The sequence below is a fragment of the Pseudomonas fluorescens NCIMB 11764 genome (assembly GCF_000293885.2).
Classification (GTDB): domain Bacteria; phylum Pseudomonadota; class Gammaproteobacteria; order Pseudomonadales; family Pseudomonadaceae; genus Aquipseudomonas; species Aquipseudomonas fluorescens_B.
Window position 1 is genome coordinate 461,374 of sequence record NZ_CP010945.1, and the last position, 57,671, is coordinate 519,044.

Genomic DNA, 57,671 nt, shown 5'->3' on the forward strand with positions numbered 1-57,671 from the left:
TGCGGACGGGCAGATCTACAACGCCGTGCAATTGATCGACGCCAACGGCGAGCGCCTGTGCAACTACCGCAAGACTCACCTGTACGGCGACCTCGATCACTCGATGTTCAGCGCCGGGCAGGGTGATTTTCCGCTGGTGAAGCTCAACGGCTGGAAGCTGGGCTTCCTGATCTGCTACGACGTTGAGTTTCCGGAAAATGCGCGGCGGCTGGCCCTGGCCGGCGCCGAGCTGATTCTGGTACCGACAGCGAACATGATTCCTTACGACTTCGTCGCCGACGTCACCGTGCGCGCCCGCGCCTTCGAAAACCAGTGTTACGTGGCGTATGCCAATTACTGCGGAAACGAAGGCGACATCCACTACTGCGGCCAAAGCAGCATCGCCGCACCGGATGGCAGCCGCATCGCTCAGGCGGGCCTTGATGAAGCGCTGATTGTCGGTGAGCTGGATCGTCAGTTGATGGTCGATTCCCGCGCCGCCAATCGCTACTTCCTCGATCGCCGCCCGGAGCTTTACGGCGAGCTTAACAAGCGCTGATCGACCGTTATCCGCTAGCATTAGCGCTTCCCTGTTCTGGAAGTGCTCATGCCTGCGCTGAATCCCCCTCGCCCTCACACTGAAACCCTGGCCAACGGTCTGCGGGTGACGCTGCGTCATGCCCCGAATCTGAAGCGTTGTGCGGCCGCGTTACGGGTCGCTGCAGGCAGTCACGACGTGCCGCTGGCATGGCCCGGCCTGGCGCATTTTCTTGAGCATCTGTTGTTTCTCGGTACCGCACGTTTTCCTGCCGAACAAGGCCTGATGGCCTACGTGCAAGGTCACGGCGGGCAGGTGAATGCACGGACCAGCGAGCGCACCACGGACTTCTTTTTCGAACTGCCGCTACAGGCGTTTAGCGGTGGGCTGGAACGTCTGTCGGACATGCTCGCTCATCCGCGCATGAATCCGGAAGATCAGCAGCGGGAACGGGAAGTGTTGCAGGCAGAGTTTGTCGCCTGGTCGCAGGACGCGACGGCGCAGCAACGCCAGGCGCTGTTAGATGGACTTTCACCGACTCATCCGTTGCGCGGCTTTCATGCCGGCAACCGCGACAGCCTGCCGGTGCCGAAGCCAGAATTTCAGAATGCGTTGAAAGATTTCCATCAACGGTTTTATCAGACCGGGCAGATGACGCTGAGCCTGGCCGGCCCGCAAAGTATCGAAGAGCTCAAGCAAATGGCGCTGAGTTTCGGCGCGGCGATTCCCGTGGGAGCAGTCGTCCCGCAACAGGCTCCTGTGCCGCTGATGGAATCTTCGGAGGCAAGTTATCAACAGGTGAACGAGCGCAGGCTTGATCTGCTGTTTACCTTCGAATCGCTGCCCATTTCATCGACCGAAGCCTTGGCGTTTCTGTGCCATTGTTTGAACGCTTCGAAGCCCGGCGGGCTGCTGGCCGAATTGCGCGCACGTGGTTTGGCTGAGCACTTGAACGCCGAGCCGCTGTACCAATTTGCCGGACAAGCCGTGCTGCACGTTGAACTCACAACAACCGCGCCGGCGAGCGTCCTGCACGAGAAGCTGCTGGATTGGCTGGGCTTTTTTGCCTCGCAGCAAGACTGGGCCGCTCTGCGTGAAGAGTACGCGGTCGTGATTCAGCGTCAGCAACTCGTCAGCGGCGCGCTGCAACTCGCCCGACTCGACAGCGAACAGTTGGAAACCAGCCTGTCCGAGCACGGCGTTGCAGCGCTCAAGGGCATCCTGAAGAAAATCGGCGCTGTGGATAACTTCAGCGGCGAATGGCAACTACCAGCACCGAATCCATTCTTGCGCACCGAAGCGCCGCCGCAAAACGCCGGGTTGATTCGCGGACAAACCAGCAAGCACCGTGGCTTGCGCACATTTGCCCAGGACCGTTCGCGCAGCCGTCGTGAAAGTTCTCCAATGCAATTCAGCCAGGCTTTGCCGGATAACACCGCGGAAGGCGCGATTTATTTGCGTTGGCGGCTCGAGGCCGAACCTCATCCCCGCCTTCAGCAGCGCCTGGAAAACAACCTGCAGCCACTGCGCGAGGATGCACGTCAGGCAGGTGTCGATTTTTCCTTCAGCGCGTCGGGCAATGAATGGCTGCTGAAAGTGACGGGGCTGCAGGACCCGATGCCGAGCGTTCTCGAACATGCACTGAAAAAGCTGACACAACCTGCCAGCGATTTCTCACAGGAAGAATCGAAAAGCCCTGCGCTGATCCCGATCAAACAACTGCTCAAGGCGTTGCCCAATCTTCTTCTTGAACACAGCGAGGTCTCTGCAGACCTGCAGCGGCTATGGTCAAGTGCGCGCTGGGAAGGTCTGGCGACAGGCCTTTCAGCACCCACTCAAGCAGCAATGGGCCTGGCCCTGAGCCGGGTGCCAGGCGTTGCGGACACCCAACCGTCCACGCCGATCTCGATCAACTCACAGCGCCTCTGGACAACGCTCGACAGCGACTCCAGCGAACACGCGTTGTTGCTGTTCTGTCCGACAGCTACCCAGGACATCGGCGATGAAGCCGCCTGGCGTTTGTTGGCGCTTGTCTGTCAGACGCCGATCTATCAGCGCCTGCGCGTGGAGCTGCAATTGGGTTACGCGGTGTTCAGCGCACTGCGTCAGATCCATGGGCAGACCGGAATCCTGCTTGGCGTGCAGTCTCCCGGCACCTCGCCATTGAAGTTGCTGGAACACATGGAGTGCTTCCTGAGCGACCTGCCCGGGTTGGTCGAGGGGATCGACGAGGCGGCTTTCATCGCCCAGCGCCAGGCGTTGGCCGATCAATTCGACATCGCGGCCTTACCCTTGGCCCAGGCTGCCGAACTGCTCTGGCAAGGCAAGCTGGCAGGCCGCTCGTCGGATTACCTGACGCAGCTGACCTTGTCGATTCTGGCCACCGACCGCCCCGCGCTGATCGCCGCCGCCCATCGACTGAACAACGCCGAGGGTGGCTGGCGCTGCCTGGCCAGCAGTTCGGAACCGGAAGCGCCTTGGCAAGTGACAAAATGATCATTACCGCTGGTGCAATTAGCTTTTTCCGAGAATGCAGGCCTTTCGCTCTGTAATTTTGAGTAACATAGCCACCTAACTATCTGAACATCTCCGGCTGGAGGTGGACTATATGTATAGATCTCAACTGTCCCATCACCTGAAGGAGCGCTCCCATGTCCTGGTCCAAACCTGCTTACACCGACCTGCGTATCGGCTTTGAAGTCACCATGTACTTCGCAAGCCGCTAAGTTTGTCTTGCAGTTCAGCGCCTCGGTTTGCCGAGGCGTTTTTATTTTCAGCGTTGAAATTGATGGAGCGGCCATGTTTGTCCAGATTCTAGGTTCCGCCGCCGGCGGCGGTTTCCCGCAGTGGAACTGCAACTGCGTGAACTGCGCGGGTTTTCGCGACGGGAGCCTGAACGCCAAGGCGCGGACCCAGTCGTCCATCGCGATTTCTGATGATGGCGTGAACTGGGTACTGTGCAATGCCTCGCCGGACATCCGTGCCCAGCTCCAGAGTTTCACCCCGATGCAACCGGGGCGCGCCCTGCGCGATACCGGCATCAGCGCGATCATCCTGATGGACAGCCAGATTGATCACACCACCGGCCTGCTCAGCCTGCGCGAGGGTTGCCCGCACAACGTCTGGTGCACGGACATGGTCCATGAAGACCTGAGCACCGGTTTCCCGCTGTTCACCATGCTGACCCACTGGAACGGCGGGCTGAACTGGAACCGCATCGAACTCGACTGCAGCTTCACCATCCCGGCCTGCCCGAGTCTGCGCTTCACCCCGTTGCCACTGCGCAGCGCTGCGCCGCCTTACTCGCCGCACCGCTTCGACCCGCATCCGGGCGACAACATCGGACTGATCGTCGAAGACCTGAACACCGGCGGCAAGCTGTTCTACGCGCCGGGCCTGGGCAAGGTCGACGCACCGCTGCTGGAGATCATGGCCGGCAGCGACTGCCTGCTGGTGGACGGCACGATGTGGGACGATGACGAAATGCAGCGCCGTGGCGTCGGCACCCGAACTGGTCGGGAAATGGGTCACCTGGCGCAAAACGGCCCCGGCGGCATGCTGGAAGTGCTGGAAAAACTGCCCAGGCAGCGCAAGGTGCTTATCCATATCAACAATACCAACCCGATCCTCGATGAGGATTCGCCGGAGCGTGCCGAGCTGGTTCGGCGCGATGTTGAAGTGGCGTATGACGGCATGAGTATTGTGTTGTAGGGCATCGAGACCGCTGCGCGGTCTATCGCCAGCAGGCTGGCTCCCACAGGGGAATGCGATCAACTGTGGGAGCCGGCCTGCTGGCGATGAGGCCGGTCCAGACACTAAAGAATCCACCGGTCTTCCCCGGAGAACCGAAATGACTGACACCCCACTGTCCCCCACCGAATTCGAAGCGGCCCTGCGCGCCAAGGGCGCCTACTACCACATCCATCACCCGTACCACGTGGCGATGTATGAAGGTCGGGCGACCCGCGAGCAGATCCAGGGTTGGGTTGCCAACCGGTTTTACTATCAGGTGAACATCCCCCTGAAGGACGCCGCCATCCTGGCCAATTGCCCGGACCGCGAGATCCGTCGCGAGTGGATTCAACGTCTGCTGGACCATGACGGCGCCCCCGGTGAAGACGGCGGCATCGAAGCCTGGCTGCGTCTGGGTCAAGCCGTCGGCCTCGACCCGGACCAACTGCGCTCCCAGGAACTGGTGCTGCCCGGCGTACGTTTCGCCGTGGACGCCTACGTCAACTTCGCCCGCCGGGCCAGTTGGCAGGAAGCCGCCAGCAGTTCGCTGACCGAGCTGTTCGCGCCGCAGATCCACCAATCGCGTCTCGACAGCTGGCCGCAGCATTACCCGTGGATCGACCCGGCCGGCTATGAGTATTTCCGCACCCGACTGGGCCAGGCGCGGCGCGATGTGGAACATGGTCTGGCGATCACGTTGCAGCACTACACGACGCGAGAAGGCCAGGAGCGCATGCTGGAAATTCTCCAGTTCAAACTGGACATACTTTGGAGCATGCTCGATGCCATGAGCATGGCCTACGAACTGAAACGCCCGCCGTATCACAGCGTGACCGAGCAACGGGTCTGGCACAAAGGAATCACCTTATGAGTTTCGATCGCAGCAAGACCCCGACCTGGCGTCCCGGCTACCGCTTTCAGTACGAACCGGCGCAGAAAGGCCATGTGCTGCTCTACCCGGAAGGCATGATCAAACTCAATGAAAGCGCCGCGCTGATCGGTGGTTTGATCGACGGCGAACGCGATGTCGCGGCGATCATCGCCGAACTGGACGCGCAGTTCCCCGGCGTGCCGGAGCTCGGTGATGACATCGAGCAGTTCATGGAGGTCGCCCGTGCTCAGCACTGGATCGAACTTGCCTGACTCCGTGTCGGACAAGTTACCGCCCAAACCGGAAATCGGTCTGCCGCTGTGGCTGCTGGCCGAGCTGACCTATCGCTGCCCGCTGCAATGTCCGTACTGCTCCAATCCGCTGGACTTCGCCGAGCAGGGCAAAGAGCTGAGCACCGAGCAGTGGATCAAGGTGTTCCGCGAAGCGCGGGAAATGGGCGCCGCGCAGCTGGGCTTTTCTGGCGGCGAACCGCTGGTGCGCCAGGACCTCGCCGAGCTGATTGCCGAGGCGCGCAAGTTGGGTTTCTACACCAACCTGATCACCTCCGGCATCGGCCTCACCGAGCAGAAAATCAGCGACTTCAAGAAAGCCGGTCTGGACCACATCCAGATCAGCTTCCAGGCCAGTGACGAGCAAGTGAACAACTTACTGGCCGGCTCGAAAAAGGCCTTCGCGCAGAAGCTGGAAATGGCTCGCGCAGTAAAGGCTCACGGCTATCCGATGGTGCTGAATTTCGTCACTCACCGGCACAACATCGACAAGATCGACCGGATCATCGAGCTGTGCATTGCCCTTGAGGCGGACTTCGTCGAACTCGCCACTTGCCAGTTTTACGGTTGGGCGCAGCTCAATCGGGTCGGACTGTTGCCGACCAAGGAACAACTGGTCCGTGCCGAACGCATCACCAACGAATACCGCGCCAGACTCGAAGCCGAAGGGCATCCGTGCAAGCTGATTTTCGTCACGCCGGACTACTACGAAGAACGCCCGAAAGCCTGTATGAATGGCTGGGGCAGTATTTTTCTGACAGTGACCCCGGACGGAACCGCCCTGCCCTGTCATGGCGCCCGACAGATGCCGGTGCAGTTTCCCAACGTGCGTGATCACAGCATGCAGCACATCTGGTACGACTCATTTGGCTTCAACCGCTTTCGCGGCTACGACTGGATGCCCGAGCCGTGCCGCTCGTGCGACGAAAAAGAAAAGGACTTCGGCGGCTGCCGCTGCCAGGCGTTCATGCTCACGGGTGACGCGAGCAATGCCGACCCGGTATGCAGCAAATCGGAACATCACGGCGTGATTCTCAAGGCCCGCGAAGAAGCCGAGCACGCGACCCAGACCATCGAACAACTGGCCTTTCGCAATGAACGAAACTCACGACTCATCGCCAAAAGCTGAACCTTTCAGCGCTGCCAAAGCGGTCGCTGCCGGGGTCGACTTTGCCGAATTGCAGGTTGGCCGGCATGGCCTGTTCTGGAATGAATACCGCCCCGAGGACGCCGCTTGCCGCATCTGGCATTGGCGGGATGGTCAGGCACATTGCCTGACGCCAGCGGGTTTTAGTGTGCGCAGTCGAGTGTACGAATATGGTGGTGGGGCGTTTTGCCTGACAGATGACGGGGTGGTTTTCGTCAACGAGGCGGATCAGCAGCTGTACCGCCAATCGCTGGCAGGCGAAACGCCCGAAGTGCTGACATCTGGCGAATGCCGCTATGGCGACCTGCAGTTTGCGCACGGGCAGGTGCTGGCGGTTGAAGAGCATCGAGACCGGCATCGTCTGGTGGCCATCGATCTGGCGGACGGCGCGCGTCACCTGCTGGTCGAAGGTGCGGACTTTTATGCCGCGCCGACGTTGAGCCCTGACGCTCAACGGTTGGCCTGGGTCGAGTGGAGTCGCCCGGACCAGCCATGGACCGCAACTCGCCTGATGGTTGCCGACCGCCAGGACGACAGCCGTTTCGCTCAGGCACGTTGCCTGGCGGGCGATGGTATTCAGGAGTCGTTGCAACAGCCGCGCTTCGACGACAGTGGTCGCCTGTTTTGTCTGACGGATCGTGGCGGCTACTGGCAGCCGTGGGTCGAGTCTTCCAATGCTTTGCGTCCGCTGCCCAGCGCTGCGGCTGATCATGGGCCCGCGCCTTGGCAGTTGGGTGGTTGCACCTGGCTGCCCTTGAGTGAAAACAGCTATCTGGCCAGTTGGACCGAAGACGGATTCGGTCGACTGGGCATTGGTGGTGACACTACAGAAGATTTCACCGGGGACTACAGCCGTTTCCGACACCTCGCACTGGATGACCAATTCATCTACTGCATCGCTGCCTCGCCAGTCAGTTCGTCCGCCGTGATCGCCATCGACCGGAAAACCCGACAGGTCAAGGTGTTGGCCGGGGGAATGGCACCCTTGCCCGCCGGGCAAATCAGCGTCCCGCAAACCCTGCGCTACCCGAGCGGTTCAGGCGAGGCTCACGGTTTTTTCTACCCGGCGATGACTGGCGACACAAAGCCGCCGCTGGTGGTGTTCATCCACGGGGGCCCGACATCGGCGTGCTACCCGATGCTCGATCCGCGCATCCAGTACTGGACGCAACGCGGCTTCGCCGTGGCCGACCTCAACTACCGTGGCAGCAGCGGCTACGGCCGCGCTTACCGCCAGGCGCTGCATTTGAGTTGGGGTGAGGTGGATGTGGAGGACGCCTGCGCGGTGGTCGGCCATCTCGCCGTGCGCGGACTGATCGACGGCGACCAGGCGTTTGTTCGCGGTGGCAGTGCCGGCGGCTATACCACCCTGTGCGCGTTGGCGTTTCAGCAGGTCTTCCGCGCGGGCGCCAGCCTCTACGGCGTCAGCGATCCCGTTGCACTGGGCCGCGCGACCCACAAGTTTGAAGGCGATTATCTGGATTGGCTGATTGGTGATCCTGAACAGGATGCCGAGCGCTACGCCGCGCGCACGCCATTGCAGCATGCGAGCAACATCAGCGTGCCAGTGATTTTCTTTCAGGGCGAACTGGACGCCGTGGTCGTGCCGCAACAGACCCGCGACATGGTCGAGGCGCTGCAGCAAAACGGCATTCTGGTTGAAGCACATTATTACGCAGACGAACGTCACGGCTTCCGCAAGGCCGGCAATCAGGCCCACGCGCTGGAGCAGGAATGGTTGTTTTATCGGCGGGTGATGGCGCTGGAAAGCTGAAACCGTGTCGCTTCAATCGCCGGCAAGCCGCCTACAGGATCGGTGAAATCCCTGCAGGAGCTGGCTTGCCAGCGAAAGCGATCTATCTGACACCGTGAAACTCAACGTTTGGCGATGATGTAGACCGCATGCACGATCCCAGGAATGTAACCGCACAACGTCAGCAGAATATTCAGCCAGAACGCGCCGGCGAAACCGACCTGCAGAAACACACCCAGTGGCGGTAATAGAATGGCGATGATGATGCGAATGAAATCCATGGGGCAGCTCCTGATTTGAAGTGGGCTCATGTGAGCCTTACTGCTAATCGACCAACACCGTTCGTCAGGGTTCAGTGCGAATACTGGCTGAATACCGATATCCAAATGAATCTGCGAATAAAAAAACGCCCCACGTCAAAAGAATCAGACGTGGGGCGATGCGTTATACCGCGAGACGGTTCGGGAATTCGTGTAGGGCGGTTGTGATCAGACGGCAATCCCTTTGCGGCATTGCAGTTGTGCGGTACGCACCCGGGAAAAGGCGCGGGCCAGGCGCAGGAGCATTTCGTCGACATTGGCCTTGCTGACCGTGAGCGCCGGGGTGAAGCGCAGGCAGTCGGCTTGTGGGGCGTCGAGCAACAAGCCCTCGTACAGCGCTGCTTTGACGACGGCGGCAGCCGAATCGTCGGACAGCGTAAGACCCCAGAGCAATCCCTGACCGCGCAGTTCGCCATGACCATAGCGATGAGCCAGACGCGCCAGGCCTTCGCGCAAGTGCTGGCCGGTTTCCCGGACATGCTCGAGAAAACCCTTGTCCTGCACGTTATCGAGTACAGCCAGACCCGCAGCGGTCATCAGCGCGTTGCCATGATGGGTGCCCGTCAGCTCGCCGACATCGAAACAGCAGGCCCTGCCTCGAGCCAGCAGCGCCGCCAGAGGCACACCCCCGCCCAGCCCTTTGCCAAGGACAACGATATCTGCCCGCACACCGTAGCGTTGTTCCGCGAGCAATGTCCCGAGGCGACCGACACCGGTCTGCACTTCGTCGAAGATCAACAGAATGCCGAGCTCACGACACAGGCGTTCGACACCCTCGAGGTAAAGCTCGGTGGCGGGGATCACCCCGGCTTCGCTCTGAATCGGTTCGAGCATGATTGCCACAGTCCGGGCATCAACCGCTGCATTCAAGGCTGCAAGATCGTTGAACGGCACGTGGCTGAAGCCGGGGAGTTGCGGTTCGAAGCGGTTGGTCAGCGTGGAACTGTCCGACGCTGGAATCGTCCCGAGACTACGGCCATGGCATCCCTGCCTGGCCACGATGATCCGCGAAGCACCACCGCGATGACGCTGACCCCATTTGCGCGCCAGCTTGATCGCCGCTTCACAGGCTTCGCTGCCACTGTTGAGCAGGTACGCCTGATCACTGCCGGTGCTCATGCAGAGCCGCTCGGCGAGGTTGAGCATGCCGCGGTTATGCAGGCCGAAACCGGGATTGATCAGTGACTGAGCCTGCGCCGTAATCGCATTGACCAGTACAGAAGGGCTATGTCCGAGGCTATTGGCCCCGCCACCCTGTGAAAAATCCAGATAGGCACGGTCATCGCCGTCCCACAACCAGGAGCCCTGGCCGCGCACAAAAATCTGTTTCGGCCGCTCGACACTGGGCATCAGGTACTCGCTGGAAAGATTGTCACTGCTGGCCGGCAGGAAACTGTCCGCGGCCAGATCATCAAGGCTGGGAGCGCTTCGCCGTAAATTGAACAAGTTCATCGGAAAAAACCTCGGTTGAGATTTTTTGCCTTACCTATGCAAACAACCTCGGCATAAACGGTATTCATCGCGCTCTATGGCCCTGTAAGCCTTGTGAATGCGGTTAGACTAGGCTCAGACAAGGCCGTGAGCCATTTCGATTTCCCAGTATTTTCGATAAGCAAATCTTATGGATTTCAAACAACTGCGTTATTTCGTCGCGGTCTACGAAGAGGGCCATGTCGGCCGGGCCGCCGAGCGACTTTCGATTTCTCAGCCTGCCCTGTCCCAACAGATCCGCCACCTCGAACAAAACCTTGATGTCAGTCTGTTCGAGCGCAGCAGTAAACGCCTGCTGCCTACCCTGGCCGCCCACACGCTGTACAACCACGCCTTGCCCTTGCTGGATGGTTTGCAACGGGCACGTGAAGCGCTGGGCAATTTCAAGGGACAAGCGCTGCGCACGCTGGCCATTGGCGTGTTGCAAACCGTCCACACCAGTCTCGTGCCGCAAATGCTCGAACGCCTGCGCAAGGCGCAGCCGCACCTGGTGGTGCAAATCTATGAACTGACCGGGTTGGAGATCGAGCGGCGGCTGCTCAACGGCGCTCTGGACATCGGCATCAGTTACCTGCCGCCCCGACAGCCAGGGTTGCACGGCGTGATGCTGTACGAAGATGAACTGACGCTCGTCATCCCGGCGGATCACCCGTTGCGCGAATTCAAGAAAGTCTCCATGAGTCAGGCTGCCGAGTTGCCGATGTTGCTGCTGGGTGAAGAGTTTCAGGTGCGGCAGATCTGGCAGACGCAACTGGCCAACCTGGGGCGGCGCCCGCAGGTGCAGGCGGAACTGAACAATATGGCGGGGATTCTCGACAGTCTGCCCCATACCCGGCTCGCGACCGTGCTTCCGGGGCGCTCGCAGAAAGCGCTCGACAACCATGAACTGCTCTGGAAACCGCTGACTGAACCGCGGGTGCCACTGAAAGTCGGGTTGGTGTGTCGGGATGTGCAGCGGCAACAAGCCTCGCTGGCCTTATTGCGAACCTTGCTGGAAGAGGTGATGAATGGACCGGATGAGCGCTCGGCAACCCTGGATGGGTTGAGCTGACTACTTTTCTGCGGACAAAAGAAAACCCCGCCGAAGCGGGGCTTTGCAGACTGTTTCCCTGACATCCATTTCACTCCGCCGTCCTGGCAGAATCCTACGTGTCCGTGTTGTTGCTTTGCGCTTCCTGCGCGACGTCCATGAGAAGTAGATTAGCTGTGGATCCAATCTGCATCTATGGGAGAAAAGCAGCACGTCATGTAAGCAAATACTTACATGACGTCACATTGTCAGAACTGCGCTGCGTCCAGCAGGAACAACGATTCGCTCCCGGCCTTCACCGACGCGCTCAACGAGTGAATACGCGGCAGCAGGCGTGCGAAATAGAACCGCGCGGTACCCAGCTTGCTCGCGTAGAAATCGTCCTGCGCTTCTTTGCCCGAGGCCGCCTTGGCCATCAGTGCCCACATGTAGGCGTAGGCCACATAACCGAAGGTTTGCAGGTACTCGACCGAGGCCGCGCCGATTTCGTTCGGGTTGTTTTTTGCCCGGTCCAGCAACCATGCGGTCAATTCGTCGAGGGTGGTCACGGCATCGTTCAGCGGCTTGGTGAACTCGGCCAGGTCAGCGCTGGCCGTCGCGGTGAAATGACGGATCTCGTCGGCAAACAGGTTGTAGAACGCCCCGCCGCTGCCGACGATTTTGCGTCCGACCAAGTCCAGCGCCTGAATGCCGTTGGTGCCTTCGTAGATCTGGGTGATGCGCACGTCGCGGACCAGTTGCTCCTGGCCCCATTCACGAATGTAACCGTGGCCGCCGAACACCTGCTGGCCGTGAATGGTGGTCTCCAGACCGAGGTCCGTCAGGAACGCCTTGGCCACCGGGGTCAGCAGCGCCACCAGGTCTTCCGCGCGTTTGCGGGTGGTGGCGTCTTCGCTGAACTTGGCGGTGTCCAGTTGCATGGCCACGTACGTCGAGAATGCACGGCCGCCTTCGTTCGAGGCTTTCATGGTCAGCAGCATGCGACGCACGTCCGGGTGGACGATGATCGGGTCCGCCACTTTGTCCTTGTTCTGCGCGCCCGTCGGCGAGCGGCTTTGCAGACGGTCGCGGGCGTATTCGATGGCGTTCTGGTAAGAGCGCTCGCCAGAGGCCAGGCCCTGAATGCCGACGCCCAGACGTTCGTAGTTCATCATGGTGAACATCGCCGCCAGGCCTTTGTTCGGCTCGCCGACAAGATAGCCCACGGCTTCGTCGAAGTTCATCACGCAGGTTGCGGACGCCTGAATGCCCATCTTGTGTTCGATCGAACCGCAGGTCGCCGGGTTGCGCGCGCCCAGGCTGCCATCGGCATTGACCATGAACTTCGGCACCAGGAACAGCGAAATGCCTTTCGGCCCCGCTGGCGCATCCGGCAACTTGGCCAGCACCAGATGGATGATGTTCTCGGTCAGGTCGTGTTCGCCGCCGGTGATGAAAATCTTGGTGCCGCTGACTTTGTAGGAACCGTCGGCCTGAGGTTCGGCCTTGGTGCGGATGATCCCCAGGTCAGTGCCGGCGTGCGGCTCGGTCAGGCACATCGAACCGGCCCAGACGCCGGCGTACATGTTCGGCAGGTACGCGGCTTTCAGTTCTTCGCTGGCGTGCGCGTTGATCGACAGGCAGGCGCCGGCAGTCAGCATCGGGTACAGACCGAAGGACAGGCTCGCGGAGTTGACCATTTCTTCGACCTGAGCCGAAACCGCCTTGGGCATTCCCATGCCGCCGTAGGTCGGATCGCCACCGACACCCACCCAACCGCCTTCGGCATAAGTCTGATAAGCCTGTGGGAAACCTGCCGGCGTGGTGACAGCACCGTCCGCCCAATGGCAACCTTCTTCATCAGCCGAACGGCTCAGGGGCGCGATGCTTTTGCTGGTGACCTTGCCGGCTTCTTCAAGAATGGCTTCAACGGTTTCCGCATCGACGGTCTCGGCCAGCGCAGGCAACTCGGCCCAGAGTTTGGCGACCTCGAAAACTTCATTGAGGACGAAGCGCATATCGCGCAGGGGCGCTTTGTAGTCAGCCATGGCAAACCTCGCAGGATCTTTACAGGTGATTCGTAGGAAGAATGTTTTCGTGGGGTCCGAGTGTAACCCAACAACTTTTGCGACACATAGGGTCAGCTAGTGACCCTTTTGTAATTTTTAGTCATCAACAAAAAAGCCCGCACGAGGCGGGCTTCCGTCAAGCGTGACTGAATAACTACAGCGCAAACAACTCCGCCGGCAGCTTCATCAGGCAATCGCTACCTGCTTCAATGGCCGCGCGATGAGCGGCGGTGCGCGGTAGCAAGCGCTTGAAGTAAAACTCGCTGGTTGCCAGTTTGGCCCGGCAGTAATCGGCATCGCCGCTGCCCGCATCCAGTTGTGACTGAGCCACCAGAGCCATGCGCAGCCACAAATAGCCAAGGATGATGTAACCGCTGTACATCAGGTAATCCACTGACGCGGCGCCCACTTCGTCCGGATTCTTCATCGCAGCCATGCCGACCTGGGTGGTCAGCTCGCCCCACTGCTGATTCAACCCATTGAGTTGCGCCACATAACTGGCCAGTTGCGGATGCCCGGCGTTCGCCGCGCAAAACCTGTGGACGATTTTGGTAAAGCCGCGCAGCAGCTTGCCTTGACTGCCGAGCACTTTGCGCCCCAGTAAATCCAGCGCCTGAATGCCGTTGGTGCCTTCGTAGATCGGTGCGATCCGGCAATCGCGAACCAGTTGCTCCATGCCCCACTCACGAATGAACCCGTGACCGCCAAACACTTGCATGCCGAGGTTGGTCACTTCCAGCCCGGTGTCGGTCATGAAGGCTTTGCAGATCGGCGTCAGGAAGGCCAACAGGTCTTCGGCGTCCTGCCGCGCGGTTTCATCCGGGCTCAGGTGCGCAGCGTCCAGTAATTGCGCGGTGAAGTACGTCAACGCACGATTGCCTTCGTTGAAGGCTTTCATGGTCAGCAACATCCGGCGCACATCAGGGTGAACGATGATCGGGTCGGCGGCTTTTTCCGGCGCTTTCGGACCGGTCAGCGAGCGCATCTGCAGACGATCGTTGGCGTACTTGATCGCGCCCTGGAAGCTCGCTTCGCCCAGACACAAACCCTGCATCCCGGTGCCAAGGCGCGCATGGTTCATCATGGTGAACATGCAGTTCAGGCCCTTGTTCGGTTCACCGATCAGGAAGCCCTTGGCCTCGTCGAAGTTCAGCACGCAGGTGGCCGAAGCCTTGATGCCCATCTTGTGCTCGATCGAGCCGCAGGAAACGCCGTTGCGCTCTCCTGCTTCGCCTTCTGCATTGGGTAGGAATTTGGGAACGATGAACAACGAAATGCCCTTGGTTCCTGCAGGAGCATCCGGCAGTTTCGCCAGCACCAGGTGAATGATGTTGTCACTCATGTCGTGTTCGCCGGCGGAAATGAAGATCTTGCTGCCGGAGATCGCGTAGCTGCCGTCCGCTGCAGGCACGGCGCGGGTCTTGATGATGCCCAGGTCGGTGCCGCAATGGGCTTCGGTCAGGCACATGGTGCCGGTCCATTGGCCAGCGGTGAGTTTGCTCAGGTAGGTCTGCTTTTGTTCCTCGGTGCCGTGAGCGTGGATCGCCGACATCGCGCCGTGCGTCAGGCCCGGGTACATGCCCCAAGAGGTGTTGCTGGACCCGACCATCTCGCTGATGACCAGCCCCAGAGAACTCGGCAAGCCTTGGCCGCCGTAAGCGGGATCAGCCGCCAGACCATGCCAGCCACCGTCCACGTATTGCGCGAAGGCTTGCTTGAAGCCTGCAGGCGTTGTCACCACGCCATTGTCAAAATGGCAGCCTTCTTCGTCGCCGCTGCGATTGAGCGGTGCCAGCACGTTCTCGCAGAATTTCGCACCTTCTTCGAGGATCGCATTGACCATGTCCGGGCTGGCCTCGGTGGCACCCAGCGCCTCGTAGTTGCTGTGAAAATCGAAGACGTGGTCGATCAGAAAGCGCATGTCGCGCAGAGGAGCTTTGTACTCGGGCATGGTCATTTCTCCGGCAGCAGATTCCTTAAACCTACTGCCGCCGGACACGCCTCACAATCACAGTCCAGACGCTGAATGCGCCATCATCACTCAACCCGCAGCAGCGTCCATGCGCACCGCGCCACGACGGTTTTGCCCGTAAGCCACCACGCAGTTTCGTCCGGCACCTTTAGCAGCGTAGAGCGCCTCATCGGCAGACTTGAGCACTTTTTCGGGGTTACGTTGATCCACCCGCTCGGCGACGCCGATGCTGACGGTGACCGACACACTCGTGGCCGCGGAACCGGAACGACGCTGACGCCCCTGCTGATCGTCTTGAGGACGACTGTCCTGGTTACGCAGTTGAATGTTGTAGGTCTCGATCGATTCGCGGATGACTTCCAGGTGCGGCATGCACTCCTCGAGTGTCTTGCCCGCAAACACCAGTGCAAATTCCTCACCGCCATAGCGATAAGCCCTACCTCCACCGCCGATTTTCGACAACTTGCTGGCCACCAGGCGCAGCACCTGATCACCGACATCGTGGCCGTGGGTGTCGTTGAATTTCTTGAAGTGGTCGACGTCGCTCATGGCCAGTACGTAATTGCGCCCCAGGCGCTGCATGCGCTCGTTCAAGGCGCGACGCCCGGGCAGACCGGTGAGCTCATCGCGAAAAGCCATTTGATAGGCTTCATGGGCAACCGCCGCGGCAATCATCAACATCACCTGGCTGCACATGATGTTCAGGGTGAACGGCAGGATGAAGGTTTTCGGTAACGCCCAGAACAACCCGAGCAAACCCACCAGTTGTGCCGCGTGCAAGGGTCTCGGATTACGCCAGTATTGCCAGCTCAGCAGCAGGAACGAGGCGATGAATACCGGGTAGGACAGCTGGATCAGGCTCATCCAGGCACCATGCAGCGCGGGCCAGCGGATTTCCGACAGCCACATCAGCAACGCCTGCGGGTAACTTTGCTCCAGTCCCAGCGCCACACTGCCAACGGCCAGCAACACCGCGAAACGGGCGACCATGTCCTGGAACAGATGGGTGCGTTCCTGCCACGCCGCGAACACACCAAACAGTAGCGGAAGCAGTAAACAACACAGGTGAAAAACCACAGCCGCGTCTTCGCGCACCTTACCGTTGTCGCGGTAATAGTCGGTCTGGGTATCAAGCAGGTAGTAGGCGATGTACACCGTGACCATCAGGAACAGCTCGCGCTGACGTCGATAAACCGCGCAGTAAGCGCCGCCGAGCAACAAAACGAGGGTCGGCAAGACGTTGAACAGCGACGTGAAGAAGACGTTCAGATCCTTGACATAGGCAGCCGCCAACCCCGCAATCAACAGCAGAAGTGACGGTAGGAAATGGCTGAAACGTACAGCGGAAGAACGCGGCAAGGGTAAAGCTCCGACCCGTCATGTCTATAGATGGCATTGTGCCCACTACTTTAACGGCAGTACCCCTGATTTTCTGAGTGATTTGATAAGGTTTTTTTGACGCCGCGTTAATGACTTCTATCCGGGCACCCAGTCATGCGCGGTTCCCCCATCAAGGGTCGTGTAAAAGACAGGGAAACGGCCTCGACCACGGTTCTTTTTCCACCCGAGCCGATTTCAAAAAAAAACCGCCACTCCCGAAGGAGCAGCGGTTTTTTTAGAAGGCCGCGTTAAGGCTTAGTAGCCCAGTGCGAAGTCTTCTTCTTTCATGTCCATCAGGTTGTTGGCGCCCGACAGCATGGTTGCAACGTGCGTGCGGGTACGCGGCAGGATGCGCTGGAAGTAGAAGCGCGCGGTCTGCAGCTTGGCGGTGTAGAACGCCGTTTCGCTGGTGCCGGCCGCCAGTTTCTCGGCTGCCAGACGCGCCATGTCTGCCCAGAAGTAAGCCAGGCAGGCGTAACCGGAGTACATCAGGTAGTCCACGGAGGCCGCGCCGACTTCTTCGCGGTCTTTCATGGCCGCCATACCGACCTTCATGGTCAGCTCGCCCCATTCCTTGTTGATTGCAGCCAGCGGTGTGACGAATTCCTGAACGGCTTCGTTGCCTTCGTTGGTCTGGCAGAACTTGTGGACGATCTTGGTGAAGCCTTTCAGGGCCTCGCCTTGAGTCATCAGCACTTTACGGCCCAGCAGGTCGAGTGCCTGGATGCCGGTGGTGCCTTCGTACAGCATCGAAATGCGGCTGTCGCGAACGTTCTGCTCCATGCCCCACTCGGCGATGAAGCCGTGGCCGCCGTAGATTTGCACGCCGTGGTTGGCGGATTCGAAACCGACTTCGGTCATGAAGGCTTTGGCGATAGGCGTCATGAACGCCAGCAGCGCGTCGGCTTTCTTCTTCTCTTCTTCGTCCACACCGTACTTGACGATGTCGACTTGCTTGGCGGTGAAGTAAACCATTGCGCGGTTGCCTTCGGCGAACGCTTTCATGGTCAACAGCATGCGGCGTACGTCAGGGTGCACGATGATCGGGTCAGCGGCTTTTTCCGGCGCTTTCGGGCCAGTCAGGGAGCGCATTTGCAGACGATCGCGAGCGTATTTCAGGCCGCCCTGGAAGCCGATCTCGGCGTGGGCCAGACCTTGCAGCGCGGTGCCCAGACGTGCGGTGTTCATGAAGGTGAACATGCAGTTCAGGCCTTTGTTCGCCGGGCCGATCAGGAAACCGGTGGCCGCGTCGAAGTTCATCACGCAAGTGGCGTTGCCGTGGATGCCCATTTTGTGTTCCAGGGAACCACAGGATACGGCGTTACGCGCACCGATCGAGCCGTCTTCGTTGGGCAGGAACTTCGGCACGATGAACAGCGAAATGCCTTTGGTGCCAGCCGGTGCATCCGGCAGACGGGCCAGTACGATGTGGACAATGTTATCGGCCATGTCGTGTTCGCCGGCCGAGATGAAGATCTTGGTGCCGGAGACTTTGTAGGAACCGTCGGCCTGAGGTTCGGCCTTGGTGCGCAGCATGCCCAGGTCGGTGCCGCAATGCGGTTCGGTCAGGCACATGGTGCCGGTCCATTCGCCAGATACCAGTTTGGTCAGGTAGGCGTGTTGTTGCTCAGGCGTGCCGTGCTCGGAGATGGTGTTCATCGCGCCGTGCGACAGGCCTGGGTACATGCCCCACGACCAGTTGGCTTCGCCGACCATTTCGCTGACAGCCAGACCCAGAGACTCTGGCAGGCCCTGGCCGCCGTGCTCTACGTCGTGGGCCAGGCTCGGCCAGCCGCCTTCGACGAATTGTTTGTAGGCCTCTTTGAAACCGGTCGGGGTTTTAACGCCGGACTCGCTCCAGGTGCAGCCTTCGGTGTCACCCACGCGGTTCAGCGGAGCCAGCACCTGCTCACAAAACTTGGCGCCTTCTTCGAGAATGGCGTCAACCATGTCCGGAGTTGCGTCTGCACAAGCCGGAAGGCTCTGATAGTGCGCTTCGTAGCCGAGCAGTTCGTCACGAACGAAGCGAATATCACGCAAGGGGGCCTTGTAGTCAGGCATAGCGATAAACCTCTGCTGATGTAACCGGGAATGAACGACCGTGGTTATTTGTTGTGACGGTCAAACAGTTGTTTGAAACATACGTTTACGCCCAAATCTTGTCAAGCATCGATCTTTTGCCGTTCGTCATCGCTCTGCGCAAATCCCGGGCGCACAGCAACCACGCGCCGTTGCCCAGGCAACACGCCGTATTTGAAAGTTTAGTTAGGGGAGAAGGACTTACGCACAAAAACGCCGCGAAAGGTCGCGGCGTTGGACAGGCTTATTCAGCGGGTGATCAGGCGAAGGTATCGATCAACGTACCGAGCATTTCATCGGAAGCCTTGGCGACTGCCACGCCCGCCTCGACCTGAAACTTGCCCTGCGCCATCTCGACCATGTTGCTGGCGAGGTCAGACTCTTGACTGCGATCGACCGAACGCAGGCGATTGACCTGAGCCTCGGAGGACTGACTGGTCACCGAGCGTTCGATTGTATTGTTGGCGATTTGCCCGGAAGCCTGATCGACACGGTTCTGCCCTGTCTGAATAGTGCTCAGACCGGCATAAAAAGCGGTATTTCCTGAGATTTCCATGGGAGAACTCGTCCTACGAAGAATCAACAGCGGCCATTGAAACAGACGCACGTGCAAAACACCCGACAAAAACACTAATGGCACAGTGCCTTGTCATAGGCAAAACCATTGCATGAAACCTCAGTCCAGCAAATCCAGCTGAAGGTGTTCCGCCACCGCCTCCGCTGTCACCAGCTTGAGTTTCGGCACTCGCCCCAGACACGGTGCAGGGATACGCTCGGCAAGTGTGGCAAGGTTTTCTTCAAGGCGCGCTGTCTTGGCATCGATGATGTTGGCCACCCAACCCGCCAGCTGTAAACCGTCCTGCGCGATCGCCTCGGCTGTCAGCAACGCGTGGTTGATGCACCCCAATCGCACGCCGACCACCAGTATCACCGGCAGATCCAGCGCCCTGGCCAGGTCCGACAGGTTGTCCTGATCCGCCAACGGCACGCGCCACCCACCAGCGCCTTCGATCAGGGTGAAATCCGCCCGCATTTCCAGAATCTTCTGCATCGGTGCCAACAAGGATTGCACCGTCAACGCCACACCCGCCTCGCGCGCCGCCAGATGCGGTGCGATGGCCGGTTCGAACGCCACCGGGTTGACCTGTGCATACGTCAGCGGCACCGAGCATTCCGCCAGCAACGCCAACGCATCGGCGTTGCGCAACCCCTTGGGCGTCACGTCGCATCCCGAAGCAACCGGTTTCCCCGCCGCCGTACTCAGGCCCGCCGACCGCGCGGCGTGCAGCAAACCCGCCGCCACAGTGGTCTTGCCGACATCGGTGTCAGTACCGGTGATGAAATAAGCTGCGCTCATAAGGGTTTCTCCAAAACGGCATACACCACTTGATAAGTCGCCGGCAGTCCTTCGGCCTGACGAAACTGCTCATAAGCCTCGACCAGGCCGAGAATCCGCGCCCTGCCGGTCAAACCGCCCGGCCGCCCGGGATTCAGGTTATGCGCACCCAGCGCCTTGAGTTCGTGGGTCAGGCTGCGCACATCCGGATAATGCAGCACATGAGGACGGGTTTGCAGACTCGCGACCTTCAAGCCGCTGGCCGCGCACAGCTGTTGATAAGCCCCGAACTCGCGGAAGCGGTTGACGTGCACCATGCCATCCACGCGCCTCCAACTGTCACGCAGCTCTGACAGTGTTCCCACGCAAAGACTAGCAAATGCAATCTTTCCACCCGGTTTCAGCACCCGATGGGCTTCACTGAGCACCGAAGCGAAGTCCGCGCACCACTGTACCGCCAGGCTGGAGAAGATCAGATCGCAGGTCGAATTCTGCAAGGGCAGTCGTTCCGCATCGCCGGCGATGAAATGCGTGGCCCCACCCAACGGGCGCGCGTGATTGAGCATACCTTCGGCGATGTCCAGTGCCACGCCGTGACTGGCAGGGAAACGCTCACTCAGTACACGACTGAAATACCCGGTGCCACACCCAAGATCGAGCCACCGACCGGGCACAAAATCGGCCGGCAAACGGCTCAACAGCTGGCTGCCGACATCACGCTGCAATTCGGCAACGCTGTCATAGCTGGCCGCCGCCCGGGAAAAGGACGCCGCCACCTGGCGCTTGTCCGGCAAGTCGCCGGGCTGCTTTGGAAGGGGAAGCGGGAGGGATAAATCAGTCATCACCGGACTCATGCAAAAAGGCCTGGATCGCACCCGCCACTCCGTGCGGGTCCTCCAGAAGAAATGCGTGGCTGGCCTGTTCAATCAGGCCGATTTCGACATCCGGCAACAGCGCCAGCAAATCCCCCGCGGCTTCGGCCGGCACCAGCCCGTCGAGACCGGCGAACAAATGCAGTTGCGGGCCGCGGAATGCTTGCAACGCCTGACGGGTATCCAGTTGCGCAAGCAGCTCCAGGCCGTTCATCAATACAGAAGCAGAGGTGTGGGGCGCGCCACCGAGCAAAAGCCGCGACAATCCGCGCGGGTCTTCGGCGCCTTGAGCGCAGAGCAGCGAAAAGCGCTTCAGCGTCATGCGCGGATCGGCGCTGCATCCGGCCAGAAACGCGTCGAAGGTCTCGCCGGGCATGGCGCTCGGCCATTGCTCATGGGCGACAAACGAAGGATTGCTCGCCAGGGTCAGCAAGCCGCAGCAACGATCGCCGCGTCGGGCCGCCAACTCGGCAGCGAGCATGCCGCCGAGGGACCAGCCGCCAAGCCAGGCGTCTTGCGGGATTGTCGAATCCAGTTCATCAAGCCATTCTTCAAGGTCGCTGGATTCCAGCTCCGGCAGTGGCTCGATCTCGACGCGCAGATGTTCGTCCAGCCCTTGCAACGCAGCGGCCAACGGCTCCATCGGTGAAATCCCGAGCCCCCAGCCAGGTAGCAGAATCAGACGATCACGCATGGCTTGGCTCCGGTCCCAGTTGTGCAAAACAATCGGCCAGTCCCTTTAACAATAGCTGTACCTGCGCTTCGCTGTGCGCGGCGGTCAGGGTCACACGCAGTCGGGCGCTGCCGGCGGGCACGGTCGGTGGGCGGATCGCGGTCACCATCAATCCGCGTTCGCGCAGCATTTGCGACAGACGCACCGCACGCCCGGCGTCGCCGATCATGATCGGCTGGATCGGCGTGAAGCTGTCCATCAGCTCCAGGCCGATCTGCTCGGCGCCTTGCCGGAACTGACGAATCAGGACGTTCAGATGTTCACGACGCCAGTGCTCGGAGCGCAGCAGTTCCAGGCTTTTCAGCGTTGCGCAGGCCAGGGCAGGTGGTTGGCTGGTGGTGTAAATGTACGGACGAGCGAACTGGATCAAACTCTCGATCAGTTCTTCGCTGCCGGCAACAAAAGCGCCTGCGGTGCCGAACGCTTTGCCGAGGGTGCCCACCAGCACCGGCACGTCGTCCTGGCTCAGGCCGAAATGCTCGACGATCCCGCCACCGTTGGCGCCCAGCGGGCCAAAACCGTGGGCGTCATCGACCATCAGCCACGCGCCTTTGGCCTTCGCTTCCCGGGCCAGTGCTGGCAGGTCGGCGATGTCGCCGTCCATGCTGAACACGCCGTCGGTGACCACCAGCGTGTTGCCGGTGGCTTTCTCGAGACGACTGGCCAGGCTCGCGGCGTCGTTGTGCAGATAACGATTGAAACGCGCGCCGGACAACAGGCCGGCATCGAGCAACGAGGCGTGATTGAGGCGGTCTTCGAGCACCGTATCGCCCTGCCCCACCAGCGCGGTCACCGCGCCGAGGTTGGCCATGTAACCGGTGGTGAACAGCAACGCACGCGGGCGGCCAGTCAAGTCAGCCAACGCTTCTTCCAACTCATGATGTGGCGTGCTGTGGCCAATGACCAAGTGCGAAGCACCGCCGCCGACACCCCAACGGGACGCCCCGGCGCGCCAGGCTTCGATCACTTGCGGGTGATTGGCCAGGCCCAGGTAATCGTTGCTGCAGAACGCCAGCAACGGCTGGCCATCGACCACCACATCCGGGCCTTGAGGGCTTTGGAGCAATGGGCGTTGGCGGTAGAGATTTTCGGCACGACGGGCAGCAAGGCGTGCGGCGAGATCGAACGACATGCAGGCCTCGCGATTAGGAAGTCAGATGTTGTATCGCAGAACCTGTGGGAGCGGGCTTGCCCGCGATGATGGCATCCGATTCAACATAGATGTCGACTGATGAATCGCTATCGCGGGCAAGCCCGCTCCCACAGATTGTTGCATTCAAAAGGTTTCGGTGAAGCCTCAAACAGCAGCGTTGTAAAACATCTCGCTACTCTTCTGCTCCACCAGCGCCTGCTCGATGGCCGCCTGATGCACTTCGTCCGCATGCTCTTCACGCGCTTCCGGCAGGATGCCCAGGCGCGAGAACAGTTGCATGTCCTTGTCGGCCTGCGGGTTGGCGGTGGTCAACAGTTTGTCGCCATAGAAAATCGAGTTCGCACCGGCGAAGAACGCCAGGGCCTGCATCTGCTCGTTCATCGCTTCGCGGCCGGCGGACAGGCGCACGTGGGATTGCGGCATCAGGATGCGCGCGACGGCGAGCATGCGGATGAAATCGAACGGGTCGATGTCTTCGGCGTTTTCCAGCGGCGTACCGGCGACTTTCACCAGCATGTTGATCGGGACCGATTCCGGGTGCTCCGGCAAATTGGCCAGCTGGATCAGCAGGTTGGCGCGGTCATCGAGGGTTTCGCCCATGCCGAGGATGCCACCGGAGCAGATCTTCATCCCCGAGTCACGAACGTAAGCCAGGGTTTGCAGGCGCTCGCTGTAAGTGCGGGTGGTGATGATGCTGGTGTAGAAATCCGGTGAGGTATCGAGGTTGTGGTTGTAGTAGTCGAGGCCGGCCTTGGCCAGCGCTTCGGTCTGGTCCTGATCCAGACGGCCGAGGGTCATGCAGGTTTCCAGGCCCATGGCTTTCACGCCCTTGACCATCTCCAGCACGTACGGCATGTCTTTGGCCGACGGGTGTTTCCACGCCGCGCCCATGCAGAAACGGGTCGAACCGATGGCCTTGGCGCGAGCGGCCTCTTCGAGGACCTTCTGCACTTCCATCAGTTTTTCTTTTTCCAGGCCGGTGTTGTAGTGACCGGACTGCGGACAATATTTGCAATCTTCCGGGCAGGCGCCGGTCTTGATCGACAGCAGCGTCGAAACTTGTACCCGGTTGGCGTCGAAATGCGCGCGGTGCACGGTCTGCGCCTGGAACAGCAGGTCGTTGAATGGCTGAACGAAGAGTGCTTTGACTTCGGCCAAAGACCAGTCATGACGCAGAGTTGCAGAGGTGCTGGCGCTCATGGGCGTTTCCTTGATTATGCTTGGCAAGCGACTGGGGACTGGAATACCCACAGACGCGACACGGATGTTCGGCATATTTAAGGAAGAGCGATGCGCTGTCAACCACGATACAACGGACCGGTTTACATCTGGTTAAAAAACAGACAAAACTGTTTGCTCTGCAGCGAGACGGCGGATGAAGCGACGCCGATCTGCATGGCGTGTGAAACCGACCTGCCGTGGCTTGGCGATCACTGCCAGACCTGCGCCCTGCCCTTGCCCGCGGCGGGAATGACCTGCGGCCAGTGTTTGAAGGCGCCGCCCTCCTTCGAACAGGTGATCGCCCCGTGGACCTACAGCTTTCCAGTCGACAGCCTGATCACCCGTTTCAAACACAGCGCGAAGTGGCCGTTTGGCAACCTGCTTGGCGAACTTCTCGCTCAATTCCTGCAACATCGCTTCGATGAAGCGCTGGAGCGGCCAGATGCGCTGGTCCCGGTTCCGCTGGCAACCAAGCGCCTGCGTCAAAGGGGTTTCAATCAGGCCGCAATGCTGGCCCGCTGGTTGAGCGCGAGCCTGGATATCCCCTGCGACGAGCAACTGCTCAAGAGGATTCAGGACACCAGCGCGCAACAAGACCTGAAAGCCGAGGCTCGCAAAAAGAACCTGGGTAACGCCTTTGCCCTGATGCCCAAAGCGGTGGTCAAGGGGCGTCACGTGGCGCTGGTCGATGACGTACTGACCACCGGCGCCACTGCCCAGGCCCTGGCACGCCTGCTGATGGATGCGGGCGCCTCGCGGGTCGATGTCTATTGCCTGGCACGCACGCCCAGACCCGGCGACGCGGTTTGACTCAAGAGCACAAACCCTGCGGGAGCGAGACCGACTTGACTCCCACAGCCCAAGCCGCCAACGTCCTCGCCATCGTTACCAGCCAAAGCGCCCCCGTCATGTCCCTGCCCACGTTGTTGTCCCAGCACATTGTCCGTCGCCCGCAGCGCATCGCGTTGCTGCAGCACATCGCCGAACAAGGCTCGATCACTCGCGCCGCGAAAAGCGCGGGCCTGAGTTACAAAGCCGCGTGGGACGCCATCGACGAGTTGAACAACCTGGCGCAGAAACCACTGGTGGAGCGCAGTGTCGGCGGCAAGGGCGGCGGTGGCGCGAAGCTATCCAGCGAAGGCCAACGCGTATTGCGCCTGTATCAAAAACTGCAAACGCTGCAGGCTCAGGTGCTGGAAGCCGCCGAAGACGCCAGCGACCTGGACCTGCTCGGCCGCCTGATGCTCAGAACCAGTGCACGCAATCAATTGCACGGCAAGGTCGTGGCGATTGAAGCTCAGGGGCGCAACGACCTGATTCGTCTTGAACTGGCCGAAGGCCTGGCCATCGATACACAGATCACCCACGACAGCACCGTGCGCCTGGAGCTGGAACCCGGCACCGAAGTCGTCGCCCTGATCAAGGCGGGCTGGCTCGACTTGCTGGCCATCGAAGACACTGCAACGCCAGGACACAATGACCTGACCGGCATCATCGAAGAAATCCTCGATGCCGAAGACGGCCCCAGCGAAGTGCGCATCGGCCTGCCCAATGGCCAGACGTTGTGCGCACTGGCCGAGCCGCTGCACCTGAAAACCCTCGGTCTCGCCACCGATAAACCGGTACGGGTGCAATTTGCGCCATCAAACGTTTTGCTCGGTACACCGCTTTGAAACACAAGCGTCATTAATGCTCTTTAAGGTGACTGCAAAAACCCGCAGGGAGCCTGATGTGAGCCTATTAGAAGACAATCAAAACACCGACCTCGAGAACATGGTCGGCCTCAGCCGTCGTGGCTTCATCAGCGCGGGCGCCCTGTGCGGCGCAGCCATGTTCCTCGGCGGCAACCTGCTGAGTCGCAGCGTGCTCGCGGCCAGCGTCAGCGCCGGCACCAGCAAACTGTTGGGTTTCGACAGCATCCCCGCCGCCACCAGCGATGCCATTACCCTGCCGCCGGGCTACAAGTCTTCGGTGCTGATCAGCTGGGGCCAGCCGCTGCAAAAGAACGGTCCGGCATTCGACCCGAGCGGTAACGGCAGCGCCGAGCAGCAGGAAGTGCAGTTCGGCGACAACAATGACGGCATGAGCCTGTTCGAGTTTCCGGGTGAGAAAGACCGGGCGTTGATGGCGATCAACAACGAATACACCAACTACCGCTACCTCTACCCCCACGGCGGCATGCCGCAATCGAAGGAAGAAGTACGCAAGGCGCTGGCCTGCGAAGGTGTGTCGGTGATCGAAGTGCAGCGCAAGAACGGCCAATGGCAATTCGTCCAGGGCTCGCGCTACAACCGGCGCATTCACGGCAATGCACCGATCACCCTCAGCGGTCCCGCTGCCGGTCATGACCTGTTGAAAACCAGCGCCGACCCACACGGCAAGAATGTGCTCGGCACCTTCCAGAACTGCGCCAACGGCAAGACGCCGTGGGGCACGTACCTGACCTGTGAAGAGAACTTCACCGACTGCTTCGGCAGCAGCAACGCCGAACAGAAGTTCGACGCCGCGCAGAAACGCTACGGTGTGGTAGCCGCCAGTAAAGAGATCAACTGGCACCCGCACGACGAGCGTTTCGACCTGGCAAAAAACCCCAACGAACTCAACCGTCACGGCTGGGTAGTGGAAATCGACCCTTTCGATCCGCAATCGACCCCGGTCAAGCGCACCGCACTGGGCCGTTTCAAACATGAAAACGCTGCCCTGGCCGAAACCCATGACGGCCACGCCGTGGTGTACATGGGCGACGACGAGCGCGGCGAGTTCATCTACAAGTTCGTCAGCCGCGACAAGATCAACCACAAAAACCCGAAAGCCAATCGCGACCTGCTGGACCACGGCACCTTGTTCGTGGCGCGCTTCGACGCAGGCGACGGCAATGCCGATCACCCGAAAGGCCAAGGCGAGTGGATCGAGCTGACCCACGGCAAAAACGGCATCGACGCCAGCAGCGGTTTTGCCGATCAGGCAGAGGTGCTGATTCACGCGCGCCTCGCGGCCACGGTGGTGAAAGCCACGCGCATGGACCGTCCGGAATGGATCGTCGTCAGCCCTATGGATGGCCAAGTCTATTGCACACTGACCAACAACGCCAAGCGCGGCGAAGACGGTCAACCGGTGGGCGGGCCCAACCCTCGCGAGAAGAACGTGTACGGGCAGATTCTGCGCTGGCGCACCGACCGTGATGATCACGCTTCAAAAAGCTTTGCCTGGGATCTGTTTGTGGTCGCCGGCAACCCGGGTGTCCACGCCGGCACGCCGAAGGGCGGTTCGTCGAACATCACGCCACAGAACATGTTCAACAGCCCGGATGGCCTGGGTTTCGACAAGGCTGGGCGGTTGTGGATTCTGACCGATGGCGATTCGAGCAATACCGGTGATTTTGCCGGCATGGGCAATAACCAGATGCTGTGTGCCGACCCGGTGACCGGGGAGATTCGTCGGTTCATGGTCGGGCCGATTGGTTGCGAGGTGACGGGGATCAGCTTTTCACCGGATCAAAAAACCCTGTTTGTAGGGATTCAACATCCGGGAGAAAACGGTGGATCGACGTTCCCTGAGCATTTGCCGAATGGCAAGCCGCGGTCTTCGGTGATGGCGATTTCCCGTGAGGATGGCGGGATCGTCGGCGCCTGACCGGGCCCTATCGCTAGCAGGCTAGCTCCCACAGGGGACTTGCGGAGTGTCGCAGATCCAGTGTGGGGCTAGCCTGCTAGCGATGGCAACACCACTCATCTCAAGCCTTAACACTAAAGTAAGCCCGTCTGCGCTACCATGCTTGGCCGGACGCGGCAGCCTGCTGCGCGCAGGAGTCAGCATGGCCCACCCGTTTGCAACCCTCACCCCAGACCTCGTGCTCGATGCCGTCGAAAGCATCGGCTTTCTCAGCGACGCGCGCATCCTGGCGCTCAACAGCTACGAAAACCGCGTCTATCAGGTCGGCATCGAAGACTCCGAGCCACTGATCGCCAAGTTCTACCGCCCGCAACGCTGGACCAACGAAGCGATTCTCGAAGAACACCAGTTCACCTTCGAACTCGCCGAGTGCGACGTGCCGGTGGTGGCGCCGATGATTCACAACGGCGCCAGCCTGCACGAACACCACGGCTTCCGTTTCACCCTGTTTCCCCGCCGTGGCGGGCGCGCCCCGGAGCCGGGCAATCTCGATCAGCTGTATCGGCTGGGCCAATTGCTCGGCCGCCTGCACGCCGTGGGTTCGACAAAACCCTTCGAACACCGCGAAGCACTGGGCGTGAAGAACTTTGGTCACGATTCGCTGACGACGCTGCTCGAAGGCAATTTCATCCCCAAAAGCCTGCTGCCGGCCTACGAATCTGTGGCCCGCGACCTGCTCAAGCGCGTCGAAGAGGTCTACAAAGCCACGCCGCACCAGAACATCCGCATGCACGGCGATTGCCACCCCGGCAACATGATGTGCCGCGACGAGATGTTCCACATCGTTGACCTCGACGACTGCCGCATGGGCCCGGCGGTGCAGGACATCTGGATGATGCTGGCCGGCGATCGTCAGGAATGTCTCGTTCAGTTGTCGGAATTGATGGACGGTTACAACGAATTTCACGACTTCGACCCACGAGAACTTGCGTTGATCGAGCCGCTGCGCGCGTTACGCCTGATGCACTACAGCGCTTGGCTGGCGCGTCGCTGGGACGACCCGGCGTTCCCCCACAGTTTTCCGTGGTTCGGTACGGAGCGGTATTGGGGCGATCAGGTGCTGGCGTTGCGTGAGCAATTGGCTGCGCTCAACGAAGAACCCCTCAAACTCTTCTGACACACCAAAAATCCCTGTGGGAGCTAGCCTGCTAGCGATGACGGCAGCACATGCAACACCGATGCAAGCTGATACACCGCCATCGCGAGCAAGCTCCCTCCCACAGGGATTGTGTTCACAATTGCCCGACGTTTTCGGACGGGACATTCGTAGACAAATCTCCTTACAATCCCCTTCTTTAGTTAGCTGCCTAAGCAAGGATTCTGCATGCAAGCCGCCAACCCGCGTCGCGGGTACATCCTGGGCCTGAGTGCCTACATCATCTGGGGCCTGTTCCCGATCTACTTCAAAGCCATCGCCAACGTGCCCGCCGTGGAGATCATCATCCATCGCGTGCTCTGGTCTGCGCTGTTCGGCGCCTTGCTGCTGATGGTATGGAAGCATCCGGGCTGGTGGCGCGAGCTGCGTGAAAACCCGAAACGGCTGGCGATCCTCGCGCTGAGCGGCACGCTGATCGCGGCCAACTGGCTGACGTATGTCTGGTCGGTGAACAACGGGCGCATGCTCGAAGCCAGCCTCGGTTACTACATCAACCCGTTGGTGAACGTGCTGCTCGGCATGTTGATCCTCGGCGAACGGCTGCGGCGCATGCAATGGATCGCCGTGGGGCTGGCCGCAGTCGGTGTGGCGCAACAGGTATGGCAAGTCGGCAGCCTGCCATGGGTATCGCTGGTGCTGGCGTTGACGTTTGGTTTCTACGGGTTGATCCGCAAGCAGGCGCCAGTCAAAGCCCTGCCCGGTCTGGTGGTGGAAACCTGGATGCTGGTGCCGATTGCCATTGCCTGGCTGTTATTCAATCAGACGGCCATGAGCGCTCAGCCCGAGTTCTGGACGACTAGCGAAGCCTGGTGGCTGGTTGCCGCCGGGCCGGTAACCCTTGTGCCGCTGGTGTGTTTCAACGCCGCCGCACGGCATTTGCCCTACACAACGCTGGGATTCCTCCAGTACCTGGCGCCGACATTGGTGCTGCTGCAAGCCGTACTGCTGTTTGGCGAACACTTGTCGTCCAGCACGCTGGTGGCGTTTATCTTTATCTGGGCCGGGCTTGCGGTTTATAGCGTCGATGCGTGGATAAGTTTGCGCCGTCGCAGTTGATCAAAAATCGTACGAACTTCTACAGGCCACGTATTTCGTGGCCTGCATCGATCCTTCCCAAGGTTATCCACAGCGTGATCCCCGGCGTTTGTGTGCAACTCGTTGAATCTGATGGTTTTTTGATCAGTTCCTGAAGACGCCCGGCCGGCGTGGGCTGGCGGGGTGTCTCTACAGGTTATCCACAGGCAGGTGCACGTATAACTTGGATAACCCTGTCAGGGTTCGCTGCGCAGGACCAATTCCACCATCAAATCGTCCGCCAGGGTTTCCAGGCGCGACTGCAACACATCCAGAGAAAGCGTCAGCGGCACGGCGAGAATCGCTTCAGCGTGGAACAGCGGCTCGCTGCTCATCGGCGCCGGGCGCACTTCCGTAACCAGTCGTTCCAGGTTGACCCCCTGCTCACTCAACAGACGCGTGATGTCGCGCACGATCCCCGGGCGGTCGTTGCCCACCAGCTCCATGGCAATCGGTTTCCAGGTGCAGGATTGTTCGATGCCGCTTTCGGCAATCAGCACGCGAATGCCATGGGCCGACAACGCCTGCAGGGCATCGACCAATTTCTCGTAGGCCTCGGCCGGCACGCCTACCCGAAGAATCCCGGCAAACTGCCCGGCCATGCGTGACATACGGCTTTCCAGCCAGTTACCGCCGTGCTCGGCAATGCACTGGGCGATGCGCTCGACCTGCCCAGGTTTGTCCGGCGCGAAAACAGTGAGTACGAGGTGGTCCATGGCGCAGCCCTCTGGTCATGACTTTTGTTATAGAAAGGCAAGTATAGGCAACGGTTGACCGATGCTTTGGGCAGACCCGGATTCAGCGTCATGCGGATCCGCCTCATCGCGGGCAAGGTTATGCACAATCCTGTGAGAGCGGGCTTGCCCGCGATGAATTCACCACCGGACCCGATGCCCACACATAAATCGTGTACAACTTCTTATATTTAACTGGAACAATCTCATACTTTTTTGAGAACATCCCCATCCCCGACGTGACTGCAATGCGTCACGGGGTCGCAGAACGACGTAATTAGTCTAATTTTCACAACCGCAATTCATCATGTAGTATGCCGCAGCGCGCACTACATAACGTTGGATCGATGTCTGCCACAGGCGCGGTCGCAGCCCTGAAAGCCCTATCAGCAAGGCCTCAACGCCGTTGATCGGTTCCATCCCAGCCGCCCGAAATGGCATGTACTGGTGGAAGGGGTTTGTGGTTTAAATAGCCAGAGGCTTCATTGTTAATTTGAAGAGCTGAAAAGCGAAATAGCTGAGCAGAGTGAGGCAAGCAATGACTGAACACGTTCAAGTCGGTGGCCTGCAGGTCGCCAAAGTCCTGTTCGACTTCGTGAACAACGAAGCCATTCCCGGAACCGGCCTCACCGCCGACAAATTCTGGGCCGGTGCCGACAAGGTCATTCACGACCTGGCGCCGAAGAACAAAGCCCTACTCGCCAAACGCGATGATATCCAGGCTCGTATCGATGGCTGGCACCAAGCACGTGCCGGGCAGGCGCACGACGCCGTGGCTTATAAAGCCTTCCTGCAAGACATCGGTTATCTGCTGCCAGAAGCGGCCGATTTCCAGGCGACGACGCAAAATGTCGATGACGAAATCGCCCGCATGGCCGGCCCGCAGCTCGTGGTGCCGGTGATGAACGCCCGCTTCGCGCTCAATGCTTCGAACGCCCGCTGGGGCTCGCTGTACGACGCGCTCTACGGCACCGACGCGATCAGCGAAGCTGACGGCGCGGAAAAAGGCAAAGGCTACAACAAGGTTCGTGGCGACAAGGTGATTGCCTTCGCCCGCGCCTTCCTCGACGAAGCCACGCCTTTGGCCGCCGGCTCCCACGTCGATTCCACCGGCTACAAGATCGTTGACGGCAAACTGGTGGTCGCCCTGAAAGGCGGCAGCAACAGCGGCCTGCGCAACGACGCGCAGTTGATCGGTTTTCACGGCGATGCAGCGGCACCCACCGCGATCCTGCTGAAGAACAACGGCCTGCACTTCGAAATCCAGGTCGACGCCAGCACCCCGGTCGGCCAGACCGACGCGGCCGGCGTCAAAGACATCCTGATGGAAGCCGCGCTGACCACCATCATGGACTGCGAAGACTCCGTCGCCGCCGTCGATGCCGATGACAAAGTGGTGATCTACCGCAACTGGCTCGGCCTGATGAAGGGCGACCTGTCGGAAGAAGTCTCCAAGGGTGGCAAGACCTTTACCCGCACCATGAACGCCGACCGCACCTACACCGGCGTTGATGGCAAGGAACTGAGCCTGCACGGTCGCTCGCTGCTGTTCGTGCGCAACGTTGGTCACCTGATGACCATCGACGCGATCCTCGACAAAGACGGCAACGAAGTGCCGGAAGGCATTCTCGACGGTCTGATCACCAGCCTGGCGGCGATCCACAGCCTCAACGGCAATAGCTCGCGCAAGAACAGCCGCACCGGCTCGGTCTACATCGTGAAGCCGAAGATGCACGGCCCGGAAGAAGCCGCGTTCACCAACGAGCTGTTCGGTCGCATCGAAGACGTACTCGGTCTGCCGCGCAACACGCTGAAAGTCGGGATCATGGACGAGGAGCGCCGCACCACGGTCAACCTCAAGGCGTGCATCAAGGCGGCCAGCGAGCGCGTGGTGTTCATCAACACCGGTTTCCTTGACCGCACGGGCGATGAAATCCACACCTCCATGGAAGCCGGCCCGATGGTGCGCAAGGCGGACATGAAGGCTGAGAAGTGGATCGGCGCTTACGAGAACTGGAACGTCGATATCGGTTTGAGCACCGGTCTGCAAGGTCGCGCGCAGATCGGTAAAGGCATGTGGGCCATGCCGGACCTGATGGCAGCGATGCTCGAACAGAAAATCGCTCACCCGCTGGCCGGTGCCAACACCGCCTGGGTTCCCTCGCCAACGGCGGCTGCGTTGCACGCGTTGCATTACCACAAGGTCGACGTGTTCGCCCGTCAGGCCGAGCTGGCCAAACGTGCCCGCGCTTCGGTGGACGACATCCTGACCATCCCGCTGGCGGTAAACCCGCAGTGGACCGCGGAACAGATCAAGAACGAACTGGACAACAATGCCCAGGGCATTCTCGGTTACGTGGTGCGCTGGATCGACCAGGGTGTTGGCTGCTCGAAAGTGCCGGACATCAACGATGTCGGCCTGATGGAAGACCGCGCCACGCTGCGTATTTCCAGCCAGCACATCGCCAACTGGCTGCGTCACGGTATCGTCACCGAAGAGCAGGTGATGGAAAGCCTCAAGCGCATGGCGCCGGTGGTTGACCGTCAGAACGCCAATGACGCGCTGTACCGTCCGCTGGCGCCGGATTTCGACAGCAACATAGCCTTCCAGGCGGCGGTCGAGCTGGTGGTTGAAGGCACCAAACAGCCGAACGGCTACACCGAGCCGGTCCTGCACCGTCGTCGTCGCGAGTTCAAGGCTGCCAATGGCCTGTAACTGAGCGGTGATACCGGATAATGAAAAAGCCCTGATCGAAAGATCAGGGCTTTTTTGTTTAAAGCAAAGTCAAAAGATCGCAGCCTTCGGCAGCCCCTACAGGTGTACTCAGTCCCCTGTAGGAGCTGCCCAAGGCTGCGATCTTTTGATCCTCTAACAATTCACGAATCCATCCCCAACTCATGCTTGACCAACCCCAGCAATTTGCCGGTATCGATGGGCTTGAGCAGAAAATCCACCACGCTCAAATGCATCGCAGCAATTGCGTCCTTCACGTCGGCATCGCCCGAAACGATGATGATCGGCATGGCTGCCCGTACTGACTCACGCACCTGACGAACCAACTCCAGGCCATCAACCTGGCCCATCCGCAGATCAGTGATCACCAAACCAATGGAGGGCTTCTCGCTCAACATCTTGAGGGCTGTCTCGCCGCTGGCAGCGGTCAGGCAACGAATGCCATCCAGACCCAGGATTTCCGAGAGCAGCTCCCGGGCGTCCTTGTCATCATCGACGATCAGCACCCGCTGCGGTGGCAAGTCGGGTTCCAGCATGACGGCACTCAGCGCCTCGCGCTCGGCGTCACTCAAAATATCGTGGTCGGACATGGCTTACTCTACGTTTTCATTTCTATTCCCTAGCACATCCGTCAGACATCGCTAAGTGGCGCAACAATGTGCACTTCGTCGGATTTATTTCCTATAGATGAAAGGATAGATTCTTCCCAAGATTGCGTAAGGTATTTCCGAAATTTCATCACCGGAAGGCCCGACCTAGACTTACGTCCAATGGGCACCTCGCGCTCCGGGGCCGACCATGGCCGAGTCATCCGACAACAACAATTCGAAAAAAGACTGCGGTAATGGTTATGAGTAAAGCGGACGCCTTCACACAGGCAGGAAAAACCGCGGTGTTGCAAAACATCCAGGGCACTTTGCAATTTCTGCAGCGTTTCCCGCCCTTCAATCAAATGGAACACGCTCACCTGGCGTACCTGGTGGAGCAATGTCAGCTGCGTTTTTATGCGCCCGGCGAAAGCATCATCAAGCCCGCCGATGGCCCGGTTGAGCATTTCTACATCGTCAAACAGGGCCGCGTCGTGGGTGAACGCCCCCACACGGCCAAGGGCGGCACGGAAACCACCTTCGAAATCACCACCGGCGAGTGCTTCCCCCTCGCCGCGCTGCTGGGTGAACGTGCGACGCGCACCGAACATCTGGCAGCCGAAGACACCTTTTGCCTACAGCTGAACAAGCTGGCGTTCATTAAACTGTTCGCGCTTTCCAATGCCTTTCGCGACTTTGCCCTACGCGGTGTCAGCAGTCTGCTGGATCAGGTCAACCAGCAAGTCCAGCAAAAAGCCGTGGAGACCCTCGGCACTCAATATTCTCTGAATACCCGCCTTGGCGAATTGGCCATGCGCCATCCGGTGACGTGCAGCCCGATTACGCCGTTGCGCGAAGCCGTGACCCTGATGCACGAGCAGCAGGTCGGCAGCATTGTGGTGGTCGATGAACACAAGGCGCCGCTGGGTATTTTCACCCTGCGCGACCTGCGTCACGTGGTGGCCGAAGGCACCAACGACTTCAACGAAGCCATCGAATTGCACATGACCCACGCGCCGTTTTTCCTGACGCCGGACCACAGTGCCTTCGATGCGGCGATTGCCATGACTGAGCGGCATATTGCCCACGTTTGCCTGGTCAAGGACCAGCGCCTGTGCGGCGTGGTCTCGGAACGTGACCTGTTTTCCCTGCAACGGGTTGATCTGGTGCACCTGGCGCGGACCATCCGTAGCGCCCAGAAGGTGGAAAACCTGGTGGCGATGCGCGGCGAGATCGGTCAATTGGTGGAACGCATGTTGGCCCATGGCGCGTCGTCGACCCAGATCACCCACATCATCACCCTGCTCAACGACCACACCGTGTGCCGGGTGATCGAATTGACTCTCGCCGAGAAAGGCGACCCCGGTGTGCCGTTCAGTTGGCTGTGTTTCGGCAGCGAAGGCCGCCGCGAACAGACGCTGCATACCGATCAGGACAACGGCATTCTGTTCGAAGCCCGGGACGCCGCGCATGCCGCCGAGATTCGCGGCAAGTTGCTGCCTATCGCTCAACAGATCAACCAGAGCCTGGCGCTGTGCGGGTTCACCCTGTGCAAGGGCAACATCATGGCCGGCAACCCTGAGCTGTGTTTGTCCCGGGCCGAATGGGCGCGGCGTTTTGCGGCGTTCATTCGTGAAGCGACGCCGGAGAACCTGCTGGGTTCGAGCATCTATTTCGACCTGCGCGTGGTTTGGGGCGACGAGCAAAGCTGCGAGCAACTGCGTCGGGGCATTCTCGATCAAGTCGCTGACAACCGGCTGTTCCAGCGGATGATGGCCGAAAACGCCCTGCGCAACCGCCCGCCCGTAGGCCGTTTCCGCGAGTTTGTGCTGGCGCGCAAGAATGGCGAGAAGGCGACGCTGGACCTGAAAGTCCAGGGCCTGACGCCCTTTGTCGACGGCGCCCGATTGCTGGCGCTAGCCCACGGCATCGAGGCCAACAATACGCTGGAGCGCTTTCGCCAACTGGTCGAAAAAGAAGTCATCGAACGGCTGGACGGTGCAGCGTATGAAGAGGCGTATCACTTCATCCAGCAAACCCGCATGCAGCAACATCAGCTACAGACCCGGGAGAACTTGCCCTACTCCAACCGGGTCGATCCCGACAGCCTCAATCACCTGGACCGAAGGATCCTGCGCGAATCCCTGCGTCAGGCCCAGCGCCTGCAAAGCAGCCTGACATTGCGGTATCAGTTATGAGCCTGTTTTCGTGGTTGCGCCCGGTGGGGCCGATGCTGTCCGTGGAATTGCAGCAACGTCTGCAACGCTTGCCGGCGGGCGCCGAGCTCAGAGAATGCAGCCTGCGCGAACAGCGCTGGGTGGTGCTGGACCTGGAAACCACCGGGTTGAATATGAACAAGGATCGGGTGCTGTCCATCGGCGCGGTGGTGATTGAAGACGGGGCGATCGACTTCAGCCAGCAGTTCGAACGCACCCTCCAATGCACGGATATGAAATTGGCGCCCAGTGTGTTGATCCATGGCTTGGGCCCCAGCGCGATCGCTGCCGGCAGTGATCCGGCGCAGGCCCTGCTCGAGTTCATGGAATTTGTGGGCGACAGTCCGGTGCTGGCGTTTCATGCGCCGTTTGATCAGCACATGCTCGGGCGCGCGTTGAAGGATCATCTGGGTTACAAGCTGCAGCATCCGTTTCTGGATGTGGCGGATATCGCCCCGCTGCTGTGCCCACAGGCGCACATTCGCGAGGCGGGGCTGGACGAGTGGATCGACTGGTTCAAGCTCGAAGTGTTCGAGCGTCATAATGCCAGTGCCGATGCGCTGGCGACTGCGGAACTGGCGTTGATCCTGTTCAGCCGGGCGCGGCAGCAGCAGATTCATAGTCCGTTGAATTTGCAGCAGCGGGTGAGTCAGTGGAAACGCAGGCAGCGAACGCCTTCTTTTTAGACTTCCTGCCTATCTCTGTGGCGAGGGAGCTTGCTCCCGCCGGGATGCGAAGCAGCCCCCCTGCCTTCTCCAGTCAAATCGCGTTCGCAGGTTTTGCGACGGCTGCGCAGCCAAGCGGGAGCAAGCTCCCTCGCCACAGGTTTACTTTGCGCAATGCCCTGAAACCCACCTGACCAGTGGCCAATTGCTTACCTCCCCCGCCTCTGCCACAATCGCGAATAATTCTCGTTAGTTAACACTTCCCAATCGGTGATGCCGCGTGTCGTCAGTCCAAAGCCCCCACAGTGAGCTCGTCGGTGCGTTATATCGTGACCATCGCAGCTGGCTATTGGCCTGGCTTCGACGCAATGTCGCTTGCCCGCAACGGGCAGAAGACCTGAGTCAGGACACCTTCGTGCGGTTGCTGGGCCGTGATCAACTGAACGAACCGCGCGAACCTCGGGCGTTTCTGGTGGCGATCGCCAAGGGTCTGCTGTTTGACTACTTCCGGCGTGCCGCGCTGGAACAGGCTTACCTCACCGAACTGATGCTGATCCCCGAAGGCGAACAGCCATCGGTGGAAGAACAGCAACTGATCCTCGAAGACCTGAAAAACATCGACCGCCTGCTCGGCAAACTCTCCAGCAAAGCCCGGGCAGCGTTTCTCTACAACCGTCTCGACGGCCTCGGCCACGCGGAAATTGCCCAGCGCCTGGGCGTATCGGTGCCGCGGGTGCGTCAATACCTGGCCCAGGGCATTCGTCAGTGCTATATCGCGCTGTACGGTGAGCCGATATGAGCGCGGTCAGCTCCAAACCGGTGTCGGCGCAGGTGCTGGACGCGGCGATTGCCTGGCAATTGTCGCTGGATTCCGGCAACCCGGTGGAGCGCGAAGAGTTCGCCAAATGGCACGCCGCCCACGAAGAACACGCCCGCGCCTGGCGCCAGTTGGGCATGCTCGACCAGCGTTTCAGCGTGGCCAGCGGCCCGGCCCGCACCGCATTGCTGCAATCGCGCGAAAGCATTCGCCGACGTGTGCGCAAACTGGGCAGCGGCGTGGCGAGCATCGTGGCGGTGATTGGTTTGGCGCTGTTCGCCGGTGAGCGTTATCTACCGGTTGACTATTGGCTGGCCGATCAGCGCACCGCCACCGGCGAGCAACGCACTTTGCGCCTGAGCGACGGCACAGTGATCAACCTCAACACCCACAGTGCCGTGGACGTGCGCTTTGATGAGAAGCAGCGCCGGGTGATTCTTCAGGACGGGGAAATCCTCGTCGAAACCGGTCATGGCGATGCGCGGCCGTTTATCGTCGAAACCCGCGAAGGCAGCATGCGCGCACTCGGCACGCGTTTCCTGGTCAAGCGCGAGGAAGAAGGCACGCGCCTGAGCGTGTTGCAGTCCGCCGTCGCCGCCCATCCCGAGTCGAGTCCTGAAGAACAGATTCTGCGCGAAGGCCAGCAGGTGCTGATGCGCAGCAACGGCCTCGGGCCGATCATCGCGCTCAACCTCGGTGCCGATGCCTGGACCCGCGGCATGCTGGTGGTGGATAACGCGCGTCTGGAAGATCTGGTCCACGAACTCGGTCGTTATCGCCGCGGGCATCTGGGCGTTGCGCCAGAGGTGGCCGACCTGCGGATTACCGGCAGTTTCCCGTTGCACGATACCGATCTGGCGTTGAGCGCCCTGCTGCCGACCTTGCCGGTGCAGCTCGAGCAGCACACGCAATGGTGGGTGACGGTGGCGAAGGCTGAAACCAAGCCTTGAGGCAGACCATTTGTGGCGAGGGAGCTTGCTCCCTCATCACAGGGTTGGGTCCATGCCTCAAGGCTGATGCGTACAGATTCACTAGCTGAATCGAAATTATTTTCATCCAGCCCTATCACTTCTGGTTTTTCGTTCGGCACCTAGGCAATTGAGAAGTATTCCCTTTCAGGAGCCGCCGTATGTCCCGTTCGCTAGACACCTTGTTGCGCCCCAGTTTGCTGGCGGTCGCCATTGCCCTCTGCACACCTCTGGCCAGCAACCAACTGATCGCAGCTGAACAGGCGTCCAGCGTTCGCGCCTACACTCTTCCGGCTGCGCCATTGGCCAGCACGTTGAACCAGATCGCCAGCCAGTCCGGCCTGGCGTTGTCGCTGGATCCGGCGCTGGCAGCGGGCAAGATGTCGGCACCGGTCAATGGCCAGTACGATGCCACCGGCGCCCTGCGCGCGGCCTTGAATGGTACCGGCCTGCAACTGGAACAGAGCAGCACCGGCACCTACAGCCTTGTGGCCGCGCCTGAAGGTGTGATGGCCCTGCCAGAAACCGCCATCATCGGCGTTGAAAACACTGAAAGTGCCTGGGGCCCGGTGGAGGGTTACCTGGCCAAGCGCACCGCCGCCGGCACCAAGACCGACACTGCGCTGGTTGAGGCGCCGCGTTCGATTTCGATCGCCACCCGCGAACAAATGGACGACCGCAGCGTGCACAGCCTCGATGACGCCGTGCGCTACATGCCGGGCATCACCGCCAGCAGTTTCGGCAGCGACACCCGCACCGACTGGCTGCGCGTGCGAGGCTTCGAACCGACCCAGTTCCTCGACGGCTTGCCGTTGCCCAAAGGCGTGTATGCCAACCCGAAACCGGAAACCTGGAACCTCGACCGCCTCGCCCTGCTGCGCGGCCCGGCTTCGTCGGTCTATGGCCAGACCCCACCGGGCGGTTTGCTGGACATGGTCAGCCGTCGTCCCAGCGCCGAGTCGAGCCATGAAATCCAGGTGCAATACGGCAGTGACAATCACCGCCAGATCAACTTCGCCAGCACCGGCAAGATCGACGACGAAGGCCAGTTCCTCTACGGCGTCAGCGGCGTGGTTCGCGACAGCGGGACGCAGATCGACCACATCGACAACAAGCGCTACAACATTGCGCCGAGCCTGACCTGGAACATTGACGACGACACCAAATTCACCCTGCTCACGCAGTTCACCCGTGACGATACCGGCATCACCAGCCAGTTCCATTCGATCCAGGGCACCAAAATCGACATGCCGTTCGGCGATATTTCCCACCACAAGAACCTGGGAGATCCGAACTACGAGTACTACGACCGCACCTACTACGCGCTGGGCTATGCCTTCGAACATCGTCTGAACGACGTCTGGCAGTTCCGTCAGAACCTGCGCTACACCAAGTCCGACCTGTCGTTCCAGGCCATTACCGTCAACAGCTATATTCCCTCGCTCGCCGCTTTCGGTTATGTCGTCGACGATCAGGGCAATACCGGGCGGGGCACGACCAATGTCGAGGAAGACATCAGCCAGTTCGCGGTGGATAACAACTTTCAGGGCGATTTTTCCACGGGTGACGTCCGTCATACCCTGCTGATCGGGCTGGATCACCAGCGCAACAACACCAACTACCTGTCGATCTTCGGGACCGCGCCGCGCATCAACGTCAACACCCCGCAATACGGCCTGCCGATCACTCGTCCACCGCGCTCCGATGCGTTCTATGACCAGGACCAGAAGACCTATCAGACCGGTTTGTACGTCCAGGACCAGATGGCCCTCGACCAATGGCGCCTGACATTGGGCGGCCGTGAAGACTGGGTCCATACCGGCACCAAGTTCTTCAATGACGAAAACGCGACTAACACCGAACGGGACAAGAAATTCAGCGGTAACGCGGCGATCAGCTACGTGTTCGACAACGGCATCGTGCCTTACCTGTCTTACGCCGAGTCATTCCAGCCAACCAGCAACGCCGCCGCATCGGCTACCGAATCGTTCAAACCGACCGAAGGCCAGCAATGGGAGCTGGGCATCAAATACCAACCACCGGGCAGCAATACCTTGCTCAGCGCAGCGGTGTATGACCTGACCCAGAAAAACGTCTCTGTCACCACCACCGTCGGCAACGTGCCGATCACCAGCCAGACCGGGGAAGTGAAAGTCAAAGGCCTGGAGCTGGAAGCGGTCTCCGACGTCACCGACAACCTGAAAATCATCGCCGCCTACACCCTGGCCAAATCCGAAGTGCAGAAAGGCGATTTCAAAGGCAACCGACTGCAACTGATGCCCAACCAGCAGGCTTCGCTGTGGGCCGATTACACCTGGCACAACGGCGTGCTGGATGGCTTCGGCATTGGCGCCGGCGCCCGTTACACCGGCAATACTTACGGCGACCAGGGCAACACCACGCTGGGCAAGGCTGACGCCTACACCGTGTTCGACGCGGCGGTTCATTACGACCTGGGTCGTCTGGACAACAGCTTGAAAGGTGCCTCGCTGGCCGTGAACGCGACCAACCTGCTCAACAAGGATTACATCTCCACCTGTGACGGCTTCTACTGCTATTACGGCGACCTGCGCAGTGTCGTCGCCAGTGCCACGTACAAGTGGTAAACGCTTGATTTGATACGTGCTGTAACCAGGCCGTCCTTCGAGGACGGCTTTGGTATTTCTGAAGGCTGAGAAATGAAAAGCAAAACCATTCGCCGCTGGTCCTTCGTCCACACCTGGACCAGCCTGATCTGCACGGTCTTCCTGCTGATGCTGGCGCTGACCGGCTTGCCATTGATTTTCCATCACGAGATCGACCACTTGCTGGGCGATGCCGCCGAGTTGAAGGCAATGCCGGCCGATACCCCGCAGCTGAATTTGCAGCAGTTGGTGCTGGCCGCGGAAAAACATCGTCCCGGCGAAGTCATGCAGTATTTCGGCTTCGACGAAGACGAACCCAACGCCGCGATCGCGATCATGGCGGCCACCGCGGGTACCGAACCGAATTCGTCGCACACCTTCATGCTCGACGCCCGCACCGGCGAGGCGCTGGAAATGCCGTCGGCCAATGGCGGCTTCATGATGATCATGCTGCGCCTGCACGTGGACATGTTTGCCGGCCTGCCGGGCAAGCTGTTGCTGGCGTTCATGGGCATTCTGTTTGTGGTGGCGATCGTGTCCGGGACGGTGCTGTACCTGCCGTTCATGCGCCGCTTGAAATTCGCCACCGTGCGCCAGGACAAATCCACTCGCCTGCGCTGGCTCGACCTGCACAACCTGATCGGTGTGGTCACCCTGACCTGGGCGCTGGTGGTCGGCGTCACCGGCGTCATCAGTGCCTGCGCCGACTTGCTAATCGCGGCGTGGCGCAACGACAGCCTGAGTGCGATGGTCGCGCCCTACCGCGATGCACCACCCCTGACGCAACTGGCGCCGGCCACCCGCCTGCTCGACATCGCCAAAGACGTTGCGCCCGGTATGCAGCCAGACTTCATCGCCTTCCCCGGCACGCGGTTTTCCAGCGAGCACCATTACGCGGTGTTCATGAAGGGCAGCACGCACCTGACTTCGCACTTGCTGACGCCAGTGCTGATCGACGCCAGTACATTGCAAGTCACCGCCGTGGCTGAAAGGCCGTGGTACATGGACGCCATGGGCATGTCGCAGCCGCTGCACTTCGGCGATTACGGCGGCATGCCAATGAAAATCCTCTGGGCGACGCTCGATGTGCTGACCATCATCGTGCTCGGGAGCGGGGTTTACCTGTGGGTGGTGCGGCGCAAGGCGGCAAAACCCGTACTGGAAAAAGCGGAGAACGTGGCATGAAACCCCGACAGTCAAACTTCTGGAAGGTCTTCGGCACGCCCGTCGTCATCGCCCTGCTCAGTGCGGCGGGGTTGTTTGCCGCGTTGCTGGGGGATGGCGTTTGGGATGCCCTGAGCTGGCTGGGCCTGGGTGTTCCTGCAATCCTCGCCCTGCGCGGGTTGCTCCAGCGCAAAACCCTGTAGGAGCGAAGCTTGCTCGCGAAGGAGTCAGCGCGGTCTGACTGACTGACCGAGGCGATCCCTTCGCGAGCAAACTTTGCTCCTACAGGCTGTCGGCCCAACGCGCTATGCTCCCGACACTGTCCATCGACCGAGATCCCGCCATGTCCGCCCCGAGCATGACCCTCTACCACAACCCGTTGTCGCCCTTCGTTCGCAAAGTCATGGTGCTGCTGCACGAAACCGGTCAGCAAGACCGCGTCGCCCTGCAAAACTGCGTGCTGACCCCAGTCGCCCCGGACCTGCCGCTTATCGACGACAACCCGCTGAGCAAAATCCCCGCCCTGCGCCTGGCGGACGGCAACGTCATCCATGACAGCCGGGTGATCCTCGATTACCTCGACCACCAGCACGTCGGCAACCCGCTGATCCCCCGTGAAGGCTCGGCCCGTTGGCGTCGTCTGACCCTGGCCTCCCTGGCCGACGGGATCATGGACGCTGCGGTGCTGGTGCGTTACGAAGTCGCCCTGCGCGCCCCGGAAAAACACTGGGACGAATGGCTCGACGGCCAGCGCGACAAGATCCGCCGCGCCTTGGCGCTGCTGGAAAAAGACGCGATTGCCGAGTTGACCAGTCATTTCGATGTGGCGGCGATCAGTGTCGCGTGTGCGCTGGGTTACCTCGACCTGCGCCATCAGGATCTGGAATGGCGCGAGTCGAATCCGCAGTTGGCCGCGTGGTATTTCGAGGTGAGCCAGCGGCCTTCGATGGTGCAGACCCAGCCGCCGAATTGAATACTAATTAGCAAAAACCAATTCCCTGGTCACTCTCGTGACCGAGGGAACTAATAGTCCGGCTCTGGCTCAAAAACGGATTTTCTGACGTTTTGAGAGGACGCACTGATTGATGCGCCTCCGCTGAGCATCGCAGTCAGCGCAAAAGAGTCTGCATTATAGAACAATGCCTGGGATCGATAATGAACATTACTTCTAACACCTTGACTGACCGCACTTAAACTACTAGCACCAAACATACTTTTTAGCTCATCAGCACTTAGTTTATTTTTTTCAAAAAGATCAGTAATATTATTTACCACTTCATCACTACTGTTCAGCCGACCCTCGCTAGCAACTTCAGCCTCAAACTTCAACCCCCTCATAAAATCATTAGTATTTTGTTTCAAAAACGGATCACGCCTATAATAATAAAAATCATGCGTTCCTAGTGCATGGTGTGAAACTTCATGAATCAATGTCATAGCGAACATCAGTACTCCTCCTGCATCCGCGACAGACCTCAAATCAACAAAAATACGCCGATGCTCATCCCTAGGAGATATAAACGCGCTCCGTTCATGCCCTGCTTTTCTTGCCTCAACAAATACAAACTGATCTTTTTTCCGTCCCTCCTTGTACGAGATAAAATCCTTTCTGAGAGTTTTAAACCAAGTCAATAAAGACGATTTAAGTCGTACACCTTCTCCTGGGCCGTACACCTCATTCAGCCTAGAATCCATTCCTGTTCCACTCTCCAACTCTTCAATAGTTTTATTCAGCGCACCATGAGCCACCTCAAACCCGCGATCAAGTAGAGCATTGGTTTGAACCGTTTGCCCGCCGCGACCACGACCGAGAATCTTATGACTTATTTCCACACCGCGCTCATGCACATCACCCGTACCGGTATAGAGCCCATCTTTATCTCCATGACTCATAGGGTTGTTATGCACCATCCGATAAAAATTCAACCCATCTATAGCCCATGCAGGATCAGGATTAATCCACCGCCCTAACCACGACGCATAATAGCGATAACCATAATAATGAAGCCCGGTAGCATCTCGCTCCTTACCAGAATAACGCACAAACTTATATTCAACGTCTACTTGAGAACGCCCCATCCACCAGGCACTTCCTCCATATGGGTAATATCCTTCATAGCTGATCAAATCAGCCTCTTCATCCAACTCCAGCGTACTACTACCCAACAGATCATCGAAACTATAACGGAGTTGATCTTTGGCAATTCCAGAGGGCCGACCCTCTTTCCAATGTAATAGGCGAACAGAACAGAGTCCGGTCTGCGTTGTGATGACATGCAACACTTCGTCATTGCTATCGGCGCCTTCCGTGCGAATTTCCAGACCGGGCAAATACCGTACCTGCGACAGTCGGGTCACACCTCCCGCCAGCGAAGTGCGAAGTTTGCGAACCCGCATGCCTGCGCTGTCGTAGACGTATCGTTCGCTGTCGTTCTCTGCCCTTGACCGCTGGACCAGGACCACTTCTTCCAATTGGTTGCGAGCAGTCCAGCGCAACGGCTGTCCTGGCGCCAAAACCTTGAGATTGCCGTTTCGATCAAAACTCGCTTCGAAGTCGGGGACTTGCCCTTCAACGTGAGACAGCCCTCGATTGCTGCCTTTATCGATGTCCATGAAATGGGTCGGCTTATCGCTGTGACGCTGTTCGAGCCGATTGTCGCCCTCGTCATAACACCAGCTCTGGCTGTAGTTTTGCAGCCGAGCGGGATCTACAGGTGAGATCAGATCGGGCAACCCCGGCCCATTGACGGCTGATGCCACTTCACGCCCCGTGGCGTTGATCAATCGATACAACGTGTCGTAACCATAGCGACTGATCGGATCGATACGTTGATTGGCAAACCAGGTGACGGGTTGCGATTCATCCGTCATCTCGAGGATGTTGCCCACCGCATCATAGTCGTAGCGCAAATCCTGCAGGCGTCGCTGACCTTTGACAGTAAGCAACTGCCGCAACCTGCCATCGGCAGGATCGTAAACCCGGGAGCTGGTGACGCCATTGCTCGCTGTTTCACGCTCGATCTGACCGAACGCGTTATAGGCAATGTTGCTGACCAGACACTGCTCGGATTTGCCCATAACAGTCAGCCAAGTGCTCTGCAACTGCCCCTGGAGGGTATAGGAATAGCGCCGGGCATGTCTGGCCGCATCGACCTGTTCCAGTATTTCGCCCGATGCATCGTAGTGCCAAGAAGTGCGGTAGGTTTTTTCCGCACCCTGCTCTAACAAAATATTCTGTTGATGCTCGTCTTCCGGCCATCCTGGATGATCAAGCTCCGCCAGAAAGCGCCGCGACTCGGAAATCGGCTCCCCTTGAAGACTGTAATCAGCCACCTCCCGTACACCCGCTGTATCGGCGTGACGAATCAATCGACCGCATTGGTTCCGGGCGATGACGTCAGGTTCGGATGCTCCGTAGTACACGCGCTCCACACAGTGCAAAGCAGCATTGGCGGACGCTTGTTCGATACTTGATGGCCTGCCCATCAAGTCGTACCCAAAGCACGTTGTATTGCCTGCGCCATCCCAGTTCTGGTGGACCTGTCCGGCTTCGTCCTGCAAGACCAATCGCCATCCCGCATCGACACTGACTGTCAACAACGACTGACCGGACAAATCCGGAACGACTGTCAGCGACGATATCGGGTTACTTCCCGAGCCCAATCGGGGGTCCCAATGAGCAACGGATCGTCCCGCCACATCAAACGTTTCACGCGTCACACGCGGCTCGGGCCGCACATCAGCGCTGGTCTTGAGGTAGTAGGCAACAGAGGCGATGGCTAACCCACGAGGGTCGACCACCGCCAACTTCGGAGTATTACGATGTAACGCATGCTTGGATTCCATGCCCAGACTCTCGTTGCGCAACCATTCGAGGTTAGACCAGCCTGCCGCAGTTCGCCTGATTCCTGGAACAATCCGGCGATCCGCGCAGCCAGGCGTGGGATGTCTTTGAGCTACCGTCGCGACTGGAAAAACACTTGGACAAACGGCTCGATGGCGACCTGCGCCATCCGGTTCTGGGGTGGTGCGACGTGAATTCGAAGCGGCGAACTGGTATTTCGAGGTGAATCAGCGGCCTTCGATGGTGGAAACCCGGCCGCAGACTTAAACAATGCGAACAAACCAAATGCACGGCTCCGCTTGGCGGCAAGCTCCCTTGATCACTCTAATGGCCAATGAAATCAATACTCCGGTACTGGCGAACGTGCAGGGCTTTTGGTCCGATTAAGGAAACGACCGAGTGCCGAAGTGCCAATGTACAAGGCTGCGAACGCCAAAGAATCTGCATTGTAAATCAGTGCTTGGGACCGATAGTCAGGATTGCCTAAAATATCATTATTTATTTGATTGAGATTATTAGTACCAAACATCCCTATCAACTCACCATCGCTAATTTTTTTCTCGTGATAACCACTTAACAGATTACTTACCATTACTCTATCAGTGCCTTGCAATCCTTTACCAGCAATCTCCACTCTGGATTTAAGATCTTTAACCAAGTCTGGAATTTTATCCGAAAAAGTCCTTTCATAATAAAAAAAATCGTGTGTATTAAGCGCTAAATGAGAAACCTCATGAATCAATATTTGTACCAAACCAACCAAGGACCTATCATCACTACCCGCCTGACCATTAATAAAAATCCTCTTTTCCGGATCCATCTTGTACACAAACGCCACGTCTTTTTTTGCAGAATTCAAAAAAACAAACTGATCTTTTTTACTTCCAGACCTGTAAGAAATCATTTCATCTTTAAGCGTTTCAAACCAAGCTATCAGTGTTGGTTTAAATTTCTCACCGACTCCAGGACCATAAACATCGTCGAGCCTTGAGTCCATTGCCAAACCACTTTTCAACTCTTGAATCGCTTCAATTACAACGGTCTGAGCTACACCTAAGGCACGTTCGACATGTGCATTCTCTCGAGAAGATAATTTATATCGACCACGCGCAACAATGGTGTAACCGTCGTCTTCTACGTAACGTTCAAAAGCATCGCCCTTACCTGAATAAAGCCCAAACTCATCCCGATGAGTCACTGGATTATTACGCGCCATCCTATAGAAATTCAATCCATCGATAGCCCACGCCGGATCAGGGGTTAACCAACGTCCCAACCAAGGTGCGTAATATCGAAACCCATAATAGTAAAGCCCCGTCGCATCCAGCTCCTTGCCCGAATAACGCAAAAATTTATATTTCACTTCAACTTTAGAGCGCCCCATCCACCAGGCTGTCCCGCCGTATGGGTAGTATCCTTCGTAACTGATCAGGTCACCTCGGCCATCCAACTCCAATGTGCTGCTACCCAAATGATCATCAAGACTGTAACGCAATTGATCATCCGGCTGGCCGTGCACCCAGTGCAGGAGGCGAACATTGCTGCGTCCTGCCTGAACATTCAGCACCTGCAAAACTTCGCCGGGACTGTCCGCGCCATCGGTGCGGATCTCCAGACCCGGCAAATAACGCACATCCGCTATTCGGGAGACACTCGATGCCAGCGCATTGCGTACTTTGCGCACACGCATACCGGCACCGTCATAGATATAACGTTCACTGTCGCTGCGACCCTCTGGGCGGCTCACCAGAACGACTTCGCGAAGCTCATTGCGCGCCGTCCAGCGCATTAGTTGCCCCGGCGTCAGGAATTTGAGATTGCCGTTGCCATCGAAGCCCGCATCAAAATCCGGGACCTGCCCCTCAACCCGAGTCAGCCCTCGATTGCTGCCTGTGTCGATGACCATGAAGTGCGTTGGTTTATTGCTGTGGCGCTGTTCGAGCAGATTGCCGCCCGCGTCATAACACCAACTCTGACTGTAGTTTTGCAGTCGAGCGGGATCAGGAGGTTCAATCAGTTCAGGCCGCGCCGGGCCATTGATGGCTGACGCCACTTCACGCCCAGTAGCGCTGATCAATTGATATAGCGAGTCGTAACCATAGCGATTGATGGGGTCGACACGCTGATTGGCAAACCAGCTGACAGGCTGGGATTGATCAGCCATACAGAGGATATTGCCCATGGCGTCATAGTCGTAACGAAAGTCCTGAAGGCACCGCTCACCTTTGATGGCGAGCAACTGCCGCAGTCTTCCATCGGCAGGATCGTAAACACTGGAACAGCTGACACCATTGCCCGCGGTTTCACGCTCAACCTGGCCGAACGCGTTGTAGGCGATGTCGCTGACCAACAATTGCTCTGACTTGCCCGCAACCTTCAGCCAAGTGCTCTGCAGCTGCCCCGACACGGTGTAGGCGTAACGGCGTGAATGCCCTGCCGCATCAATTTGCTCAAGCATTTCGCCCGAAGCACCATAGTGCCAATGGGTGCGGTAGGTTTTATCTTCGCCCTGTTCGAGCAAGGCGTTTTGTTGGTTCTCGGCCACAGGCCAACCCGGATGATCAAGTTCTGCCAGGAAGCGCCGCGACTCCGTAAGCGGTTCGCCTTGCAGGCTGAAATCATGCACCTCCCGCCTACCGGCTGCGTCGGCATGACGAATCAATCGACCACACTGGTTTCGATCGCTAACGTCAGGTTCGGCAGCTCCGTAATACAAGCGCTCCACACATTGCGAGGCGGCATTGACGGACGCTTGCTCGACAATCAACGGCCTGCCCATCAAGTCGTAGTCAAACCACGTTGTGTTACCCGCGCCATCCCAATTCTGACGAACCTGGCCAGCTTCGTCCTGCAAGGCCAGCCGCCAACCCGCATCGACGCTGACCGTCAATACCGGTTTGCCCGAGAAAGCGGGAACGATGGTCAGCGAAGCGATCGGCGTGCTGCCCGAACCCAAGCGCGCATCCCAATTCGCCACCGATCGCCCCGCCACATCAAACGTCTCACGCGTCACACGCGGCTCGGGGCTCGCATCAGCGCTGGTCTTGCGATAGTAGGCAACAGAGGCGACGGCCAATCCACGAGGGTCGACCACTGCCAGCTTCGGTGTATTTCGATGTAAGGCGTGGCCGGGTTCCATGTCCAGACTCTCGATACGCAATTGTTCGAGGTTAGACCAACCTGCCGCAGTTCACCTGTTTCCTGAAACAACTCGGCAATTCGCGCAGCCAAGTCTGCACCCACCCGCTGATCCTCACGCAACCCCAACGACCGGCTCATTCCACCACCCCGATATCAAACGCCAGCGGCTTGGCGGCTTTCTGCCCGATCCCGTACCAGTCCAGTTTCCGTGTCAGCACCATGAACACGCCGAGCAAGCCGAACAGCAGCAACGAGCCCATCAGCAGCGCGTAATCCTCGGCACTCAACAAGCCGTAGAGCAAGCCGTACAACGCGGCCAATCCCGCCGAAAAACTCAAGCCGTGACGCACGCTGCGCAGCACGTGGCAGACATAGAAGCCGATCAACAACACACAACCGCTGGCCGACAACAGATACGCCAGGGCAAAGCCGATGTGTTCGGACAACGACAGTAACAACAGGTAGAAAAATGCCAGTGCCACGCCCACCAGCGCGTATTGCACCGGGTGCACGGCCAGGCTTTTCAGGACTTCGAAGAGGAAGAAACCGGCGAAGGTCAGGACGATGAACAGCAGTGCATATTTGATCGCTCGATCGCTTTTCAAATACTGGTCCACGGGGTCGATGAAGCTCACGCCAAAGCTGCGCCCGTTGAACGCGTCACAGTCGTTGCCGGATACGCAACTGCTCAGGGCTTCTTGCAGGTTGGTGGAGAAGAACGTCGTCTGCCAGTTGGCGGTGAAGCCCTGATCGGAGACTTCGCGCTGGGCCGGCAGGTAGTTGCCGATGAAGCTCGGATGCGGCCAGTTGGCGGCCAGCGACACCTTGCTCGTCTTGCCCACCGGGAGGATTTGCAGTTGACCGGTGCCTTGCAAACGCAGGTCGAAACCGAAGGCCAGTTCTGTGGGTTGCGTGGTGTTCAGCGCTGGCAACGTCACATGCACGCCCTCGCCCAGCCAGCCCACCTGACTGCCCGGCACGAAGTCCAGGCGCAGGTCATTGAGTTCCAGTTTCAACGCATTCTCGATGCCACGAATGTCGCTGATCCCGACCGCGAGAAACGGCAGGTCGAACTGGTAATCCGCGAAGTCTTCCTTGATGCCCAGTTGCGCCGGAACCGAGAAGTGCCCGCTGATGCGGTTGTCGGCGTGGAACAAGCGCGCCTCGTAAATGCCCCGGGAACGCAGTTCGGTCTGGACCTGTCCGTCGAGCTCGAAACGCTCCGGCAGGAAATACAAACGACCGCGTTCTTCTCCGACTTCCTGGTAACGCTCGTTGGTTTTTTCGTTGAGTTTCCAGGTGCGCACCACTTTGCGATAGGGCACCACCATCAACGGTCCGCTCAGCCGCTGGCTGTAGCTGGAGCTGCGCGCAATGTCTTCGAGCACACCGTCGCGCAGTTGCTGACGGTCCTGGATCACGCCGTTGATCATCAGCAACGGGATCAGCAACAACAGAATCAGCAGGGCAATGGCCCCGAGTTTTAAGGTCAGATTTCGGTTCATGGGACTCTCCCTGTTTGGATGGGAAGAGTCTGGGATTGGTGTGTGGGGGTTTTGTGGGGGGAATGTGGAGACTTTGTGATCTTTAGCGGTCTGAAGGCAAATGCAGAGTCACTTCAACCCCGCCTTGGACATTGCCGACGTGCAATGCCCCACCATGCAACTTCACCACTTCTTCAACGAAGTTGAGCCCAAGTCCGGTGCTCTTGCGCCCGCTCTCCGGACGCGGCAAGGAATAGAAACGCTCACTCAATCGCGGCAACGCGTAGTCGGGAATGGCCTCGGCCTGGTTGAACAGTCTGAATTCAATCTGCTCCCCGATCTGCTTCGCGCTGAATCGCAGCACACCCTTCACCGGCGTGAAATCCAACGCATTTTCCAGCAGATTGCCCAGCGCCTGACGCAATAGAAACGGCTCGCCAGTGATCGCCAGATCTGCTGGAATCGCCTGTTCCACCCGCAACTGCTTGCCTTCGATACGCGCGGCCTGGGCATTCAGCAACTCATTGACCAGCCCGGCCAACGGCACGGCCACTCGCTCTTCCAGCCCTTGGCGCTGCTCGACCTGAGCCAGATTCAACAGCCGCTCGATCAACTGCTGCATCCGCACGCTTTCACTGTCGATGTTGCTGACGAAACGCTGTTGTTGAGCCAACGGCATCTCGCCCTGCAGCAACTCCGCTGCGCCACGAATCGCCGCCAGCGGGCTTTTCAGTTCATGGGTCAGCGTGTGCACATAACGCTCGACGTAGGCTTTGCCTTCGAGCTGCGTACGCATCTGCTCCACGGCGGTCGCCAGTTGCTCCATTTCGCCGCCGCGATAATGCGGAACCTCGACCCGGCGGCCTTCACTCACGGCTTTCGCATAAGCGGTCAAGCGCCGCAACGCTGCGCTCAGCCACCACGACAGCAGCGCGCCGAACAACAGACCGAGGCCGATCAGCCCGGCGCCATACGCGAGCAATCGACGCTCCGTGCGATCGACGTAAGGCTGCAACGAGCTGTTGGGTTTGGCCACGGTGACCACGCCAATGATCCGGCCGTTATCGCGAATCGGCGCACCAACGTGCATCACCGAAGAGCTGGCATCGTTCGGGTCGCTGCGACTGGAGCGAGCGCCGTACTCGCCGCGCAGGGTCAGCAAAACATCGTTCCATCGCGAATAATCCTGGCCTACCGCCACGCCGCTGGAGTCCAGGACCACGATGCCCTTAGCGTCAGTGACGTAGATCCGGTGGTTGACCTGATTCTTCGGCAGCCCCCAGATACTGGCGTTTGGCTGCCGCTCGCCATAGGCCCTGAGCAGTTCCGGCCAGCGGTTCTGGTTGAGCGTGCCGGCCTTGAAGTCGTCGCGCAGGATTTCGGCCATCAGGTTGGCGGTGTCGACCAGGGTTTCTTCGGTGGACTGACGTACGCCGGGGCGGATTTCTTCCATCACCGTGCTGAGCACGAAGTAACCCGTCAGGCCGATGAACAGCACATACACCAGGAAGATCCGGATCCCCAATGGCATCAGCTGTGGCCCGGGCTGTAGCTGTAGCCGAGGCCGCGATGGGTCTGGATCGGCTCGGCGCCGGCCTTCACCTGGCGCAATTTGGCGCGCACGCTCTTGATGTGGCTGTCGACGCTGCGCTCGTACCCGGCATCGGCGGCGACGCCCAGCGCATCGAGCAATTGCTCGCGGCTGAAGACGCGCTCAGGTTGTTCGAGCAGGCATTGCAGCAGACGGAACTCGTGGCGAGTCAGGGTCAGCAACTGGCCGCGATAGCTGATCTGAACGCGCTCGCTGTCGATGCGAAACAGTGTCGGTGCAACCTCGGCCACCGCACGTGGCGCCATGCGCTTGAGGATGGCCCGCACACGCGCCGCCACTTCCCGTGGGCTGAACGGCTTGACCACGTAATCGTCGGCACCGATTTCCAGGCCCACGACCCGATCGATTTCTGCATCGCGGGCACTGAGGAAAATCACCGGCACCTCGCTGAAACGCCGCAGTAGCTTGCAGGTTTCGAAGCCACTGATGTCGGGCAGGCCAATGTCCAGAATGATCAGATCGGCCGGGGTCTGCCGCTGAAGCTCCAGCGCGGCGACACCCAGGCTCAGCCAGGTGGTGGTGAACCCTTCGCCCTGCAAGGCAAAAATCAGGGTGTCGGCAATCGCCGCTTCGTCTTCGACAATCAGGATATGAGGCATGGCGTCCGAGCCCGGCAGTTGGGTGGGCGAACGGTGCCCCAAGCCTCACCTCACGTCAATGAGACCACTTGAAATCAGCAGTCGGGCTTGTCGGCGGTGAAACGTCGCGCCGGGTTCACGGCCGCGCCAAATTCACGCAGGGCTTTGGCGCCGATCAGCAGCGGGTAGTTGAAGCTGCTGCGGTCGGTCAGGTTGACCTCGACGGTGCGCTTGACGTTACCCAGGCACAGTTCCAGATCGACCACCGGACGTTTGGTGGGCGCCGCGGCATCTTCATCCTCGTCTTCTTCGGAGCGGGTCTTGATCTTGCTGATCCGCGCGACCTTGTGCTCGTAGACCTTGTTGCTGGCGTCTTTGGTCGCGAGGCGGAAACGCACCCACTCATCGCCGTCGCGGGTGAAGGTTTCGATGTCCTTGGCCGACAGCGACGCGGTCAGGGCGCCAGTGTCCATTTTCGCCTTGAGGACTTCGCCGCCGATTTCCGGCAGCGCAATGTATTCGTAGCGCCCGTACAGGGTCGGCTCGGCGGCCAGGACCGGCAGGGCCACGAGGGAAAGCAGTGCGAGGAGGGATTTCACGTGATGGATGTCCTTTTTTGAAAATAGGAGCGCAGAGTCCGAATTCTAGACCGCAAAAAACAACGATAGTTGGAAGACCACACACTTCTGTGGCGAGGGAGCTTGCTCCCGCTGGGCTGCGAAGCGAGCAAGTGCTCTCACAAAGCCGCAAGCATACGGCCAAGAAGGTGAAACATTCGTCACCGCCGATTTGGCCTGTCGCCCGAAGCTGCTTATCATGGCGCGCCCAAACGCTTTCAAGAGTTACTTATGCGCCGCCTGCTCACCGGCTGTTTCGTTACCCTGCTGCTGTTACTCAACACCCTGGTCCTGTTCGGGCCACTGATGGTGTTTGCCCTGTTCAAACTGGTCCTGTCCGGCCGCTGGCGTGATTACGCATCAACAGCGGTGATGTGGATCGCCGAGACCTGGGCCGAGATCGACAAGCTGATCTTCCGTCTGTGCATCCCCACGCAGTGGGACATTCGCGGCGGCGATGACTTGCGCCGCGACACCTCTTATCTGGTCATCAGCAACCATCAATCCTGGGTCGATATCCCGGCGCTGATCCAGACACTCAACCGGCGCACGCCGTTTTTCAAATTCTTCCTCAAGAAAGAACTGATCTGGGTACCGTTCCTGGGCCTGGCGTGGTGGGCGCTGGATTACCCGTTCATGAAGCGCTACACCAAGGCCTTTCTGGCGAAAAACCCGACGCTGGCGGGCAAGGATCTGGAGATTACCAAAGCGGCGTGCGAGCTGTTCAAGCGCCAGCCGGTGACCGTGGTCAATTACCTGGAAGGCACCCGCTACACCTCGGCAAAAAGCGCTCAGCAACAGTCACCGTTCACGCATCTGCTCAAGCCCAAGGCTGGCGGCGTGGCGTTTGTGCTGGCAGCGATGGGTGAACAGCTGGACGCCATTCTCGATGTGACGGTGGTATATCCGCAGCAGAAGATCCCGGGGTTCTGGGATTTGATCAGCGGCAACGTGCCGAGGGTCATCATCGACATCAACACCCGCGAACTCGACCCCGCGCTGTGGCAGGGCGATTACGAGAATGATGCGGCGTTTCGCGAGACCGTCCAGAACTGGGTGAACCAGCTCTGGATCGAGAAGGACCGGCGCATCGACGCCTTGCGCGCCGAGCGCCGCTGAATCAGCTGCCGGCGCCCCAGATTCCGCCCAGGCTCTGCAGCAGCGAACCGCCCACGCCCTGTTGACCGAAGTATTGCAGAATCAGTGGGGCAAACTGGCCGATCATGCCGCTGTCCATGCCCAATGCGCTGAACGCGTTGTTCAGGTCGTTGGTGTCCTTGACGTTGCCCAGCGCGTTATCCAGGCCGGCCGCCTTACCGCTCGAACCGAGCAACCCGGCGAGGACACCCAGTTCACCACCGCCGGACAACATGTCGATGCCCGGAACGCTCTTGGCCAGTTCCGAGTAGTCGGTCGAACTCAATTGATTCTTGGCCAGACCGAGCATCGCTCCGGTGCCGCCAACGACTTGCTGTGGTGTCAGGTTCAATTGGCTGAGCGCACCCAGCAGACCTGCCGTTTCAGAGGTCGGCGCTGCCGCTGTGGCAGCGTTATCGCCCTTCATGCCGGAAATGGCATTGGCCGCATCGCTCAGGCTGAACTGAGCAAAGACCGGGCTGGCCCCCAGGGTCATGAGCGATGCCAGTGCAAAACCGCGTGAAATCTTCATCCAGACATCCTCTTGTGCCATGAAAACCGCCCGGTAACAGGCGGAAAAGCTGCCGTTTTGACCGGTCTTGCGTCGGCATGTTCCTCAGCGCCACGTCCATTTTCCACCCGCTCGTCGACTCAAACAAAAACGGCGACCCGAAGGTCGCCGTTCTGTATTGCGTGAAGCCTTACGCCGCGCTGAACAGCTTGTGCGGATCGATCACAAACTTCTTCGGCACGCCCGCATCGAACTCGCCGTAGCCTTGCGGTGCCTGATCCAGGCTGATCACCTGAACGCCCACCACTTCGGCGATGTTGATGCGATCCCACATGATCGCCTGCATCAGCTGGCGGTTGTACTTCATCACCGGCGTCTGGCCAGTGTGGAAGCTGTGGGACTTGGCCCAGCCCAGACCGAAGCGAATGCTCAGGCTGCCCATTTTCGCGGCCGCGTCCACGGCACCCGGATCTTCGGTCACGTACAGGCCAGGGATACCGATTTTGCCAGCCACCCGAACTACACCCATCAGCGAGTTGAGCACGGTGGCCGGAGCCTCGTGTTTCACGCCGTCATGGCCGTGACCGCGCGCTTCGAAGCCCACCGCGTCGACGGCGCAATCCACTTCGGGTTCACCCAGCAGCGCAGCGATCTGTTCGTGCAGCGGGGTGTCCAGGGACAGGTCGGCAATTTCGAAACCCTGCGCCTTGGCGTGTGCCAGGCGAACAGTGTTGACGTCGCCGATGATCACCACCGCCGCGCCCAACAGGCGAGCGGAAGCGGCAGCCGCCAGACCGACCGGACCGGCACCGGCGATGTACACGGTGCTGCCCGGGCCAACGCCGGCCGTCACTGCGCCGTGGTAACCGGTCGGCAGGATGTCGGAGAGGCAGGTCAGGTCGCGGATTTTTTCCATCGCGCGATCGCGATCAGGCAGTTTCAGCAGGTTGAAGTCGGCGTACGGCACCATCGCGTATTCAGCCTGGCCGCCGGTCCAGTCGCCCATGTCGACGTAACCGTAAGCACCGCCCGGACGCGCCGGGTTCACGCTGAGGCAAACGCCAGTGTGCATTTCCTTGCAGGAACGGCAGCGCCCGCAAGCCACGTTGAACGGTACGGACACCAGGTCGCCGATTTGCAGGTTTTCGACGTCGCTGCCCTTCTCGATCACTTCGCCAGTGATCTCGTGGCCCAGCACCAGACCGGTCTGAGCGGTGGTACGGCCGCGCACCATGTGCTGGTCGGAACCACAGATGTTGGTGGAAACCACGCGCAGGATGACAGCGTGATTAATCTTCCTGCCACGCGGGTCCTGCATTTTCGGATAGTCGATTTTCTGTACTTCGACCTTGCCAGCGCCGAGATACACCACACCACGATTGCCAGACATGCTTTCACCTCGCTGTTGTTTTTATGTAGCGGTCGCGTCGCCACGGATCGGCGGCGCGTTGATTGCTCTGGTTGTTGCCTGTGTGTCTTGTGTTGTTTGTCAGGGCCTCATCGCTAGCAGGCTAGCTCCCACAGGGTTTTGGGTTGTTCAAAAATCCTGTGTTCACCCGAATCACTGTGGGAGCTAGCCTGCTAGCGATGGCGATCTACAGAACGACCGTGCGATTGGCGTTCAAAAACACCCGTCGTTCAATGTGATAACCCACGGCGCGAGCCAGGGTCAGCCCTTCGATATCCCGCCCCTTGGCGATCAGGTCTTCCGGATAATGGCTGTGATCCACCACCTCCACGCCCTGGGCGATGATCGGTCCCTCGTCCAGGTCGTTGTTGATGTAGTGCGCCGTGGCGCCGACCAGCTTCACCCCTTTGTTGTAGGCCTGGTGATAAGGCTTGGCGCCCTTGAACCCCGGCAGCAGGGAGTGATGGATGTTGATCGCCTTGCCGTCGAGCTTGCGGCACAGCTCCGGTGACAAAACCTGCATGTAGCGCGCAAGGATCACCAGTTCGGCGCCGGAGTCTTCGATCACCTGCAACACCTGACGCTCCTGCGACGGCTTGTCGTTGGGGTCGAGCGGGAAGTGGTAGTACGGAATCTGGTGCCAGTCGGCCAACGGCTTGAGGTCCGGATGGTTGGAGATCACGGCGGCGACGTCCATCGACAACTGGCCGATGCGCTGGCGGTAGAGCAAATCGTTGAGGCAGTGATCGGCCTTGGAGACCATGATCACCACTTTCGGCCGGTAGTTCGGCGGGGTCAGTTCGAAGATCATGCCGAAGGCTTTACCACGCTCTTCCAACCCGGCGCGGAAGGCTTGTTCGTCAAAGCCGTCGGGTTGACGGAATTCCACGCGAATGAAGAAACGACCCGAGAGACGGTCATCGAACGAATGGTGCTCGGTAACGTAGCAGCCCTGCTCGAACAGAAATCGGGTCACCGCGTCC

The 57,671-nt window shown here is 59.4% G+C and carries 47 protein-coding genes (2 of these 47 only partly in view); 24 read left to right on the forward strand and 23 right to left on the reverse strand.

Going from position 1 to position 57,671, the window contains the following annotated elements; all coding sequences use genetic code 11:
* The 8 genes from B723_RS02215 to B723_RS02245 form a co-directional block, all read left to right on the forward strand.
* Nucleotides 1–538: the 3' portion of a carbon-nitrogen hydrolase family protein gene (locus B723_RS02215; protein ID WP_017341136.1), read on the forward strand. The gene continues 257 nt to the left of window position 1, outside the view; the window shows 538 of its 795 coding nt (coding positions 258–795); its start codon lies off the left edge, out of view; it ends in the stop codon at nt 536–538.
* Nucleotides 539–586: 48 nt separating this feature from the next.
* Nucleotides 587–3,013, forward strand: coding sequence for a pyrroloquinoline quinone biosynthesis protein PqqF (gene pqqF / locus B723_RS02220; protein WP_017341137.1), 2,427 nt, complete (start codon nt 587–589; stop codon nt 3,011–3,013).
* A 155-nt stretch (nt 3,014–3,168) separates the two neighbouring features.
* On the forward strand, nt 3,169–3,243 hold the full coding sequence (gene pqqA, locus B723_RS31820) for a pyrroloquinoline quinone precursor peptide PqqA (RefSeq protein WP_009045898.1): 75 nt from the start codon (nt 3,169–3,171) through the stop codon (nt 3,241–3,243).
* Nucleotides 3,244–3,316: 73 nt separating this feature from the next.
* Entirely contained in the window at nt 3,317–4,228 is a 912-nt protein-coding gene (gene pqqB, locus B723_RS02225; RefSeq protein ID WP_017341138.1) for a pyrroloquinoline quinone biosynthesis protein PqqB, read from the forward strand.
* A gap of 139 nt (nt 4,229–4,367) precedes the next feature.
* Nucleotides 4,368–5,120: a pyrroloquinoline-quinone synthase PqqC gene (pqqC, locus tag B723_RS02230; RefSeq protein WP_017341139.1), complete on the forward strand. Its 753-nt coding sequence runs from the start codon at nt 4,368–4,370 to the stop codon at nt 5,118–5,120.
* On the forward strand, nt 5,117–5,392 hold the full coding sequence (pqqD, locus tag B723_RS02235; RefSeq protein WP_008024193.1) for a pyrroloquinoline quinone biosynthesis peptide chaperone PqqD: 276 nt from the start codon (nt 5,117–5,119) through the stop codon (nt 5,390–5,392). The genes pqqC and pqqD overlap by 4 nt, the downstream gene beginning before the upstream one ends.
* Nucleotides 5,364–6,539 carry a pyrroloquinoline quinone biosynthesis protein PqqE gene (gene pqqE, locus B723_RS02240; RefSeq protein ID WP_031319161.1) on the forward strand — a complete coding sequence of 392 codons (1,176 nt, stop codon included), beginning with the start codon at nt 5,364–5,366 and terminating at the stop codon, nt 6,537–6,539. Before pqqD ends, pqqE begins: the two co-directional genes overlap by 29 nt.
* On the forward strand, nt 6,505–8,331 hold the full coding sequence (locus B723_RS02245; protein WP_017341141.1) for a S9 family peptidase: 1,827 nt from the start codon (nt 6,505–6,507) through the stop codon (nt 8,329–8,331). The genes pqqE and B723_RS02245 overlap by 35 nt, the downstream gene beginning before the upstream one ends.
* A gap of 101 nt (nt 8,332–8,432) precedes the next feature.
* Here the strand turns inward: B723_RS02245 and B723_RS31825 are convergent, their stop codons facing one another.
* Both B723_RS31825 and B723_RS02250 read right to left on the reverse strand, forming a co-directional pair.
* Nucleotides 8,433–8,591 (reverse strand): YqaE/Pmp3 family membrane protein, encoded by a 159-nt coding sequence (locus B723_RS31825; protein ID WP_007904205.1) that lies wholly within the window; start codon nt 8,589–8,591, stop codon nt 8,433–8,435.
* 207 nt (nt 8,592–8,798) lie between these two features.
* A complete protein-coding gene (locus B723_RS02250) occupies nt 8,799–10,082 on the reverse strand; it encodes an aspartate aminotransferase family protein (protein WP_017341142.1) in 1,284 nt (427 codons plus the stop codon).
* Between the two features lie 169 nt (nt 10,083–10,251).
* Here B723_RS02250 and B723_RS02255 point away from each other — a divergent pair, with 169 nt between their 5' ends.
* Nucleotides 10,252–11,172 carry a LysR family transcriptional regulator gene (locus B723_RS02255; protein WP_017341143.1) on the forward strand — a complete coding sequence of 307 codons (921 nt, stop codon included), beginning with the start codon at nt 10,252–10,254 and terminating at the stop codon, nt 11,170–11,172.
* A 227-nt stretch (nt 11,173–11,399) separates the two neighbouring features.
* Here the strand turns inward: B723_RS02255 and B723_RS02260 are convergent, their stop codons facing one another.
* The 10 genes from B723_RS02260 to bioB form a co-directional block, all read right to left on the reverse strand.
* Entirely contained in the window at nt 11,400–13,178 is a 1,779-nt protein-coding gene (locus B723_RS02260) for an acyl-CoA dehydrogenase C-terminal domain-containing protein (protein WP_017341144.1), read from the reverse strand.
* 175 nt (nt 13,179–13,353) lie between these two features.
* Nucleotides 13,354–15,150, reverse strand: a complete 1,797-nt coding sequence (locus B723_RS02265) for an acyl-CoA dehydrogenase C-terminal domain-containing protein (RefSeq protein WP_031319162.1) — start codon at nt 15,148–15,150, stop codon at nt 13,354–13,356.
* Nucleotides 15,151–15,240: 90 nt separating this feature from the next.
* Nucleotides 15,241–16,530: a GGDEF domain-containing protein gene (locus B723_RS02270; protein WP_017341146.1), complete on the reverse strand. Its 1,290-nt coding sequence runs from the start codon at nt 16,528–16,530 to the stop codon at nt 15,241–15,243.
* A gap of 276 nt (nt 16,531–16,806) precedes the next feature.
* Complete coding sequence (locus tag B723_RS02275) at nt 16,807–18,612, reverse strand: phenylacyl-CoA dehydrogenase (RefSeq protein WP_017341147.1); 1,806 nt, start codon at nt 18,610–18,612, stop codon at nt 16,807–16,809.
* A gap of 277 nt (nt 18,613–18,889) precedes the next feature.
* The gene (locus B723_RS02280; RefSeq protein ID WP_017341148.1) at nt 18,890–19,186 is read right to left on the reverse strand and encodes a hypothetical protein; all 297 of its coding nucleotides are present in this window, start codon (nt 19,184–19,186) and stop codon (nt 18,890–18,892) included.
* A gap of 120 nt (nt 19,187–19,306) precedes the next feature.
* On the reverse strand, nt 19,307–19,987 hold the full coding sequence (gene bioD / locus B723_RS02285) for a dethiobiotin synthase (RefSeq protein WP_017341149.1): 681 nt from the start codon (nt 19,985–19,987) through the stop codon (nt 19,307–19,309).
* A complete protein-coding gene (gene bioC / locus B723_RS02290) occupies nt 19,984–20,808 on the reverse strand; it encodes a malonyl-ACP O-methyltransferase BioC (RefSeq protein WP_017341150.1) in 825 nt (274 codons plus the stop codon). The genes bioD and bioC overlap by 4 nt, the downstream gene beginning before the upstream one ends.
* Nucleotides 20,801–21,532 (reverse strand): alpha/beta fold hydrolase, encoded by a 732-nt coding sequence (locus B723_RS02295; protein ID WP_017341151.1) that lies wholly within the window; start codon nt 21,530–21,532, stop codon nt 20,801–20,803. The genes bioC and B723_RS02295 overlap by 8 nt, the downstream gene beginning before the upstream one ends.
* Nucleotides 21,525–22,703 carry an 8-amino-7-oxononanoate synthase gene (gene bioF / locus B723_RS02300; protein ID WP_017341152.1) on the reverse strand — a complete coding sequence of 393 codons (1,179 nt, stop codon included), beginning with the start codon at nt 22,701–22,703 and terminating at the stop codon, nt 21,525–21,527. The genes B723_RS02295 and bioF overlap by 8 nt, the downstream gene beginning before the upstream one ends.
* A gap of 165 nt (nt 22,704–22,868) precedes the next feature.
* Nucleotides 22,869–23,924 (reverse strand): biotin synthase BioB, encoded by a 1,056-nt coding sequence (gene bioB, locus B723_RS02305; protein ID WP_017341153.1) that lies wholly within the window; start codon nt 23,922–23,924, stop codon nt 22,869–22,871.
* A 90-nt stretch (nt 23,925–24,014) separates the two neighbouring features.
* Between bioB and B723_RS02310 the strand changes: the two genes are divergently transcribed.
* The 5 genes from B723_RS02310 to rarD all read left to right on the forward strand — a co-directional run bounded on the left by B723_RS02310 (nt 24,015) and on the right by rarD (nt 29,829).
* Nucleotides 24,015–24,755, forward strand: coding sequence for a ComF family protein (locus B723_RS02310; RefSeq protein WP_017341154.1), 741 nt, complete (start codon nt 24,015–24,017; stop codon nt 24,753–24,755).
* 98 nt (nt 24,756–24,853) lie between these two features.
* On the forward strand, nt 24,854–25,618 hold the full coding sequence (locus B723_RS02315) for a TOBE domain-containing protein (RefSeq protein WP_017341155.1): 765 nt from the start codon (nt 24,854–24,856) through the stop codon (nt 25,616–25,618).
* A 58-nt stretch (nt 25,619–25,676) separates the two neighbouring features.
* Nucleotides 25,677–27,578: a PhoX family protein gene (locus B723_RS02320; protein ID WP_017341156.1), complete on the forward strand. Its 1,902-nt coding sequence runs from the start codon at nt 25,677–25,679 to the stop codon at nt 27,576–27,578.
* 181 nt (nt 27,579–27,759) lie between these two features.
* A complete protein-coding gene (locus tag B723_RS02325; protein WP_017341157.1) occupies nt 27,760–28,734 on the forward strand; it encodes a serine/threonine protein kinase in 975 nt (324 codons plus the stop codon).
* Between the two features lie 207 nt (nt 28,735–28,941).
* On the forward strand, nt 28,942–29,829 hold the full coding sequence (rarD, locus tag B723_RS02330; RefSeq protein WP_017341158.1) for an EamA family transporter RarD: 888 nt from the start codon (nt 28,942–28,944) through the stop codon (nt 29,827–29,829).
* A gap of 215 nt (nt 29,830–30,044) precedes the next feature.
* Here the strand turns inward: rarD and B723_RS02335 are convergent, their stop codons facing one another.
* Entirely contained in the window at nt 30,045–30,563 is a 519-nt protein-coding gene (locus B723_RS02335) for a glycine cleavage system protein R (protein WP_017341159.1), read from the reverse strand.
* A 556-nt stretch (nt 30,564–31,119) separates the two neighbouring features.
* Here B723_RS02335 and B723_RS02340 point away from each other — a divergent pair.
* Complete coding sequence (locus B723_RS02340) at nt 31,120–33,297, forward strand: malate synthase G (RefSeq protein ID WP_017341160.1); 2,178 nt, start codon at nt 31,120–31,122, stop codon at nt 33,295–33,297.
* Nucleotides 33,298–33,458: 161 nt separating this feature from the next.
* On the opposite strand, the gene B723_RS02345 is transcribed toward B723_RS02340, so the two are convergent.
* Nucleotides 33,459–33,905 carry a response regulator gene (locus B723_RS02345; protein WP_017341161.1) on the reverse strand — a complete coding sequence of 149 codons (447 nt, stop codon included), beginning with the start codon at nt 33,903–33,905 and terminating at the stop codon, nt 33,459–33,461.
* A gap of 254 nt (nt 33,906–34,159) precedes the next feature.
* Between B723_RS02345 and B723_RS02350 the strand changes: the two genes are divergently transcribed.
* From B723_RS02350 to B723_RS02385, 8 genes are all read left to right on the forward strand, one after another.
* Nucleotides 34,160–36,100: a putative nucleotidyltransferase substrate binding domain-containing protein gene (locus B723_RS02350; RefSeq protein ID WP_017341162.1), complete on the forward strand. Its 1,941-nt coding sequence runs from the start codon at nt 34,160–34,162 to the stop codon at nt 36,098–36,100.
* Nucleotides 36,097–36,804 carry a 3'-5' exonuclease gene (locus tag B723_RS02355; RefSeq protein ID WP_017341163.1) on the forward strand — a complete coding sequence of 236 codons (708 nt, stop codon included), beginning with the start codon at nt 36,097–36,099 and terminating at the stop codon, nt 36,802–36,804. The genes B723_RS02350 and B723_RS02355 overlap by 4 nt, the downstream gene beginning before the upstream one ends.
* 259 nt (nt 36,805–37,063) lie before the next feature.
* Nucleotides 37,064–37,582 (forward strand): RNA polymerase sigma factor, encoded by a 519-nt coding sequence (locus tag B723_RS02360; protein ID WP_017341164.1) that lies wholly within the window; start codon nt 37,064–37,066, stop codon nt 37,580–37,582.
* On the forward strand, nt 37,579–38,550 hold the full coding sequence (locus B723_RS02365) for a FecR domain-containing protein (RefSeq protein WP_017341165.1): 972 nt from the start codon (nt 37,579–37,581) through the stop codon (nt 38,548–38,550). Before B723_RS02360 ends, B723_RS02365 begins: the two co-directional genes overlap by 4 nt.
* Nucleotides 38,551–38,729: 179 nt before the next feature.
* Entirely contained in the window at nt 38,730–41,174 is a 2,445-nt protein-coding gene (locus B723_RS02370; RefSeq protein WP_017341166.1) for a TonB-dependent siderophore receptor, read from the forward strand.
* A 72-nt stretch (nt 41,175–41,246) separates the two neighbouring features.
* On the forward strand, nt 41,247–42,377 hold the full coding sequence (locus B723_RS02375) for a PepSY-associated TM helix domain-containing protein (RefSeq protein WP_017341167.1): 1,131 nt from the start codon (nt 41,247–41,249) through the stop codon (nt 42,375–42,377).
* Nucleotides 42,374–42,559 carry a hypothetical protein gene (locus tag B723_RS02380; protein WP_017341168.1) on the forward strand — a complete coding sequence of 62 codons (186 nt, stop codon included), beginning with the start codon at nt 42,374–42,376 and terminating at the stop codon, nt 42,557–42,559. The genes B723_RS02375 and B723_RS02380 overlap by 4 nt, the downstream gene beginning before the upstream one ends.
* A 140-nt stretch (nt 42,560–42,699) precedes the next feature.
* A complete protein-coding gene (locus B723_RS02385) occupies nt 42,700–43,329 on the forward strand; it encodes a glutathione S-transferase (protein ID WP_017341169.1) in 630 nt (209 codons plus the stop codon).
* Between the two features lie 50 nt (nt 43,330–43,379).
* Here the strand turns inward: B723_RS02385 and B723_RS02390 are convergent, their stop codons facing one another.
* From B723_RS02390 to B723_RS02415, 6 genes are all read right to left on the reverse strand, one after another.
* Entirely contained in the window at nt 43,380–46,202 is a 2,823-nt protein-coding gene (locus B723_RS02390; RefSeq protein WP_017341170.1) for an RHS repeat domain-containing protein, read from the reverse strand.
* A 338-nt stretch (nt 46,203–46,540) separates the two neighbouring features.
* Complete coding sequence (locus B723_RS02395) at nt 46,541–49,339, reverse strand: RHS repeat-associated core domain-containing protein (RefSeq protein ID WP_017341171.1); 2,799 nt, start codon at nt 49,337–49,339, stop codon at nt 46,541–46,543.
* Nucleotides 49,340–49,475: 136 nt separating this feature from the next.
* Entirely contained in the window at nt 49,476–50,846 is a 1,371-nt protein-coding gene (gene creD / locus B723_RS02400) for a cell envelope integrity protein CreD (RefSeq protein ID WP_017341172.1), read from the reverse strand.
* An 82-nt stretch (nt 50,847–50,928) separates the two neighbouring features.
* Nucleotides 50,929–52,356 (reverse strand): two-component system sensor histidine kinase CreC, encoded by a 1,428-nt coding sequence (gene creC / locus B723_RS02405; protein WP_017341173.1) that lies wholly within the window; start codon nt 52,354–52,356, stop codon nt 50,929–50,931.
* The gene (gene creB / locus B723_RS02410) at nt 52,356–53,036 is read right to left on the reverse strand and encodes a two-component system response regulator CreB (RefSeq protein ID WP_031319163.1); all 681 of its coding nucleotides are present in this window, start codon (nt 53,034–53,036) and stop codon (nt 52,356–52,358) included. Before creB ends, creC begins: the two co-directional genes overlap by 1 nt.
* Before the next feature lie 74 nt (nt 53,037–53,110).
* Complete coding sequence (locus B723_RS02415; RefSeq protein ID WP_017341175.1) at nt 53,111–53,614, reverse strand: ATP-dependent zinc protease family protein; 504 nt, start codon at nt 53,612–53,614, stop codon at nt 53,111–53,113.
* Between the two features lie 249 nt (nt 53,615–53,863).
* Here B723_RS02415 and B723_RS02420 point away from each other — a divergent pair, with 249 nt between their 5' ends.
* Nucleotides 53,864–54,751: an acyltransferase gene (locus B723_RS02420; RefSeq protein ID WP_017341176.1), complete on the forward strand. Its 888-nt coding sequence runs from the start codon at nt 53,864–53,866 to the stop codon at nt 54,749–54,751.
* Nucleotide 54,752: 1 nt separating this feature from the next.
* Here B723_RS02420 and B723_RS02425 read toward each other — a convergent pair whose 3' ends face one another.
* The 3 genes from B723_RS02425 to purU form a co-directional block, all read right to left on the reverse strand.
* Nucleotides 54,753–55,301 (reverse strand): DUF2780 domain-containing protein, encoded by a 549-nt coding sequence (locus B723_RS02425; RefSeq protein WP_017341177.1) that lies wholly within the window; start codon nt 55,299–55,301, stop codon nt 54,753–54,755.
* 169 nt (nt 55,302–55,470) lie between these two features.
* Nucleotides 55,471–56,670, reverse strand: coding sequence for a formaldehyde dehydrogenase, glutathione-independent (gene fdhA, locus B723_RS02430; RefSeq protein WP_017341178.1), 1,200 nt, complete (start codon nt 56,668–56,670; stop codon nt 55,471–55,473).
* 205 nt (nt 56,671–56,875) lie between these two features.
* Nucleotides 56,876–57,671, reverse strand: partial view of a formyltetrahydrofolate deformylase gene (gene purU, locus B723_RS02435; RefSeq protein WP_017341179.1) — the 3' portion only. 62 nt of this gene lie beyond the right edge of the window; 796 of the gene's 858 nt are visible here — the last part of the coding sequence; its start codon lies beyond the right edge, outside the window; its stop codon occupies nt 56,876–56,878.

Bases quoted from the DNA above. Each gene is read 5' to 3' on its own strand.
- B723_RS02260 (WP_017341144.1), bottom strand. From the start codon at position 13,178: ATGGCTGACTACAAAGCGCCCCTGCGCGATATGCGCTTCGTCCTCAAT.
- B723_RS31825 (WP_007904205.1), bottom strand. From the start codon at position 8,591: ATGGATTTCATTCGCATCATCATCGCCATTCTATTACCGCCACTGGGT.
- bioF (WP_017341152.1), bottom strand. From the start codon at position 22,703: ATGTCGTTCGATCTCGCCGCACGCCTTGCTGCCCGTCGTGCCGAAAAT.
- B723_RS02370 (WP_017341166.1), top strand. From the start codon at position 38,730: ATGTCCCGTTCGCTAGACACCTTGTTGCGCCCCAGTTTGCTGGCGGTC.
- bioC (WP_017341150.1), bottom strand. From the start codon at position 20,808: ATGACTGATTTATCCCTCCCGCTTCCCCTTCCAAAGCAGCCCGGCGAC.
- B723_RS02255 (WP_017341143.1), top strand. From the start codon at position 10,252: ATGGATTTCAAACAACTGCGTTATTTCGTCGCGGTCTACGAAGAGGGC.
- B723_RS02385 (WP_017341169.1), top strand. From the start codon at position 42,700: ATGTCCGCCCCGAGCATGACCCTCTACCACAACCCGTTGTCGCCCTTC.
- B723_RS02335 (WP_017341159.1), bottom strand. From the start codon at position 30,563: ATGGACCACCTCGTACTCACTGTTTTCGCGCCGGACAAACCTGGGCAG.
- creD (WP_017341172.1), bottom strand. From the start codon at position 50,846: ATGAACCGAAATCTGACCTTAAAACTCGGGGCCATTGCCCTGCTGATT.
- bioD (WP_017341149.1), bottom strand. From the start codon at position 19,987: ATGAGCGCAGCTTATTTCATCACCGGTACTGACACCGATGTCGGCAAG.
- pqqC (WP_017341139.1), top strand. From the start codon at position 4,368: ATGACTGACACCCCACTGTCCCCCACCGAATTCGAAGCGGCCCTGCGC.
- B723_RS02275 (WP_017341147.1), bottom strand. From the start codon at position 18,612: ATGCCTGACTACAAGGCCCCCTTGCGTGATATTCGCTTCGTTCGTGAC.
- B723_RS02325 (WP_017341157.1), top strand. From the start codon at position 27,760: ATGGCCCACCCGTTTGCAACCCTCACCCCAGACCTCGTGCTCGATGCC.
- B723_RS02295 (WP_017341151.1), bottom strand. From the start codon at position 21,532: ATGCGTGATCGTCTGATTCTGCTACCTGGCTGGGGGCTCGGGATTTCA.
- B723_RS02380 (WP_017341168.1), top strand. From the start codon at position 42,374: ATGAAACCCCGACAGTCAAACTTCTGGAAGGTCTTCGGCACGCCCGTC.
- B723_RS02280 (WP_017341148.1), bottom strand. From the start codon at position 19,186: ATGGAAATCTCAGGAAATACCGCTTTTTATGCCGGTCTGAGCACTATT.
- B723_RS02390 (WP_017341170.1), bottom strand. From the start codon at position 46,202: ATGGAATCCAAGCATGCGTTACATCGTAATACTCCGAAGTTGGCGGTG.
- pqqD (WP_008024193.1), top strand. From the start codon at position 5,117: ATGAGTTTCGATCGCAGCAAGACCCCGACCTGGCGTCCCGGCTACCGC.
- B723_RS02315 (WP_017341155.1), top strand. From the start codon at position 24,854: ATGTCCCTGCCCACGTTGTTGTCCCAGCACATTGTCCGTCGCCCGCAG.
- creC (WP_017341173.1), bottom strand. From the start codon at position 52,356: ATGCCATTGGGGATCCGGATCTTCCTGGTGTATGTGCTGTTCATCGGC.
- B723_RS02345 (WP_017341161.1), bottom strand. From the start codon at position 33,905: ATGTCCGACCACGATATTTTGAGTGACGCCGAGCGCGAGGCGCTGAGT.
- B723_RS02340 (WP_017341160.1), top strand. From the start codon at position 31,120: ATGACTGAACACGTTCAAGTCGGTGGCCTGCAGGTCGCCAAAGTCCTG.
- B723_RS02365 (WP_017341165.1), top strand. From the start codon at position 37,579: ATGAGCGCGGTCAGCTCCAAACCGGTGTCGGCGCAGGTGCTGGACGCG.
- pqqB (WP_017341138.1), top strand. From the start codon at position 3,317: ATGTTTGTCCAGATTCTAGGTTCCGCCGCCGGCGGCGGTTTCCCGCAG.
- B723_RS02425 (WP_017341177.1), bottom strand. From the start codon at position 55,301: ATGAAGATTTCACGCGGTTTTGCACTGGCATCGCTCATGACCCTGGGG.
- B723_RS02355 (WP_017341163.1), top strand. From the start codon at position 36,097: ATGAGCCTGTTTTCGTGGTTGCGCCCGGTGGGGCCGATGCTGTCCGTG.
- B723_RS02420 (WP_017341176.1), top strand. From the start codon at position 53,864: ATGCGCCGCCTGCTCACCGGCTGTTTCGTTACCCTGCTGCTGTTACTC.
- bioB (WP_017341153.1), bottom strand. From the start codon at position 23,924: ATGAGCGCCAGCACCTCTGCAACTCTGCGTCATGACTGGTCTTTGGCC.
- fdhA (WP_017341178.1), bottom strand. From the start codon at position 56,670: ATGTCTGGCAATCGTGGTGTGGTGTATCTCGGCGCTGGCAAGGTCGAA.
- B723_RS02375 (WP_017341167.1), top strand. From the start codon at position 41,247: ATGAAAAGCAAAACCATTCGCCGCTGGTCCTTCGTCCACACCTGGACC.
- pqqF (WP_017341137.1), top strand. From the start codon at position 587: ATGCCTGCGCTGAATCCCCCTCGCCCTCACACTGAAACCCTGGCCAAC.
- B723_RS02310 (WP_017341154.1), top strand. From the start codon at position 24,015: ATGCGCTGTCAACCACGATACAACGGACCGGTTTACATCTGGTTAAAA.
- B723_RS02245 (WP_017341141.1), top strand. From the start codon at position 6,505: ATGAACGAAACTCACGACTCATCGCCAAAAGCTGAACCTTTCAGCGCT.
- creB (WP_031319163.1), bottom strand. From the start codon at position 53,036: ATGCCTCATATCCTGATTGTCGAAGACGAAGCGGCGATTGCCGACACC.
- B723_RS02395 (WP_017341171.1), bottom strand. From the start codon at position 49,339: ATGGAACCCGGCCACGCCTTACATCGAAATACACCGAAGCTGGCAGTG.
- B723_RS02265 (WP_031319162.1), bottom strand. From the start codon at position 15,150: ATGCCCGAGTACAAAGCTCCTCTGCGCGACATGCGCTTTCTGATCGAC.
- rarD (WP_017341158.1), top strand. From the start codon at position 28,942: ATGCAAGCCGCCAACCCGCGTCGCGGGTACATCCTGGGCCTGAGTGCC.
- B723_RS02250 (WP_017341142.1), bottom strand. From the start codon at position 10,082: ATGAACTTGTTCAATTTACGGCGAAGCGCTCCCAGCCTTGATGATCTG.
- B723_RS02350 (WP_017341162.1), top strand. From the start codon at position 34,160: ATGGTTATGAGTAAAGCGGACGCCTTCACACAGGCAGGAAAAACCGCG.